The organism is Collinsella sp. HCP3S3_E5, assembly GCF_052067635.1.
Taxonomy (GTDB): domain Bacteria; phylum Actinomycetota; class Coriobacteriia; order Coriobacteriales; family Coriobacteriaceae; genus Collinsella.
Genome location: NZ_JBQHQF010000016.1, coordinates 1 through 49742, shown reverse-complemented (window position 1 = coordinate 49742; position 49742 = coordinate 1). Strand labels below are relative to the sequence as shown.

The following is a 49742-nucleotide window of genomic DNA, read 5'->3' as shown; positions in this document are numbered from 1 at the left end:
CCGATACAATACGGAGAGGCGCAGCGATGCGCTCGGCGGCCGCACGCCGGCCGAGTTCCGCGCCGCGCTGGGAAGGGCCGCGTAACGGTCCAAGAAATCGTCCGCAGTCCCCGTCCATTCTGGGATGTGACTTCCCGATGGGGGCCGATGCGGAAACTGCGTCCCGTTTCGGGTCTTTAAAGCGGGACGCGGCTTCCCCTAGGGAAGCATCTCGTTATTTGCCGTCGTCGTCCTGGGCTTCATCGCGCGCGTAGAGCTCCAGCATGCGGCGGCGGTATTCGCGCACGGCGAGCTTGGCGCGCTCCAGGCGGCGGCGCTCACGCGGAGTCAGCTCGGACGGGTCGATCTCGTCGCCATAGGTCTTCTCAGCCAGCAAATGAGCGGCGTCCACGATACGGGCATCGATGTGGCCGCTTGCCGCCTCGGTCGAGAGGCGGTCAGCAATGGAATCAAGGGTAGGTATGCCGTCGAGCGAACGCCCATGGCCATGCGAGGTCAAAAGCTCATGCTCGCGCGCGAGCAGGCTCGCTAGGTCGTGGTGAGCGCGCAGGATATCGAGTGCGTCGGCAGGGTGCTCGGCGACCTCTGCCACGGCAGTGGCCGGCGCGGCATCGACCACGCGATAGAAGAGCTGCGCGAGCAGCGGCATCAAGAACACCGTGATGGCACCGGCGGCTACCATAACCGAGGCGACGTCTTGCGACAGAGCGCCTGCGTTGACGGCCACACTCGTCACGGCAACGATGATCGGCAGGGCCGTGGTGCAGTACAGGGCCACGGTAATGCGGCCATACGCCGAAACGTCACGTGTCGCGGGACAAATGCTCATAGAGACAAGGATCGGTACGGCGCGAATGATCAGCAACGCCGCGATAAAGCCCACGAGCAGACCCGGGCGCGACGCCACGGCCGTCAGGTCAATCTTTGCGCCCGACACGGTAAAGAACACCGGAATCAAAAAGCCATAGGCCAGGCCATCGAGCTTGGTCTCGAGCGTATGGTTGCCCTCGGGGATGATATAGCGCAGGACAAAGCCAGCGGCAAAAGAGCCCAACACGATGTCGAGGTCAAAGATGGCGGAAAATGCCACGAGTGTGACCAGGATGAGCACCGTCAGGCGCACGAACGTCTGCGACGTCGTGTCGGCCCGTTCCTCGACAAACGCAAAGAAGCGGCTGCCGACGCGCTTGGAGCGGCTCGGAACCACGGCCAACAGCACACAGACCAGTGCAAACAAGCCAAGGATCACGAGCGTCTGGATACCAGTACGAGCGGAGAGCAGCACCGACATGGCAAGCACGGGACCGAGCTCTCCCCACGTGCCATAGGCAAGGATGGAGTCGCCCACGCGCGTGCCGGTCAGCGAACGCTCACGCATGATGGGCACGAGCGTGCCGAGCGCCGTCGAAGTGAGCGCCAGCGTCACGGCGATACCGTCGAAATGGCTGACCGAGAACCACGGGGTAAAGCGCACGGCAAGCCAGGCGATGCCAAACGTGACGACCCACGTCGCCATACCGTAGCGTCCCTCGACGCCCGTGATGTTCTTGGGGTCGATCTCAAAGCCGGCAAGCAGGAACAAAAAGGCCAGACCGAGCTCGGACACAAGCGAGACCTCGGCATCTACATGGATGACGCCGAGCATATGAGGTCCCAGCACCGCGCCGAACACAAGCAAAAAAACCGTCTCGGGAACGGGCTTTCCGGGAATCGCCGATGCGATAAAGGGGCTTGCAAAAGCCACAAGCGCGATGATGGCGAGCGAAACGAATGCCATGTGATGCCTTTCTCTTGTTTGCGCTTCACTGTAGCACCCTCGCCGTCCTCAATACGCCATGAGCTGTCGTATCATAGTGACGTTTACAAACATGTGGCTCAAGGCGACCGCGAGGCTTGTCCCGCAAACCGACCGCTGCCGCATACCGCACCGTACGCCCAACCGATCAGGAAGGCAGGAACCAATGGTCTCTCGTATTTACGTGGAGAAGAAACCCGGGTTCGACGTCGAGGCTCAGCAGCTCAAGGGCGAGCTGACCGAAATTCTCGGCATCAAGGGCATCGAGGCCCTGAGGATCATCAACCGCTACGACGTCGAGGGCATCGACGAGGAGCTTTTCCGCTCCTGCGTGCCGACCGTCTTTAGCGAGCCCCAGGTCGATGTGACCTACGACGAACTCCCCGCAAGCGATGGCGCCGTCTTTGCCGTCGAATTCCTGCCTGGCCAGTTTGACCAGCGCGCCGACTCCGCCAGCGAGTGCGTGCAGCTCATCAGCCAGGGCGAGCGCCCCGCCGTGCGCTCCGCCAAGGTCTATATGATCTCGGGCGCTCTGGACGAAGCCGCCATCGAGGCCATCAAGCACTACGTGGTGAATCCCGTCGAGGCCCGCATCGCCTCGCTCGACCTACCCGAGACGCTGTACATGGAGACCCCCGAGCCCCAGCCCGTCGAGGTGCTCGACGGCTTCCGCGAACTCGACGAGGCCGGCCTTGCCGCCTTTATCTCCGAGCGCGGCCTTGCCATGGACGAGGCGGACATCGCCTTCTGCCAGCAGTACTTCCGCGATGAGGACCGCGACCCCACCATCACCGAGATCCGCGTGATCGACACCTATTGGTCCGACCACTGCCGCCACACCACCTTCGGTACCGTCCTGGACGACGTGACAATCGATGACGCCGTGGTACAGCAGGCCTTCGACCGCTATATGGAGATGCGCCACGAGCTCGGTCGCGACGCCAAGCCCGTCTGCCTCATGGATATGGGCACCATCGGTGCCAAGTACCTTAAGAAGACCGGCGTCATGACCGATGTCGACGAGTCCGAGGAGATCAACGCCTGCACCATCAAGGTGAAGGTCGATGTCGACGGCGAGGACCAGGACTGGCTGTTCCTGTTTAAGAACGAGACCCACAACCACCCGACCGAGATCGAGCCCTTCGGCGGTGCCGCCACCTGCGTGGGCGGCGCCATCCGCGACCCGCTCTCTGGCCGCAGCTATGTGTACCAGGCCATGCGCGTCACCGGCGCCGGCGACCCCACCGTCCCGGTCTCCGAGACGCTCGAGGGCAAGCTGCCGCAGCGCAAGCTCGTGACCACCGCTGCCGCCGGCTACTCCAGCTACGGCAACCAGATCGGCCTTGCCACCGGTCAGGTCAACGAACTCTATCACCCCGGCTACGTGGCCAAGCGCATGGAGGTCGGCGCCGTCGTGGGCGCCACCCCGGCAAACCACGTGCGTCGCGAGTGCCCCGCCCCCACCGACAAGATCATCCTGCTGGGCGGCCGCACCGGCCGTGACGGCATCGGCGGCGCCACCGGCTCCTCCAAGACCCAGAATACCGATTCCATCGAAACCTCGGGTGCCGAGGTCCAGAAGGGCAACGCCCCGGTCGAGCGCAAGCTGCAGCGTCTGTTCCGCCGCGGCGACGCCTGCCGCCTGATCAAGCGCTGCAACGACTTTGGCGCCGGCGGCGTCTCGGTCGCCGTTGGCGAGCTTGCCGACGGCCTGTATGTCGACCTGGACACCGTGACCAAGAAGTACGACGGCCTGGACGGAACCGAGCTCGCTATCTCCGAGTCCCAGGAGCGCATGGCCTGCGCCGTCGCCGACGGTGACGTCGAGGAGTTCATGGGTTATGCCGCCGAGGAGAACCTGGAGGCGACCGTCATCGCCGAGGTTACCGCCGAGCCGCGCATGCGTATGGCCTGGAACGGCGTCGCCATCGTCGATCTGTCCCGCGAGTTCCTCAACTCCAACGGCGCACCCAAGCACCAGGTCGCCCACGTGTGTGCCCGTAGCGTGTGGCAACCCAGCTGGGCCGGTACCACGCTTGCCGAGCGCATGACCTCGCTTGTCACCGATCTCAACGTCGCCTCCAACAAGGGCCTTTCCGAGCGCTTCGACTCCACCATCGGTGCCGCTACCGTGCTCATGCCCTTTGGCGGCAAGACGCAGCTCACCCCGAGCTCTGCCATGGTCGCCAAGTTCCCCGTGGACGGCGAGACCACCACGGCGAGCGCTATGGCATGGGGCTTCAACCCCTACCTGATGGAGGCCGACCAGTTTGCAGGCGCCTACCTGTCCGTGGTCGAGTCCATCGCCAAGCTCGTTGCCGCCGGCTTTGAGCACAAGCGCGCCTACCTCTCCTTCCAGGAGTACTTTGAGCGCCTGCGCACCGAGCCCGAACGTTGGGGCAAGCCCATGGCAGCCGTCCTGGGCGCCCTTATGGCCCAGGTCGACCTGGGTGCCGGCGCCATCGGCGGCAAGGATTCCATGAGCGGCTCGTTTGAGGACGAGGCCGGCGAGCTCAACGTTCCGCCGACCCTGATCAGCTTCGCTGTCGCCGTGGGCCGTGCCGCCCGCGCCGTCTCCCCCGAGTTTAAGGGCCTCACGCACCGCGTCGTTCGCATCGCCCCCGCCACCTATGGCGAGGACTACCGCCCCGATGCCCAGCAGCTGCTCGCCGCGTTTGACGCCGTCGAGGCGCTCACCGCTACCGGCGACGCCCTGGCCGTCTCCACGCCCGGCTACGGCTGCGGCGCCGAGAGCCTCTTTAAGATGTGCGTCGGCAACCAGATCGGTATCGAGCTTGCCGAAGATGTGGACGTTGAGAGCCTCTTCACCCCGCTCTACGGTAGCTTTATCGTCGAGCTCGCCGAGGACGCCGAGCTGTCCGAGGTCGCCGACGGCGTTGTCGTCGAGCCCCTGGGTACCACCGTCGAGGGCTATGTCATCGACACCGGCTCCGAAGTCATCGAGCTCGCCGAGCTCCAGGAGGCCTGGGAGAGCGGTATCGAGGGCGTCTTCGCCTACCGCAGCGCCGGCGAGACCCCCGAGGTCGAGGCCATCGACTTCCGCGCCAAGGATATCCACGTGTACGGCGGCGCCAAGATCGCCCGCCCGCGCGTGATCATCCCTGTGTTCCCCGGCAACAACTGCGAGTACGATAGCGCCCGCGCCTTCCGCGCCGCCGGCGCCGAGGCCGACACCTTCGTGATCAACAACCTCACGCCCGAGGCCGTCGCCGAGAGCACCCACGAGCTCGCCCGCCGCATCCGTGCAAGCCAGATCGTCATGATTCCCGGCGGCTTCTCGGGCGGCGACGAGCCCGACGGCTCCGCCAAGTTCATCACGGCGTTCTTCCGCGCTCCCGAGGTCACCGAGGCAGTCCGCGACCTGCTCAAGGCCCGCGACGGCCTGATGCTGGGCATCTGCAACGGCTTCCAGGCCCTGATCAAGCTCGGCCTGGTGCCCTACGGCGACATCGTCGACGCCACGCCCGATGCGCCCACGCTGACGTTCAACACCATCGGTCGCCATCAGAGCCGTCTGGTGCGCACCCGCATCTCGTCCAACCTGTCCCCGTGGCTGTCGCAGTGCAGTCTGGACGACCCCTACACCGTCGCCATCAGCCACGGCGAGGGCCGCTTTGTCGCCAACGATGAAGTGCTCGCCCAGCTGATCGCCAACGGCCAGGTCGCCACGCAGTACGTGGGCGAGGATGGCAAGCCCAGCATGGATCTCTCCGTCAACCCCAACGGCTCCGCGCTCGCCATCGAGGGCATCACGAGCCCCGACGGCCGCGTCCTGGGCAAGATGGGCCATGCCGAGCGTCGCGGCGACAACCTGTACCGCAACGTGCCCGAGCATGTTCCCGGCGACAAGTTCATGCCGATCTTTGAGAGCGGCGTAGCCTACTTCGCTTAAATACGTTCCCATCGGGTACAATCCCCTCGGGTAACAACACCCGCCACCGGCACACCCGGTGGCGGGTTCTTTTTTACTTCGCGCATACAGGAAGGACATCATGGAAAGCCGCAAGCCGCATCTCGCCACCCTGCCCGGACTCATCCTGGGCTGCCTCGTCTGCTGCGCACTCTGGGGGTCGGCTTTCCCCTGCATCAAGATCGGCTACGAGCTCTTTGGCATCCCCGCGCACGATAGCGCCTCGCAGCTGCTCTTTGCGGGCTTGCGCTTCACGCTTGCCGGCGCCCTGGTTATCGTTGGGATGAGCGCGGCCCAGCGCTGCCCACTCGTTCCACAGGCTCGCGACATTAAGCCCATCTGCATCCTGTCGCTCTTCCAGACTATCGGGCAGTACTTCTTTTTCTACCTGGGACTCTCGCGCGCCAGCGCCATGTCGAGTTCCATCATCGAGGCCAGCGCCAACTTCCTCGCCATCCTCTTTGCCGCCCTGGCGTTTCGCACCGAAAAGCTCGATGCGACCAAGGTGCTCGGCTGCGTACTGGGCTTTGCCGGCGTCGCATTCGTCAACCTTTCGGGTGCGGACGGCACCTTTGGCTTTACACTCGACGGCGAGGGATTTATCTTGGCTTCCACTATTGCGGGCGCCCTGTCGACCTGCCTCATTGGCATCTTCTCGCGCGAGCATGACGGCGTCTTGCTCGCCGGCTGGCAGTTTTTAGTCGGCGGTTTGGTCCTTACCGCCATCGGGTTTTTGATGGGCGGCGCGCTATTCCCCACCGAAATCGCCCCCGCCATCGCGCTCATCATTTATATGGCGCTCATTTCCGCCGTCGCGTACTCGCTGTGGTCCCGCCTACTCGCCGTCAACCCCGTTAGCCGCGTTTCGGTCTTTGGCTTTATGAACCCGGTCTTTGGCGTGCTGTTGAGCGCGTTGTTGCTCGGAGAGGGCGCTGGCACGAGCCCCGTTACCGTAATTGTGGCCCTGCTCTTGGTCTGCAGTGGCATCATCATTGTCAACAAACCTAAAAAGGCCTAACAAACCACCCCGTTTGGAAAAGGGCAGCTCTCACTTTAGCTTAATGGAGTACACTGTATCTCGTTGATTTCGTACCGAGTCGCGGCGGCAGACGCCGTCTTGCCGTAACGCGCCGGCGACATCGAGGGGATACAGATGCATAAGAAACTGGTTATGGGAAACCAGGCCTTTGCGTATGCCGCGCTTGCGGCGGGCGTTCGCGTGGTCGCCGGTTACCCGGGCACGCCGTCGACGGAACTTGTCGAGACAGTTGCCAAACTCAAGGCCCAAGGTAGTGCCGAGGGTGTCCACGTCGAGTGGTCGACCAACGAAAAAGCCGCGCTCGAGGTGCTGGCAGGTGCATCGTATGCAGGAGCGCGCTGCCTTTTTACCTGCAAACAAGTTGGACTAAACGTTGCCTCCGACCCGCTCATGAGCCTCAACTACGTGGGCATCAAGGGCGGTCTGGTGCTGTTTGTTGCCGATGATCCCGGCCCCATCTCCTCTCAAACCGAGCAGGATACGCGCCGCTTTGCCGCATTTGCGAAGATCCCCGTGCTCGATCCGCAAAATCTGGAGCAGGGTTACGCGATGATGCAAGAGGCATTTGAAATCTCGGAGCGCTACCATACGCCCGTTATCGTGCGCCCCACCACCCGCGTATGTCACGCCTCAACCTATTTGGAGGTACCCGAGCATACCGTCGCACATCCCGCTGGCACCTTTGAGAAGGATCCCAAATGGGTTATCTTCCCGCGCCGTTCGTTTGCCGCCCATGGCGAGGTTAACGAGCGCCTGCCGCAGATTGCAGACGCCTACTCCAGCGGCAAGGCCGCAGACGCGTTTAACCCCATCGAAAACCATGGCGATGCCACGCCGCGCTCGGTGAGCTACCCCGCTCCGAGAAAAAGACGAGGCGCATCTTCGACAGCCGATACTAGTCCCCGAAAGCGCAGAAGGGGCACACGACCATCGCAACGGTCGTGCGCCCCTTTTTTCTAGCGTATCTGGACGCCGGCTTTCTTCTTCTCGCGCTTTACGCGGTAGAGCTCCGCGTCGGCAGCACGGAGCAAGTCTTGCCAGGTATCGACGCCATCACCAACCCGTGCGTAGCCGATGGACATCCGCAACAGATACGGAACCTCGGCGCACGCGAGCTCGTCGTTGATTGCCGCGCACAGATGCAAGATATCCTGCTCCGCCATCGCCTTTTGAAGCACCACGAACTCATCGCCGCCATAACGCGCGATAAAGCTACCAGACGCCGAGCAGACTTCTTTGAGTGCAGCGGATATGACCTGAAGAGCATGGTCGCCCTCCACATGTCCATAGCGATCGTTAATCTGCTTAAAGCCGTCGGCGTCCATCATAAGCAGATACACGTCTTCGGCCTGATCCACATTTGAGAAGAGCGACAGTATATAGGTCTCAAAACGGTTGCGATTGTTGAGGCCAGTCAACGGGTCGGTCGAGATGAGCTGCTCCTGGAAGACAATGTAGAGCAACAATATGCTAATCATTATGCCGACACAAAGGCCGGGCACCGAGTATACGACCTGAAAGGTACCGCCCACCAGGGCCGGAATGGCGAAAAATGCCAAGGTTCGATAGATGGTCTTCGTCTGCAGGCTCTCGACCCTGCGAGATTGCACAAACGCATGTAGGGACGTATGTATAACGTAGCAGTAGCTGACAATGGGCTGGATCATATAAGCAGAGCCGCGACTATACACGCCCTGCGAATCGATATAGAACAGGGCGTGCGTCCAGTAACTGGTAAACGCCAGCACGACCACCAGAACCGTAGGCGACGCTACAAGCACCACCCTATAGCGCGAGGCCAAAAGGCGAGAACCCTGCACCGTCTCGGAATAGATAAACCAAATGAGACACACGATGGCAAAGAGCGAAAACGAAACCGCGTTGGAAATCCAGTTGACAGCAATGCCCAACGTGTCGTCCACACCATCCAATAGCACCCAGATCATATCGAATAATATGTACGCGGCAGAGGTGTAGCCAAGCGTGCTAAACAATAGCTGCTGGGTGCTCGAGAACAAGGAGCGACGACTCCGCACGGCAAGCCCGATAAGAACAATCATGCTTAGCAGGAATATCTCAATCTTGAGCGCCTTAACCACCAGGCCCATCTCCCCGCCATCAAACCGACAGCGCTTCTCCGAGCCGCACGCATCACCATAACTCCCCCAATCCAGAGGGGAATGAGGGAATAACACCAGAGTGCCCGGGCGCTCTCACGGCGCGAGTTGCACGCCAGCATCATTGATGGGCGCCGATGGCTACTCGCCATCGATGTCGGCCGCGACGGCTTCCTCGATGGCCTCGACACCGGCGGGCGACAGGTCTTCCTTGCCCTGGTAGAACTTCTTATCGACCCAACCGGTCAGAATCGGAGCCATGATTGCCGTGATGATGACGGCGGTGGCGATCTGAGCGTATGCGGCGGGCGCAAGCTCGGCATAGCGCGGCGCGACCTCGGCAAGAGCAACCGGCGTGGTCATAGCCGTGCCGGCGATAGTGGAACAAGCCACGGCGGCTTTGCCGTTACCGCCGCACAGGCGCTCGAACGCAAAGGTGATGGGACCGACGACAAACAACGTGACAAGGCCCAGCAAGATGCCGGAAATGCCGCCGGTGATAAAGCTCGACAGGCTCATAGACGCACCGAGCTGAAATCCGATGACGGCGATCGCAGGATTGGTGCCGGGAACCAGCAGGTTCTTGATGAACGGGAAGAGGTTGCCCAAAACCATGCCAATCACGAGCGGCAGAATGGAACCGATGATGGTGCCAACGGGAATGTTGGCAAGACCAGAGACACCAAGAATGATCATGGTAACCGCAGGGCCCGCCGTGAAGAACAGGATGCCCACGGCGCCCTGCTCGGACTCGTCGCCAAACTCGCCCATGATGCCCGTGTAGAGCGCCATGTTGCAAAACGTAATGCCGCCGATGATGGAAACCGAGCTCAGGCCCAAAAAGTTGTCGTTAAAGAAATACGCAACGCTCAAGCCCAGCACGGCTGCCACCACAAGCTTAGGAATCAGTACGACGATGCCGGTCTTGATGGCACCCGGCGTGGACTTAAAGCTGATGCCGGCGCCCACAAACAACAGGATCGCGGCGACGATGGTATTGGAACCGCCGCGGCAGGCGGCGGTAAAGAAGCCGCCGATCTCGAAGACCTGCGGGCAGAAGGTATTGAGCAAAAGGCCGACGATCATCGGGTAGATCATGATGTCACCCGGAATGCGCGGTACTTTGAATTTCTTTTGCTCGTTGGCGATCGCTTCCTGTGCCATGAAACCCCCATTTCCGCCGACGCAGAACAAAAGCCCACGTCATGCTTTGCTACAGTAAAGTTTGACCATGGTACCAGAAGAAGCAGACCGGCTCGGTGAGAAATCCGATTCGTTGGGCCCGGACGGTAAACGCACCCCACTCCTATACGAGGCTCAAAACGATATAGAGCCCGATACCCGAGACGCAGCACCACAACATCGACTTTGTCTTGATTGCCACCGCAACGACGCCGACAGCCGCTGCGAAAAGAGCAGGCAAATAAAGAGCGATGTGCAGACGAAACCCGCAATAGCGGTGGGGACATCGACAACGGCGCACCTATCGCAACATTGGTAAGCATCACCGGCCAGACGGTTTTAACGATTTTGAACACCATAGCGTTCCTCGTCCCGACAAGCTTTCCGAGCCGCATTCGACGACATGGCAGAATCATCGCCCGGCGGCAACCGAGTTCACCTACAATTGCCACCGGATCGAAAGACACAGAAAGACACAGCTTTTTAGGAAGTCATTATGACAGCTATCGATCGAACGGGGGCAATCGCGGCCTTCAGGACCTACACCGATGCCTACGATGCCGCCAATCCGCGTATCGCGCTCAAAATCGAGCATACGTACCACGTTGCCGAGGCATGTGATGCCGTGGCACGTGAGCAGGGCTGGTCACCGCAGGACATTGACCTGGCGTGGCTTTGTGGGCTGTTGCACGATATGGGCCGCTTTGAGCAGCTGCGACGCTGGGACACGTTTAAGGATGCCGAGAGCATGAGCCATGCGAAGTTGGGCCTCGAGGTCCTTTTTGGCAAAAACCCTGCAGACGCGCCCGCGGCAACAAGTATCCGCGACTTTATCGACAGCCCGGCAGAAGACGAGCTCATCCGCGCGAGCATCGCCTATCACAGTGACTTTCGCCTGCCGGCACAACTCGACGAGCGTACACGGTGCTTCTGCGATATCGTGCGCGATGGCGACAAAATCGACATTATGCGCACCATCGCCGACAGCACCGTCGACACCATCCTCAAGGTGGATGAGGACGCATTTCTCGCCAGCCACTTCTCGGCGCCGACGTTGGCCGCCTTTGACGAGCGCCGCTGCGTCGCACGTGATGAACGCGACGAGCCCGCGGACTACCTGGTAGGACTCATCTGCTTTATGTTTGAGCTCGTCTATCCGGCGAGCCGCGCGCTGGCGCGCGAGCAGGGCGATATCTACCGCCTGCTCGACGCGCCCTTTGGTATTACGCAGCCCTTTACCGACCCCGCCACACAGGCAACCTGGAGCCGTCTTAAGGAAGAGATGCGCGACTGGCTGGCGCGCGCCTAGCGCTCAAGCTGGGCTAGCAGCTCCTCGACGACCTCGACGGCATCACCGACAACCTTGTACTGGGCAGCACCAAAGATGGGGGCATCCGGGTCCTCGTTGATGGCGATAATGCATTCCGCCCCACCGATGCCGGCAAGATGCTGGATGGCGCCCGAAACACCGATACTCACAAGAATCTTGGGCGAAACCGATACGCCCGTCTGGCCAATCTGATGGCGATACTCCAACCAGCCGGCCTCCACGACGGGTCGCGTGCAGCCAAGCTCGGCTCCCAGAGCCTCGGCGAGCCTTCGCATCAGCGGCAGGTTTTTCTTGGAACCAATGCCGCGACCTACCACGACCAGGCGCTCGGCATCGGCGATTGAAGCCTGCTGTCCCCACTCCTCGGCGGGAATCGAGATCTCGACACGAGCCTTAGCATCATCCGCAAGTGCTATCTGGGTGATCGTGCCGGAGCGACCGTAGTCAAAGTCGGGCGCCTTAAAGATGCCGGGGCGCACCGTTGCCATCTGGGGACGATGATTGGGGCAGACGATGGTGGCCATCAGGTTGCCGCCAAACGCCGGACGCGTCTGTTGCAGCAGCCCCGTCTCCGTATCCATCGAAAGCACGGTGCAGTCAGCCGTAAGGCCCGTCTGCAAACGCACGGCAACGCCGGGTGCCAGTTCGCGGCCAAAGGCGGTCGCTCCGTACAGAATGGCCTCGGGCTTGCGCTCTGCCACCAAATCGCAGATGAGGCGGGCGTAGACCTCCACATCGTTCTGGCGCAGACGCTCGTCGCGACAGATCAGGACCTCGTCTGCACCGGCGCAAACCAGATGCTCCAGGTCACCGAGAGAACCCTCGGGGCCCATGCCGACCAGCGCCACCAGGCGACAGCCGCGTGTATCCGCAAGCTCACGGCCCTTGCCCATGAGCTCGAAGGCAACGGGAGCCACCGTATCGTGCTCGTCGGTCTGCGCGAATACCCAAATGTCTCGATATGCATCGAGGTCAACCGCGCCGGCGGCCTCCTCGCGCTCGATCGAAATGGCATTGACGGGGCAAGCGTCGACGCACCCGCCGCATAGGATGCAGCCGTCGGTTACGCGGGCGCAACGGTTGGGCCGCTCGCCTTCCACTACGATGCCGCCCGAGGCACAGGCGCGAACGCAGCGACCACAGCCGATACAGGCTTCGCTATCGATAATCAGTCCGCTCATCTATGCCATCCCCTCGATAATCTTGGCAAGTTTCGCCGCCTGCTCGGACGCCGTTCCGTCAACGGTCTCGCACGTTTGGTCGCGGTCGGGCACAAACGATCGTACGACCTGTGTCGGCGAGCCGGCAAGACCGCAGCGCGCGGGGTCGGCGTTCACGTCGGCAGCGTTGACCACGCGCACGTCCGCCTCCTCGGCCGCACGAATACCGGCGATACTCGGCATGCGCAGTTGGCCAATCTCCTTGGCAGTCGTCATCGCGCACGGCATCTCAAGATAGACCGTCTCCTCGCCGGCATCGCAGCCGTGAACAAGCGCCAGTGAACCACAGGTCGTAAAGCCCGCACTCTGCACGCAGCTCACGTCGGTCACGCAGGGAATCTCGAAGGCACCGGCAAGCTCGGGACCAATCTGGGCCGTATCGCCGTCCACCGCCATCTTGCCGCAGATGAGCAGGTCGAAGTCCTCGTCGAGCGCCTCGATACCGCACTTGAGGGCATAGGTGGTTGCCAGGGTATCGGCACCTGCAAAGGCGCGATCGGTTAGCAGCAGTGCGTCATCGGCGCCTCGGGCGATGCAGTCGCGCAATAGCGATTCAGTCGCGGGGATGCCCATCGACACCACCGTTACGCGCACGTCCATGCCAAAGCCGATAAAGTCGTCCTTCAGCGCCAGCGCGCATTCCAAAGCGCTCGCGTCAAAGGGATTAATGACCGACTGCTTGCCATCGCGCACGATGGTATTGGTCTTGGGGTCCATCTTGACCTCGGTGCTGCCCGGCACCGCCTTGACGCACACCACCATATGGAAATCGCTCATCTTCACGCGCCCCCTTTCTGGACGAGCTCATCCAAGAGCTTCTCCGAAAACAGGTTACCGCGGCCCAGCTGCCCGGCAGGATCGAGCTGGAGCTTGAGCCGCGCCGACTCGACCATGGCCTCGTGACCGTACATCGTCTCCAAGAAGCCCGCCTTGATCTTGCCGACGCCGTGTTCGGCGGAGACGGCGCCGCCCATGGCCGTGACCTCGGAAGCCCACTGGGCAAAGAGCTCTTCGCCGCGGCGGTAATCCCGCGCATCGCGCGGCAGAATGTTCACATGCAGATGGTTGTTACCGATGTGCCCCCAGGCGGCAGATTCAAGCCCACTTTCGGCCAACGTGCGGCGATAAAGGGCGATGACATCGGCCAAGTGCGCGTTGGGCACCGACATATCCGACCCCAGCTTGGTAATGGTGGGGTCCGTGCGGCGACGCTCGTCGATGAGCATGTTGACGCTCTCGGGCACCGCATGGCGGAAGAATCGCTGACACTCGCGATCGACCTCGGTGCGCGCGACCCATGTCGCATCGTCGCTGCCGCCCGCAAGCTCCAGTACCCACCCCAAGTGATACAGCTCCTCAGTCGCCTGGGCTTCGTCGTCGCAGTCGAGCTCCACGTAGACACAGACCTTGGCGTCTTTGTCGAGCGCCGGCAGCGAGGCGAACGCGGTCGACTGCTCGCGCTGACGACGCAGGATATCCAGGGCACCCGCATCGAAATATTCGATGGCAGCCGCGTGGGACAGGACGGGACGTACAGAATCGGTGAAGGACACGGCCTTGTCTTCGCTGTCAAAGAAGCAGCTCACGCCCCAAACGACCGCAGGCGCCGCCTGCAGGGCAATCTCGAGCTCGGTGATGACGCCGAGTGTGCCACACGCACCGATAAACAGATCGATGGCATCCATATCGTCAGCAACGAAATAGCCCGAAGCATTTTTGGTCTTGGGCATGGTGTAGTCGGGAAGGTCGAGCTCGAGCGTGCGGCCCTGCACCGTGACGAGCGAAAGGCGACGGCCCTGTGCAAAAACCTCGCCACGGTGAAGCTCGAGCAGGTCGCCATCGGTCAGCACGACATGAAGGCCCGTGACGTGAGGGCGCATGGGGCCGTAAGCGTAGCTACGGGCGCCGGAAGCGTTGCATGCCGCCATACCGCCCAGGCAGGCAGATGCCTCGGTGGGATCGGTAGGAAAGAATTGCTCGGGAGCTTCCTGGAACTCCTCGTAGGCCTCAAGCGATGCCTGGTCCCAGCCGGCAGTCGGCAGCACTTTCTTGCCCAGTTGCTTGCGCAGTTCAGACAGCACGACGCCGGGCGCCACGCGCAAAAGAAAGCGGCCCTGCTCATCGCGGCGAATGCCTAGGTAGCGATTCATGCGGGAAGTATTGAGAATGTGACCGCCATGAGGCACGGCGCCGGCGGCAAGACCGGTCCGGGCGCCCTGAACCGTCACCGGGACACGCTCGGCATGGAGCTTTTCCATAATGGCGCGGACCTCGTCCTCCGTTGTCGGAAACGAGATGCTCGAGGCCTCGCCCGATGTGCGAGACTCATCGCGACCATACTCTTCGAACTCGTCGGTGAAGGGTTTGATGGTTGCAGACACGCGAACTCCCCCTTTAGCTAACTACAGTGTTTGCAGGGAAATGTTACCGCATCGTTTCACCGACATGTTCGAGACCGTCTCCATAATTGACGTTTTTAACGTTCGCGCAATTCGGCGAACGGTGGAATTTTCGAGACAAGCGACGCTTTTGCCACACGTTGCCGCGCAGCCACAACATGTGCATTTATCAGTCAAAAATAGTTGAGATTTTTTTCACATGCTTTTACCTGCGGAGATATCGGCTCGTCAAGCAATTGGTTAGTTATTGGGCAAGTTGCGGCTGATACGGTCGGCATCGACAGCCAAACCAATAGGAGTTTTGGCCCCAGAGCAGGGAGGTTTCCATGGCATATTACTGGCCCCAATACGGTTTCGCCATCGAAGTCGATGACGACCCCTATCTCTTGCCTTTCGACGAAGATGCATTTCCAGGTACGGAGGTCTACCACGTCACCACCGATGTGATCTGCGACCCCGAGTCGTTCTCGGCGCTCGCCCACCACATCGCGCGTATCCACAACATCGAGCTCCCTCACGACTTCGACGAGCTCATCTACTCGCGCCGCCTGATGCTTCACATGCTCTTTGGAGCGGACCCGTCCACGTTCGCACGTGTCTACACCACCAAGGACGCCGCATGAGTGCGAAGAAGCCGCCCCGCCTTGCAGGACTGGGGCGTCGCAAGAAACTCGTCGTTGTCTGCCTGGCTGTCGTCTGCGCCCTCATCGCCGTAGGGCTATACGCCTGGCAGTCGCAGCCCGTGCCCGAAGCGGGCGCCTCAGTCACGACGGCAGAAGGTAAATCGCGCCAAGAAATCCAGGATGAGCTCGACGCCATCGTCCGCGACAACATGATGACGATCTCGGTCGCGCCGGTCGCACAGTTGCAGGAAGGCGGCAAGTTGCGCGTCAACGTGCAAAACGTCCAAGACAACAAGTTTCCCCAGCGCTTCCGCGTGATTCAAAACGACGAGACCATCTATGAGTCCGGTGTGGTCGAAGCCGGCAAGACGGTTGAGACCTGCCCCGCCGGCGATATCCAAGAAGGCGAGGCATATATCGAGATTCAGGCACTCGATGCCAAGACCTACGACACCCACGGCAATCCGACGCGCGTCAAAGTGCGGGTGGCACAGGCAGAAGGCTAGTGGCCGACGCGCTCGCAGGGGCAGCACCCTGTCCCCATTCGTCCAACCATCACGGAAACAGTCCGTGACGAGCAGAAAGGATCGATTATGAACACACCCATGAACCTGAGCGGAGCCAGGGCACTCGCCGTGGGCGCAGGGCTTACGCTCGCACTTGCGATGGGCGCCGCGCCAACGGCGGCCATGGCAGAGGTGCGCGTTGGAACCACCGATGTGACGGTGAAGGCCGACATTAGCAATGTTTCGTTTAAGGCGCCAACGGTCATCCCCTTTGCCGCCAAAGCCGACGGAACGCTTGTAGGACCCTCCGACAATACGATTACCATCGACAACCTCTCGGCATACGGCATCCACGTCACCAACATGAAGGTCACGGCCAAGAACGACTGGACAATCGTTGCAGACGCAAAGACGGGCTCGGCCCAGAACTCCATCGATTTTAAGGTTGGCCCCGATAAGGCAGAAAAGGATGCCAGCTCGGTGACTCAGACTACGGGCCTCGATCTTTCCAAAGACGCAAGCTTCGACATGAAGTACAAGGACATTGCCGACGGAACGGACAAAATTAGGCTCAATGTGAGTGGCCACGTCGCCCGCGTCACGCGTGACATCTACCACGCCACCGGTACGGGAGATCAAGTGGCAAGCATCACCTGGACGGTCGAACCCGGTGCGCACGCCACGTCCTAAGGCGATTGCACTGGCCGCCATCGTCGGCATCTTGGCGTCCGCACCCGCAATGCCTTTGCTCAACAAGAGCAAACGCAGGCGGCCACAGAAGTGACCGTCGATCTTTCGGGCCTTAATCGCGGCAGCCGTCACGAGCCGCTCGTCCAGACGAGCGACACCCGGCAACTCATTGCGGTAGGCGTCGCCACGGTGGGAGCAGGACTGACGTGCCTTGGCCTGCACATCAAACGCAACCAATAGCCAAGCACGACCGGAGTACGCGGAATAAATAGGAGAACCATGGCACCCAAAAACCTTTTGCCCGTTGCCGCGCTCTGCAGCGCACTGGCGAGCGGTACGCCTCTCGCCGCTTGGGCGACGCCCGCCACGGCAAGCTCCTTACCGCAAGCTCCTTACCGCAAGCTCTGAACCCCGCGTCGAATTCGTCGGGTATCGTCGCCTGCCAACGTTTTTCGCTCGCACATGCCACGGTCCGAACCTCGGGATGCCTTCACCGCAATACGGTCGACTCGATAGTCGTGGATATCAATCGACCGGACAAGGAGAGCGGCCCCCGGACAGGTTGCGCCGTCTGCACATGGAAATCGGCTGCAGTCGACGCCGATGGCGACCCATGCGACTTAGAGCTGCGCATCGATATTGTCTCGGTCGATGACTCGGCGAACGGGGCAAAAGTCGTCTTCGACAGCGCGGCCCATGAAGAAGAAGGGGGTGTATGCCTGGGCTGCGTTCCCTCGAATGTCGATGGCGCGCAGCCCATCATCTCCTTTACGGCGTCGCTGCGGCTGACCAAGGCGGACACCGAAGCCATCGCAACGGGAGATGCGCCTTTGCTGTTCTACGCTGGCGACGCGGACGACCAAAAGGCTCAAAGCACCAGGCAGAAGGGCTCGCTTAACCTCACGCGCGGATCAGAACCCGCCCCCATCAATATCGATGCCCAGGCGCCGGGCGTGCAGCGCATTCTCACCGATCCGGCGCTGCTCCAAATGACATGGCACGGAGTGGGGTCCGTCGAGATTGCCGCTCCTATATCGAGCGATAATGACAAATCCCCCAAAGACGAGGTCGCAGACGCACCGGCACATGTTGACGATGCATCATCAGAAGACAACGCTGCGGTTCCTCTCGAGAAGCCAAGCGGAAGCGCCACCGAACTAGGCGATTCCCAACCGAAAGACGGCCTGGACTTTGCCGCTCCCCCAGGTGTCGACGAAGGCAACTGTTGCATGATGGTCGCGCTCGACCACACGGAAACCGTCGATGCTGCAAGCATTGAGCCAGTCGCTGCCAATGCGCCCCGCCGCAAAAATATCCTCATCGCATTCCCCAATACCGTCTTTTTGCCTTCGGGCGAAGTCGTCGCGCCTACGGCACTTACAGCAGTGGGAGCAAAGAGCGCATCGAACGATATCCAAGCTATCTCGGCACTTGATGCCACAACGACCGCCAAGTTACACCTTTATTCCGTTGCAGCAGACGGAACGCGAACCGAAGAATTCGACGGAACCAAGCTTTTGGTTCCTCGTCGCATCGGTATCCAAGAAGACGTCCCCTATCAAATGGAACTTGAAGGGTTCGATCGCGCACGAGATGCCGACATCATTGCCGCAGCCATCGAATCCCCACAGCACCTCATAACGCTGCGCTTCGACTTTAGCCCCATCCTGTCCTAGACCGCTAACCGCCGCTTGGCTCGGATACTGAGCGCCCCCTCCCCGTTCTGCTACGATTGCCGCGTTGGCATCAATTACAGGAGGGTCCATGCCGGGTTTAGGAACGATCATCAACGTCGCGCTTTTGATCGCGGGCGGTCTGCTTGGCCTTATGGGTGGGCGCTTCATTACGCCTCGCATCCAAGACACGCTCATGAAGGCGTCGGGGTTGTGTGTTCTGTTTATCGGCCTGGGCGGCACCATGCAAAAGATGCTCGTTATCGATGGAGAGGCGTTGGCGACCACCGGCACCACCATGCTTATCGTCTCATTTGCCCTCGGTTCGCTCATCGGCGAGGCCATCAACCTGGAGGCCGCCATCGAGAACCTCGGCGAATGGCTCAAGCGCAAAACCGGCAGCGAAGGCGACAACGAGTTCACCAACGCCTTTGTCTCGGCATCGCTCACCGTGTGTATCGGTGCCATGGCCATCGTAGGATCGATTCAGGACGGTCTGCTCGGCGACTGGTCCACGCTTGCCCTGAAGGGCGCGCTGGACTGCATCATCGTCTGCACCATGACGGCCTCGCTTGGCCGCGGCTGCATCTTCTCGGCCCTGCCCGTTGCCGTATTCCAGGGCACGATCACGCTTTTTGCCGGCGCACTCTCCCCCATCATGACCACCGCAGCCCTCGACAGCCTTTCGCTTGTGGGCTCTATGCTCATCTTCTGTGTTGGGGTTAACCTTATTCGACCTCAGACCTTCCGCACGGCCAACATGCTCCCCTCCGTCGTCGTGGCGGTCATCTACGCCCTCTTGTTCTAAATCTATCTACGTAGCGGTTTCTCGAACACCTGTTTGATGCTGTGCTATGATATGAGGTCACCGAAGCTGCGTTAGGAGAGGAGAAGCGGTGGCCGACCAGGACGTCAAGATGCTCATCGAGCGCATTATGGCCGAGGCCCGGACCCATCAGTCCGCCCGCTTCTCAAACGAAATCTATGCTGACGAGCCGATTCTCAAGACCGGTCGACAGATGCAGAACTTCCTCCCCGACCAGTACCGCAAGATGCGCGAGATATCGCGCTGGCAAGATGATCCCAAAGGCGGCGCGGGACGTTGGCTATCGGAGGCGGAGCTCTTTTACCGCCAAGGCCTGCTGATGGCCGACTTCGAGGACGATTGTCCCTACAACGGCACCTTTAAGTCGTACTTTCCCACCTACAATGCCATGAGCGATCGACAGTTGCGCGGCTACTTTACCTGGCGTGCCCAAGTGCGCCGCGGAACTGTCGAGGAAACGTCTACGTCCTTTGCCTTCCTGTATCTCTATGAGCTGATCTGCGGCATTGGCGTAGATGACCCACTCGATGGCTTTAGCAAGATCAAGGCCTTTTGGAATGCCTATCGTGCCTTCGAGCCCGGCATCGACCGGTTTGCACGCGTGTGGTTGCAAGATTACGCCGTTTTCCACGGGCTCGACCCCAAACTGCTTCGCGACTCTAAAACCGTCATGTTCGATAACGCCCTTATCGAGCTGCGGCGCGCGGCTCGAGACCTTGCATCTGCACCGACGCCGCCGGACCTGGCGCCTGCGCGTCGCAAGACCTCCGAGCCTACGCTCCCCCTCCCGCCCGACGAGGCGGGCGAGGAGCGACTCATGGCCGCTATCAACGCCCTCTCCACGTATAACCTCGATAACTCTAGACTCGATCGCAGCCACCATCGCGACCTACGCCACGTGGCATGTGCCGTGTACGTCCGCATGGCGCGCTACTATGACACGCATCGAAAGACCGGTATCGTGGCGAGCTTGTTTGGGGAGGAGACGGCCATGCCTTATACCATGTTTGCCTCGGCCGTGTTCTTTGCGCCCGAGCGCCACGAGGACTGCGAATACCGTCTTGACCCCATCCATATCTACCGCTGCCAAAATGGTTTTTGGGAATGCATGCGAATTCACGGCAGCAGGCAAAAGAGCAGCAAGCTTGGTGAGATGATGCGCGCCTGCGACCAACGTCTGCGCCTGGCCCTAGCCCCCGCCCACCCCCTGAAGGAGGAAAAGGTCCCCAAATATCTGGCCAAAATCATCGATGACGAGATCGTGGCATGGCTTTCGTGGGATGCCGCACACCAGCCCGTCAAGATCGATATCGATTTGAGCCAGCTGGGGCACATTCGGAGCGCCGCCGCGCAAACGCGTGAAGCGCTTTTGATTGATGAGGAGCGCGAGGACGGCACGCCCGTGGAAGCCGAGGCAACGCTTATCGAGCAGCCGGGCCGCGAGTCTGCGCCCGGCATGACTGCCGAACCTGGCGAGATGACCATTCAGCAAGACGAACCCGACAAGCCGACTGCCTCCGCCGAAGAGTTTGGCGTCATGGCACCGCTCCTCGTGCCTGCGCCCGCACCCGTAACGCCCGCGTCTGCCGAAGCTACGAACAAACTCGCGCCCGCCGAAGATGCCTTTCTTCGCGCGCTCCTCGAGCAAAACACAGCGCAAGCGACATCGGCAGTGGAGAGGTCGGGCCAGAGCGAGGATATGCTCGTCGACAGCATCAACGAGACGCTCTTTGACCTGGTGGGAGACACCGTTATCGAGTTCGGCGCGGCAGGACCGCAAATTATCGAGGATTACGAAGCAGACGTGAGAGGATACCTAGACCATGAGTGATACCGCATCCGCAGCACCCCGCGTGCCCAAGCGCGTCGCTGCCGTCATTCTCAACTCACTCAAGGGCGGTGTGGTCCCGCGCATCGGCCTTCCCTATATCACCGTAGGGCGCGAGGTCGAGATCCGCGCCCTGCTCACCGATTTGAGTCTCATCGCCGACGGTGGCGCGAGCTTCCGGTTTCTGGTCGGTCGCTACGGCGCAGGCAAGAGCTTTTTGCTCCAGACCATCCGCACGCACGCCATGGGCGAGGGGTTCGTCGTCGCCGATGCCGACCTGTCGCCCGAGCGCCGCCTGCAGGGCGGTCAGGGGCAGGGCCTTGCCACCTACCGTGAGCTCATCCGCAACATATCGACCAAGACGCGCCCCGAGGGCGGTGCGCTCAACCTTATTCTGGATCGCTGGGTCGCCTCGTGTGCCGACGTCGACGAGTCGGTCGTCAATGCCCAACTGGCCCCGCTCGAGGAGATGGTCCACGGCTTCGACTTCGCCCGCATGCTCCGCCGCTACCGCACGGCCGTATCCGAGGGCGATGAAGAGGCCATGAGCCGCGTAACCAAATGGATCCGCGGCGAATACCGCACCAAGAGCGAGGCTCGCGCCGAACTGGGTTCCTCAACCATCATCAGCGATGACGACTGGTACGACTACGTTAAACTCATTGCGCGCTTTTTGGTCTGCAGCGGCTACAAGGGCATGCTGGTGCTCATCGACGAACTCGTGAATCTGTATAAGATTCCCAACGCGATCACGCGCCAATACAACTACGAGAAGATCCTGACCATGTACAATGACACGCTCCAGGGCAAGGCGCAGTACCTGGGCATGATCATGGGCGGCACGCCAACCTCCATCGAAGACCGCCGCCGCGGCGTGTTCTCCTACGAGGCCCTGCGCAGCCGACTCGCTCAGGGCCGCTTTGCACGCGAGGACCTTAAGGACATGCTCGCGCCCATCATCCGTCTGCAGCCACTCACCTACGAAGAGTTGCTGGTGCTGATCGAAAAACTCATGCAAATTCACGCCGGCTACTTTGGCTGGACGCCCACGCTTACCGAGAGCGACCTGGTGGACTTCCTCAAGATTGAGTTCGGTCGCGTGGGAGCCGACACGCATCTGACGCCGCGCGAAGTCATTCGTGACTTTATCGAGCTGCTCGACATCCTATGCCAAAACCCCGACGCCAACGTGGCCGAGCTGCTGCAAAGCGTCGGCGGTGACGCGCCAGCAGCCGCAACAGACGACACCGGCACCGCAGGCGCCGACCGCAACTTCGCCGAATTCGCCATCTAACCTGCCAAAAAGGGACAGGTTTATTTTGGCAGGTTTTATCTGGGCAAACATTGAAGCAGTCATGCAGCAAGCCACTGCCCGCCGCGTTGAGAGATTCGCTTTTGAAAGGAGGCCCCGTGAACGCCTTTGACCGCTACGCCCCGTTTATCCAAGACTTCATCTACTCCCACGATTGGGAGAGTCTCCGCTCCATTCAGGTTGCGGCGGCAGATGCCATCTTTAACACACAAGACAATGTGCTCCTGACGGCATCCACGGCTTCCGGCAAAACCGAGGCGGCCTTCTTTCCCATCCTGACCGAGTTTTGGGAGAAGCCGCCCGCGAGCGTGGGCGCCCTCTACATCGGCCCCCTCAAGGCGCTCATCAATGATCAGTTCGTCCGCCTTAACGACCTCTGCGAAGAGGCCGATATCCCTGTCTGGCACTGGCATGGCGATGTCTCGCAGTCGCACAAGGCTAAGCTCATCAAAAAGCCGAGCGGCATCTTGCAGATTACGCCCGAGTCACTCGAGGCGCTCCTGATCCATAAGCACATGGCGATCCCGCGCATGTTTTGCGACCTGCGCTATGTGGTCATCGACGAGGTCCACTCGCTCATGCGCGGCGACCGTGGCGGGCAGACGCTCTGCCTTATCGAGCGACTCTCGCGCATGGCCGGCGTGCAGCCTCGACGCATTGGCCTTTCGGCCACCATCGGCGACCCCGAGCGCACGGGCGCTTTTCTCTCACAGGGAACGGGACGTGACTGCGTTATCCCCCGTTTTGAGGAACCGCGCCGCGTATGGCGCATCTCCATGGAGCACTTCTATAACTCGGGTCCCCAGGCACAGCAGCGGGGATTCGAGAGCATGGGTCCTCAAGAGGCCGAAGTGCTTGCCTCCGAGCGCATTGAGGCAGCGGCACCCACGGCGCTGCCGGCCGACACCCAAGGCATGAGCCACAGCGGACAGCCCACACAGGAGGAGCGCCGTCAACGTCGCGAACGGGCACAGGGTAAGGCTAGCTCCGGGAACCGCTGCACTTCTTCGGCCCCCGAGGGCGAAGTCGACATCCCCCGGGCCGCCGAGCAAGCGCTCCTCAACCCCACCGACACCGCACCCGACAACGCCGATCCCGGCATGGGCTATATCTTCGAACACACCCGCGGGCGCAAGTGTCTGGTCTTTGCCAACTCGCGCGAGGAGGCAGAGGCCGTATGTTCCATGCTGCGCAGCTACTGCGAGAGCCGACACGAGCCTGACCGTTTCCTCATCCATCACGGCAATCTTTCGGCATCGTTGCGCGAGACGGCAGAAGAGCTCATGCGCGATGAAGAGCAGGCACAGACGACCGTCACCACCTCTACGCTTGAGCTTGGCATCGATATCGGCCGTCTGGAGCGTGCATTTCAGATCGATGCGCCATTTACCGTCAGTTCCTTTTTGCAGCGAATGGGCCGCACGGGACGCCGCGACCTTCCGCCCGAGATGTGGTTTGTCATGCGCGAGGAAGAACCCGAGCCGCGCACGATGATGCCCGAAACCATTCCGTGGAAGCTCCTGCAGGGCATCGCACTCGTACAACTCTATCGCGAGGAAAAGTGGGTCGAGCCGCCCGAGCTCGATCGACTCCCCTACAGTCTGCTCTATCACCAGACTATGTCGACGCTTGCCAGCACCGGAGAGCTCACGCCGGCAGAACTTGCCCAGCGCGTGCTCACGCTCAGTTATTTCCACCGCGTCTCAGCCGATGACTATCGCGTGCTGCTGCGTCACCTCATTAAGATCGACCATATCCAGGTCACCGAGGGCGGCGGGCTCATCGTGGGCCTCGCGGGCGAGCGCATCATCAACAATTTTAAGTTCTACGCCGTGTTCCAGGAAAACGAGGAGTTCACCGTCCGCAGCGAGTCGGCCGAGCTGGGCACGATCGTCAATCCCCCACCGCCCGGTGAACGCATCGCCATCGCCGGGCACTGCTGGATTGTCGAGGAAGTGGACTGGAAGCGCCATACCGTCTTTGCCACGCAGGTCAAGGGCCGTGTGCCGGCTTACTTTGGCGATTGCCCCGGCGACATCAACACGCATGTACTCGAGCGCATGCGTAAAGCGCTCAACGAACATGCCGCGTATCCATACCTTATGGGTAACGCGCGAGCCCGTCTGGCGCAGGCTCGCCATACGGCCGAGATTTCGGGTGCGGGCACTAGGCCGCTCATTAACCTGGGCGGCGACACCTGGGTGCTCTTCCCCTGGCTGGGCAGCTATGCCTTTTTGGCGCTCGAGCGCATGCTCAAGATTAAATGTGCCGCGGAGCTGGGCCTTCGCGGACTCGACCCGTCGCGCCCGTACTTTATGCAGTTTAAGATGAAGGCCGACGAAGAGACGTTCTTTGAGGTACTCGCCGCCGAGGCCGAGAAGGACTTCGATCCCATCGAGCTCGTCTATCCCGGCGAGGTGCCTTACTTTGATCGTTACGATGAGTTCGTTCCCGAAGAGCTCGTGCGTAAGGGCTTTGCCGAAGGCGTGCTCGACATAGAGGGTATGAAGCAGCGTGTCCGCAGCTGGCGCGACCACGCATAAAACGGGGCTGACTATATGAGCAGTCAATTTGGGACGGGGCTATTTTAGCTGCCCTTGCAGGTAAAGCGAAAGGTTTGTCCGATTAGTGGCAGGGATAGCTAAAATAGCCCCGTCCCAAATTGACTGCTCCCGATGTGGAGCGAGCCGGCATCCGAAAGCAGCTAAAAAGCCCCGTCCCAGAAAGACTGGTCGCAGAAAGACGCGCTAGTCGTGAAGGACGGCGCCGAGGAAGTCGGCGTCAAAGGGCACGGCTTCGGCAAAGGCATAGTTCCCGTCGCTGGCGATGAGCAGGTAGTTTTCCTCGCCGCCGAACTCTGTATCGCCACAGGGGACCACCCAGGCGTGGGCGAATACCTCGAGTGCCGTGGCAGCGCAGTCGCGCAGGAACGTTACATCGCTCCCCTCGTTTGCGCTCACGATATTGGCAACGTAGATACCCCCGGGGTTCAGGCTGCCCCGCACTAAACGCAACGCCTCAACCGTCGCCAGCTCGCGTACGGGCTCGGCACCGCCAAAGCAATCGCTCACGACCACGTCGTAGCGACGATGGCCCACGCTCGTCACACCCAGATACGAGCGAGCCTCAGCGGTTATCACCCGCAGGCGATCGCCCGCCGCGCGCTCTAGCTCGTCTAGGTAGAACCAGCGGCGCGCCAGGCGCGTAATCTCTCCGTCATACTCGATAACGTCCATGCGCAGGCCCTCATGCGACATCAGCGCAAATTTGGGATAGGCAAACCCGCCGCCACCTAGCATAAGCATACGGCTGATACCGTGACCATAAACGTCACGCATCGCATCCTCGGCCTCAAACACGTCGTCAAACGCGCGATAATACGCAAAGACGGGCTGCGCCCAGCGCTCGCCGACGTAACTCGCGCTTTGGTAGACACCGCCTTGCACCAATACGCGGACTTCATCGCCGCCCTCATCGTGCACGCGTTTCACACGCGCCAACCCATTGCGGGTTCGCGCAACCTGCAGACAGGCAGCACGAACAGCGACAGCGGCCGCACCAAGCGCCGCGGCTCCCAGAGCAACGCCGGCAACAACGCCGGCAGAAACACTCGGCTTGTTCATTTAGAGCTCCTTTTGCAGATAGAGTCCATGGTCGTAAAAACCCAAATGGCGATAGTACTCGCGTGTGCCAATCGAGCTGATCACGTTGATGCGCGCATAACCCGCATCCCGGGCAATCTCGCACGCACGCTCCACCAGCGACCGCCCCAGTCCATGATGCTGCGCCGCCTGGCCCTGGTCGCCCACGCGCGCCGCCATGCCGTACACGTGCACCTCGCGAATCATCGCCTCGTCCGGCGTCGTCGGCAACTCGTCCGCATGCGCGGCAACAAACGAATGGTCGGGCAGCGACAGGCGCAAAAAGCCCGCAATCTTGCCCTGCGGCGTCACCCACTGCAAAAAGCGCTCGTGCGTCACCGGCGTCTCGTACGCTACATCCTCGTCAAGGGTCAGCTCATCCAAGTCGGCACCCGCCGTGCTGATCTCGCGATAGCGAATCTCACGCACCGTCGCACCGTCACCCCGAGCAGCCAGGCGGTTCTCTACGAGCTGACGCAGGTTGGGCTTCTTGTTGCCCACCATAATGTCGTCGGAGCTAAAATCGCGGATCATGCGGCTGATACGGCAGAACGGCGGCGTCACCACGATGTCATCGGCTAGCACGTCGAGCAGCTCCTCCTCGGTATAGGGGCGCCACTCGCCGCGCTCGTAACAGCCCACCAGACGCGAGCCCTCGATGAGCGCGCACGGGTAGACCTTGACCTCGTCGGGCATAAAGGCCCCCTCGGTCATAAAGCGCTCGTAGTCGCGCTTGTCCCCCTCGGGTGTGGCACCCAGCAAGTTGAGCATAAAATGCGCGTGGATCTTAAAGCCAAACAGGCGCGCAAGCGAAAACGCCCGCTCGATTTGCCCCACCAAAATGCGACGCTCGTTGATATCGAGCAGGTACTGGTCGAGGCTCTGGATGCCCATCTGGATCTTGGTGCAGCCCAGGCGGCGGATGAGCGTAAGCGCCTGCGGCGTTACGGCATCGGGGCGCGTCTCGATAACGAGTCCCACCACGCGATGCTTCGCCGTCTCGTTGATGCGCTGCTGACGCTCGAGCTCCTCCATCGTTGCCGTCTGCCACTCGGTGACCTCGCCCCACGGCGTACCGGGGCCGTACAGACGACGCACCGCACGGTTATAGCCGCCCACGGCAGCATCCACACGCTCCTGCTCGTCGGCAACGCCGGCAGCGAGCTCGGCCTCGTCTGTCGCAATGCCGGCAGCCCGATAGCGCTCGCGGCGCTCCGCTACCACCGGCGGCAGGGCATCGGCGGGTGCATCGTCGAGCAGACGCCCCGCCTCGGCACGGCTGATGCCCGGACGCGCCAACATGGGGTTGGCCGCTACGCCGGCGACGGCATCGTCATTGAGCGCACGGAAAAGCTCCGACATAAACCATGTCTGATACCCTTGCGGATAGTCGCTCCAGGTGCCACCGAGCACAATGAGCTCAATCTTATCGGTCGCATGCCCCATCTGCGAAAGCGCGGTCAGACGAGCGCTCACCTGCAGATACGGATCGAAGCAATTTTGCTCCGCACGGGCGCACGCGGGCTCGGCATGCAAATAGCTTTTGGGCATACGCAGGTCGTTGGGGCAAAACAGGCAATCGCCCGAGCACGGCCACGGCTTGGTGATGACGGTAATGGTCGCTACGCCCGAAGCCGTGCGGCGCGGCTTCATGCGTAGCACCTGCAGCAGTTGACGTTCCAGATCGGAATCGACATTCCACGCAGCCCACCGAGCCGGATCCTCACGTTTAACCCGCTGGTAGAACGGCAGCAGACGGCGCTTGGCCAGATTGCGCTTGTCGGCACCCTCACGGCGTGCCTCGGCATGTATCAGTTTGACGAGCGCCTTGTCGTCTACGGTCTCGCCGCGACGCAGGGCCTCAAGTATGTTCAAGATAATCTGTTCCATGCCCCCATTGTAAAGGCAAAGGCGCCGGAGCCCGTCACGGCCCCGGCGCCTCCATCAAAGAGCACGCCTATATGTACCGATCTCCGAAAACCGCATGTCACTCCGGATCAAACGACATGTCACCCGAACCGACCTCAAAACGATACGTGGCAGACTTATCCCCGTTGTCGAATTCAAGATTCAAAATGGTCTCGCCGTCGTAGCCAAGCGGAAGGAAATCGCTCTCGAAGTCGCCGCTGCCCAAGGTGACGCTCGCCTTAAAGCCCGTCGAGTTCGGAACCGTCATCTCCACATCGCCCGAGCCCACACTCACGTCCATCGACTTCGCGGGGGCCTGGTAAAGCTCGAACGTCACATCGCCCGAACCCACCTCAGCGCTGAGCGCATCAGTCACGCTGCCCGAAAACTCTACATCTCCCGCACCCAGGAAAAGGTCGAAACCATCACAGATGACACCGGCAATCTGCAGATCACCCGAGCCCACGTGCGCGTTGACTCCCTTCAGATGTTCGGCAACACGGCGTGGCAGCTCAACCGTAACTGAGCGATCGATTGCCTTACCGTCATCACTTCCAAACTGAGAAACCTTGAGCGTCGAGTCCTCGACGGATGCGATGTTTTGCGTCGCGGCCTTGGAGGCATCCATACCCTCGGCAACGCGCCCCCGCTCTATAACGCGAGCCTTGTTGCCATCAACAACCTTGACGTCCACCGAAGCCGCATTGATATCGAAATCGAGGTAGCGGAACTCATCGGCATCAAAGGTCGTGCTCGAAAGCTGCTGAGGCCGAGCGGAATAGTTACCACCATCCAAAAGATCGTCCTCGTCAAACATATCGTCAAAATCAGACAAATGGCCAGATAGAATACCGGTCGTACGCACCATATCGGAATGAGCCAATAGCCGCGAAATGCCAAAGACAAGCCCAATGATGAGTACAAACGCTCCGACGCCAACGCCCAAGCGTACCTTGGATTCATGCGAAAGCTTCATCATTCATCACCCTCTTTGGCAATCGGCTCAGCGGTGGTCGCGGTAGCCACGTCAGTATCAACCGCAGCGGAAACATTCCGAGCCCTAGCCGTCACCGACGCCGGACCAACCTGAATATCACCGCGCGCCCAATCGCCATCGAGCGCACGCGCCACCCAGTGATAGATGGGAATCGTAAAGAAGATCAGCGCAGCAAAGGGGCCGGCGCCAAACGGGAACATCAGCAAAAAGAACAGTAGCCAGCACACGGCCCAATACGGGAACGACTGGAACGGGCCCTTCACCGGAGTCGAGCCAACTGTGCCGCCACTCGTCGCCTGCGCCGTAGCAGCATTGGCGGCCTGCGCACTCCAGCTTGCCGCTTGCGCCGCCTTGGCCGCAGCATCACTCGCCTGTGTTGCCGCCTCGGTGGCACGTGCCGCCGCCTCATGGGTGCGTGCGCGCTCTGCCGCCTCGGCCTCGCGCTGGCGGGCGCGGTCCTCGTTCTCAAACTCGATATCGTCCTCGATCTCATCGCTCGGATTGAGCAGCTCGTCCAGGCTCACGCCATAGAGCTTGGCGAGCGAGATCAGGTTCTCGGTATCGGGCGAGCTCTCCGCGCGCTCCCATTTACTGACCGCCTGGCGCGACAGCCCCAGCTTTCGCGCCAGCCCTTCTTGGCTAAAGCCTTTGCTGCGGCGAAGGTCGGCGAGCCGCTGCGCAGTTTCTACATTCATGGTTCCTCCTATGTGATGCCAGCCGTGCCGCCGGACCGTTTTTGTTCTTAAGGCGCCTTGCACAGTTAAAAATCTATCCGCCACCGCCAAAAGCATGCCACCTATTCTAGTGAGATTTTTGACAACCGGCGGTTGCGGGCACATATGAGCTGCGGAAATGTGTCCAAACAAAGCAATGGCACCTAGCCCGGTTGTCCCCGTTGCGGCGTTAACGGTAGTATGGTCGTACTGTTAATTCCGCACCGCCAACGGAGGGAGTTCCGCGCCGTGAACCGCGATTTCGCCTCATCGCTCATCCAGCTCAACAACACGTTCTATCGCGAGCACTCCGCCTCCTTTTCCGATACGCGTCAGGCCCCGTGGCCCGGCTGGGTGCGCACTATGGACATCGCGCTCGAGCAGCTCGACGTCGCCACAATCGAGCATCCCGTCCGCGTCTTCGATCTCGCCTGCGGCAATATGCGATTCGAGAACTTTGCCGCCGGCGGCGCACTTGCCGCCAAGGGCGTCGACGGCGCAAACTCCTCGGCAGATGCCAGCTGCCCGTTTGAGTTCTATGGCGTCGACTCGTGCCAAGACCTGGCTATCGATGCGCACGGTCACGCCCTGCGCATTCCCAACCTGCACTTCCAGGAACTCGACGTGCTCGATGCCCTCATGAAGCTCAACCCCGCCGAGACACCCGACGTGCTTTTCGACGCCCCGCTCGCCGATATCTCGGTCTGTTTTGGCTTTATGCACCACGTGCCGTCGTGCGAATACCGCGTGCGCGTGCTCGACGCCCTGGTGCGCCAGACGCGCCCGGGCGGCATCATCGCCATTAGCTTTTGGGAGTTTATGAACGACGAGCGCATGGCGCGCAAGGCCGTTCGAGCCGAGGCCCGCGCCGAGCTCACCCCGCCGTTTGAGGGTTACGATTCCGCGCAGTTTGAAGCCGGCGACCACCTCATTGGCTGGCAAAACGACCGCCATGCTTACCGCTATTGCCACCACTTTGACGATCAGCAGATCACCGACTTGGTGCGCGGCGTGCGCACGTTCTACAAGAGCGGAGAGGTCCCCGTACGCGAGCTTGAGCGCTTCCATGCCGACGGTCGCAGTGGCGAGCTCAACCGCTACGTGATTCTCAAGCGCCTGTAGGCGCCGACGACTCGCCGTCGAGCCGCACCGCGTCTTTCGGGCAAGCTATGCCTACCCTTTTTTCAACCCATTGATGGAACGCGCAGCTATGCGTTCCATACTTATGACCAAGGAGCCTCATGGGAGCCGTCCACGTTCGCACGCCTAAGAACTTTGTGCTCGAAGAGCGCCTGGAGCGCTACGCCGATGCGATTGAGACGAACCCTGAAATCTATGCCGGAGATTGGCGCGAGGCCTGTGCGCCCGCAGGCAGCAAGTCTTTCGAACACCTTCACCTGGATCTTGGCTGCGGCAAGGGAACGTACCTTGTAGAGCGCGCGGCCCACGAGCCAAACACGCTCTTTATCGGCATGGACCAGGAGCCCATCTGCATCGCCTATGCCGCACAGAAAATCTGCGAGCAGGAACTGACCAACGCACTCGTCCTGCCCCGAGGCGCCGCATTGTTGCCGCAGCTGTTTGCCACAGGCGAGCTCGATGCCATCACCATCAACTTTCCCACGCCGCAGCCTAAGGCCAAGTACGCCAAAAAACGACTCGTCCATGTCGACCATCTGATGCTCTACCGCCCGCTTTTTTCAGCCGGCGCCACCGTCACGCTGCGCACCGACAGCAAGCCATTGCGCGACTACGCCCTGGGGCAGTTTGCCGCGGCCGGCTACGACACACTTTGGGTAAGTGACGACGTTCGCCGCGACCATCCCGAGCATCCCGAGACCGAATACGAGCGCCGCACGCGCGAGATGGGTGCCGCCGTCTATGGCATTTGCGCCACTCCCGACGCGCTGCCCAGCGACGAACAGCTCACGGCGGGGCGCGCGCAGGAGCAAAGCCTTGCGTGCTACCTGCCCGACAATCTCGATGAGCTCACCTACGTGCCCCTCGGCATGGAAGAGGCCGTCGAGAACTTTAAAAACCGCGCCCGCAAGGGCAAGAAGCGCTTACCGCAGGAGTCCCAGGGGCCTCTGATGGTCGCGGCTTCGGCAAACAAGCGCAAATAGGCGCCAGCAAATGACCCTCAAATCTAAGTGAGTAGACTTTATTGCAATAGCCAAGCACAACCCACGTAACCAATAATAAAACCGCAGGTAGAGCCTTTGCGCAAAAGCCATGTGCTCGCGATATTGCAAAAAGTCTACTCACTTAGTTGGCAACTGCACCAAACAGCTGGGCAGAACGCCCATTTCCTGCATTTTCTTGCCTGCGAACGCATCGATGCGACGCTACGCCATAATAGTTGGCGGACAATCGCGAGAGAAAGCAAACACATGGCACAGACCACGACAGATACCGCCGCCAGCACCGTCTCCGGTGCCGGCGCCGCCAGCTCGTTCTCGGGCGGCACGGGAACCGAAGCCGAGTTTGGCTCGCTCGGCGCGCTCTCTCCCACCTGGTGGGAGCCCGAGGACGGCAGCGAGCCCGAACCATGGCTCACGCCCGATCAGGCCTTCGAACGCTTCTTTGAATGGACGAGCGACCGTGGCATTGAGCTGTGGGATCACCAAGAAGAGGCCCTCATGGACCTAGCCGCCGGCGATCACGTCATTTTAGGCACACCGACCGGATCGGGTAAATCGCTCGTCGCGCTGGGCATGCTCTTTATGGGCATGGCTCAGGGCAAGCGCTGCTATTACACGGCCCCCATCAAAGCCCTGGTCAGCGAGAAGTTCTTCGACCTGGTACAGGTACTCGGCCGCGATAACGTCGGCATGATCACCGGCGATACGCATATCAATACCAAGGCGCCCGTCATCTGCTGCACGGCCGAAATCCTTGCCAACGGTGCGCTGCGCGAGGGCGAGGGCGCCGACGTGGGCTGCGTCGCCATGGACGAGTTCCACTACTTTGCCGACCCCGACCGCGGCTGGGCCTGGCAGGTACCGCTGCTCACCCTGCCCCACACGCAGTTTATGCTCATGAGCGCCACGCTCGGCGATGTCACCGCCATCGCCGCCTCGCTCGAGGAGCACACCGGCGCTGCTTGCGACTTGGTTGTCGATGCCCCGCGTCCTGTTCCGCTGAGCTACGACTATGTGACGACCTCCCTCGAGGGCACGGTCGAGCTCGCCATGCGCCGTGGCGAGGCCCCGCTCTATATCGTGCACTTTAGCCAGGATGCCGCCCTTGCGACGGCACAGTCGCTCGCCAATTTTGGCATCGCCAGCAAGGAGCAGCGCGAAGCCATCAAAGAAGCGGCAAAGGGAACGAGCTTCTCCACGGCCTTTGGCAAGATTCTCAAGCGCCTGCTTGGATGCGGCGTCGGCGTGCACCATGCTGGCATGTTGCCGCGCTATCGCCTGCTGGTCGAGCGCTTGGCGCAGCAGGGCCTGCTGCCCGTCATCTGCGGTACCGATACGCTCGGCGTCGGCATCAACGTACCCATCCACACCGTGGTGCTCACCGCGCTCACCAAGTTCGATGGTTACAAAATGCGTCGTCTGCGCGCCCGAGAGTTCCATCAAATTGCCGGTCGCGCCGGTCGCTCGGGCTTCGATACCGAGGGCATGGTAATCGCCGAGGCACCCGAGCACGAAATCGAGAATGCCAAGCTTATGGCCAAGGCGGGCGACGACCCCAAAAAACTCCGTAAGATTAAAAAGAAAAAGGCCCCCGAGGGCTTTGTCTCCTGGAACAAGCAAACTTTTGAGCGCCTGATCGAGACGCAACCCGAAACACTCAAGCCACGCCTGCGCATCACGCACTCTATGGTGATTAGCGTGGTCGAGCAGGGCGGCAATGCCCGAGCCCGCGTACATGACCTCATCGAGACAAGCCTGCAGACCCCCGAAGAGAAGGCCAAGCTCGAGGTTCGCGCCGACGAGATCTTCGCCACGCTCATCGACTCCGGCGTCGTCGTGCGCACCGAGGTGCCGCCCGCACCCGACGCTCCGGCTGACGCCGAGCCGGACATCGACTACGCGCTGACGGTCGACCTGCCCGAGGACTTTGCGCTCGACCAGCCGCTCTCGCCGTTTTTGCTTGCCGCGCTGGAGCTGCTCGACCCCGAAAGTGAGACCTATACCATGGACCTCATTTCGATGGTCGAGGCCACACTCGAGGACCCCAAGCAGGTATTGCGCGCACAGGAGCGCGCCGCACGCGATCGCGCTATGGCCGAGATGAAGGCCGACGGCATCGAGTATGAGGAACGCTTGGAGCGCATTCAAGACGTCACGTACGAAAAGCCGCTCGAGGATTTGCTCGACGCCGCTTTTGACAAGTACTGCCAGGAAGTGCCCTGGGCAAACGACTACCAGCTCTCTCCCAAGAGTGTCCTGCGCGATATGCTGGAAAGCGCGAGCGATTTTAAGGGTTACATTCAAAAGCTCGGCATCGCCCGCTCCGAGGGCATTTTGCTTCGCTACCTGGCAGAGGCCTACCGTTCGCTCGACCGCACCGTACCCATCGAGAAGCGCGACGAGCGCCTGCGCGACATTATCTCGTGGCTGGGCTTTGTGGTGCGCTCGGTGGACTCGAGCCTGGTGGACGAGTGGGAGAACGCCGGCAACCCGGCAGCCCTCAATGCCGCGCCGCCACAGGGCATCGACGAGGTCGTGGCGGACCGCCGCGGCTGCACGCTGCTGGTGCGCAACGCGCTCTTTCGCCGCGTGACCCTTGCCGCCCGTGAGCACGTTCGCGACCTGGGCGAGCTCGACAACGACTGGGGCATGAGCGAGATCCGCTGGCAAAAGGCCCTCGATGCCTACCATGAGCTGCACGAGGAAATCCTCACCGACGGAGATGCCCGCAGCGCCGCGATGTTTTCCATCGATGAGTCCGACGAGAAGACCGCGCACGTATGGCACGTGCACCAGATCTTTGCCGACGAGGACGGCGACCACGACTTTGGCATCATGGGCGATGTCGATCTGGACGCCACGCAAGACGGCGGTGAAGTCATCTTCAAAAACTACCGCGTCGGCTTTATCGAAGACCTGCTCGAGGACTAGTCGAACATACTGGAACGAAACGAAGCGGGGCCGTTGGCAATATCGCCAGCGGCCCCGTTTTTGCACTATACGCTATGCCTTACTCGGTATCCTCGACCTCATACGAATCCACCTCGGCTGGCTCATCGTTTGTCTCTGGCGCAGCCCCGCGCGCCTCGTCAAACGCCGCCTTCATGGTCTTGTTGCCCCACGTGAGCTTGCGAATGGTAAGATCGTCGGCCTTCTTGTTGGCTAGGCGCAGATTGTTCTCGGAGGACAGCAATGCCTCCTTGGTTTTCTGCAGATGGCTAATCGTCTTGTCGATCTCATCGATTGCCGTTTGGAACTTGCGGCTCGCGATCTCGTAGTTGCGACCGAAATCATTCTTGAACTTCTCCATCTTGGCTTCGAAGTTCGTGACGTCGATATTCTGCTGTTTGTACTCCGCCAGCTCCTGCTTATAGCGCAGTGAGCCCATGGCGGCGTTGCGAAGGAGCGTGATCATGGGAATGAAAAACTGCGGGCGAATCACGTACATCTTCTCGTAGCGATAGCTCACGTCGACTATCCCTACGTTATAGAGCTCGCTCTCGGGCTCGAGCAGCGTGCAGAGCACCGCGTACTCACAGCCTTTCTGGCGACGATCGTGATCGAGTTTCTTAAAGAAGTCCTCGTTTTTATGCTTGGTCGCGGTCTCGTCGTTCTCGTTTTTCATCTCGAACATAATCGAAATGACCTCGTTGCCGCTCGCGTCGCACTCGCGGAAGATAAAGTCGCCCTTGGTACCCTCGGACGCATCGTTATCCTTCTCGAAGTACGCGTTGGGAAATGCCGTCATGCGCAGACGGTTAAACTCGGTCTCGCAGTGCTGCTCGAGCGACTCGCCCACCATCTTGGTGGACAGACGGACCTTCATGTCCTTAAGGCGCTCGATCTCTTCATCCTTGTAGCGAATCAGGTCATCGCTCGCGCGCTTGGCCTGCGCAAGCTCGAGCTCGTGTGCCGCCTTGGCCTGTTCCTCGCGAGAATCGCGCACCGCCAGCTCGCTCGTCAGTTTGGCACGCGCCTCATCGCGCTCTCGCTCCGCCGCGGCGACCGCCTTCGACAGCTCCATTTTTGCAGAAAGTTCTTGCTCACGAAGCTGTGCACGAAGGCCCTCGGCCTCGCGCTCAGACTGAGCCTTTGCGGCGGAAAACCTCTCTTGTACCTTCGCGCGATAGTCGGCAAGCGCGCGCTCGGCCTCGCTGCGAGCGGCATCGAGCTCACGCTGCGACTCTGCCGCGGCAGCGGCAAGCGCCATCTCCTGGGCCTTGTCCGCCGCGGCAAGCCTGGCCTGCAGCTCGGCAATCTGAGCATCACGTGCAGCTAAATCGTTTTGAGCGGCATTGCGCGCCGCCGACTCGACAAGCTTGGCTTCGTCATCTTTGCGCTCCAGCTGCGCACGCAAATTGTCAATCTCGCGCTGGAGTTCGGCATTCTCCTTTTGAGCGTTGGCTCGTGCCTCTACCGCCGCGCGCTGGCTTGCACTCTCGCGCTCTGCGGCAGCGCCCTCGAGCTTGGCACGCAGCTCGGCGAGCTCAGCATCGCGCTTGGCAACCTCTTGTGCCAGCTGTTGAGCCGCAGCGTTCTTCTGCTCGGTAAGCTGAGCGTTGCGCTGGGACTCTGCCTTTTGCAAGGCAGCCATCGAACGCGAGCGCTCAAGTTCCAGCGCTTGCTCGCCCTCGCGCTGGACCGCCTTCACACGCTCATCCAGGTCGCGCGAAAACTCGGCATCGCGCACTTGCTTGACGATATCCGCATAGCCGGACGCGTCGACCTTAAAAACTTCGCCGCAATGTGGGCACTTGATCTCGTTCATAGCAGCTCCTCGAAGGACGCAAATTTCAACCGCCTACACTCTACCGCGCCGCACGGACAAAAAAGGTGCCGCCACCATAATGGCAACGGCGCCAGAACCGCCACAAAGGTGCCCGTCCCCTTTGTGGCGTTTTGCGTGACGGTTCGAGAATTACAATCCAAAGAAGCCTAGGATTTGGTCACGGCTTACGGGCTTGTACTCGTTGGCATCGAGGCCGACATCGTAGCGAAAGATAGGACGTTCGCGATCGCGGTTGCGCGTATTGGTGCGGTCTCCCCTGCTGTGGATATGCCCGTGCAGCATGATGGCGCCACGTGCCTTGCCATTCCAGCTGAGCATGGGGTAGTGGCTCATAACCAGACGATGACCCTTGGCATAGCCGGGGGCAATCTCCAGGTAATCACGCACGTCTTCCCAAATCTGCGGCACGTCGGGATCTTCCCAGTCGCCGTCATGGTTACCACGGATGAGCGTCACGTTCTGGCATTCGATGCGCTCGCGCAGGCGCACGGCATCCGCTAGGGGCAGACGATAGGTAAAGTCGCCCAGAATATAGAGGCGGTCGTCCGCAGCCACGCACTCATTGATGACATCGATGACCTTGCGGTTCATCTCCTCAACCGAGCCAAACGGTCGGTCCATGTCGTGCAAGATATTCGTATCGCCCAGGTGCAGGTCGGCGGTAAACCACATCATCGTCTCAGTCCTCATTTCGCAACGCGTCCAACTCGTGCTAAGTATACAGACGCAGCGATGCGGCAGTTGCCCAAAGAGCCCGCCAAACAGTCCGCGACGGCGCTTGTCTTTCTTTTTCGACGCATCACCCTGAGTTTTCTTGTCCTGTCGCATCTTACGGTCCTGCTCCAGCTCATCGTCGTCGAGTAGCGTATCCCACTCAAACGGATCGTCCGTCAGATCGAACAGGTCGTCGTCATCAAACATGGCAGCCTCCCTTACCGATTAGCGGGCATCCACCACATAGAGGCCAACGCGCACCTGGTGCCACGGGCTACGCTCGGGGGCAACCTGCTGCACGCGGGCCTCAAATACGTCCTCATGGCCGTAATACATCATCAAGGACAGCGGACCGACCTCGTTTCCCGGAACATAGCCAAGCTTGGTGTTGCCGTAGTAGATCGCAACCGCCTCGGGATCATGGGGATTATCGCGCTCGGCGCACAGCGTCAGTCTATCGCCCGCTTTAAGATCGCCCAGGACCAAAGCGCCGTCGGCATACTGAAATCCCGCAATGTGAAACGACAGAAGAACACGTGAAGGCTCGTACATAGCAACTCCCCTAACGGCCGGATAAACCGGCGTTTAACCTTGCCGAGAAGTCTACGAGTCCGTGCGGACACAAATTCATCCTGCCTGCGTCTTTTCGACCGTTTGTCCCTATGTCATCTGATTCTAATGCACAAACATGCGCACGAATTTGTGCTTCCAGTTTGCGTAAGGGGCATAGCGGAATGGCACGTCCAGCCACGTTGCCTTGTTCACGATGCTCTTCTTGTGGCTAAACGTATCGAAGCTCTCGCGTCCATGGTACTGCCCCATACCGCTCGCTCCCATGCCGCCAAAGCCCATATGGCTCGTAGCCAGATGCATGATCGTGTCGTTGACGCAACCGCCACCAAAGGGCACGTAACGCACAAAGCGCTGCTGAACCTCACGGTCCTGGCTAAAGATATACAGGGCCAGCGGCGTCGGACGATCCGTAATAAACGTCTCGGCCTCGTCTAGGCTCTCAAACGTCAGCACCGGCAAGATGGGACCGAAAATCTCCTCCTGCATCACGGCGTCATCGGGGGCCACGCCGTCCAAAATTGTCGGCTCAATCTTGAGCGAAGCCTCGCGCGCAGCACCTCCAAGCACAACCTTATCGGAATCGATTAGCCCATGCACGCGTGCAAAATGCTTGGCATTGACGATATGCCCGTAATCCTCGTTGTCGAGCGGATGCTCGCCAAACATACGGCGCGCCTCTTCCTTGATGAGGCCCAGCAACTCGTCGTGCACGCGCGTATCGACCAGCAGGTAGTCGGGCGCCACACAGGTCTGCCCCACGTTGAGCCATTTACCAAAGGCGATACGCCGTGCCGCAACCTTCAAGTTTGCCGTCGCATCCACGATGCAGGGACTCTTTCCACCCAGCTCAAGCGTCACGGGCGTAAGGTTTTTACTTGCGCGCTCCATGACGAGCTTGCCGACCGGAACGCTACCGGTAAAGAAGATCTTGTCCCAGCACTCATCGAGCAGCGCTTCGTTCTCGGCGCGCCCGCCCTCGACAACTGTCACCAGGCACGGATCAAATGCCTCTTCGCAGATCTGCTTGAGCACCGCACTCGATGCCGGAGCATAGGCGCTCGGCTTGATGACCACGGTATTGCCCGCGGCAAGGGCGCCGGCGAGCGGCTCGAGCGTTAGCAAAAACGGGTAGTTCCACGGGGCCATGATGAGCGTGACGCCATAGGGCACGGCTTGCGTTTTGCACACACTCACGGCGTTGGCAAGGTCGCACGGACGCAGGCGCGGACGACTCCATCGAGCCACATGCGCGATCTGATGACGAATCTCGGAAAGCGACGTGCCGATCTCGCACATATACGCCTCGTCATGCGACTTTCCCAAATCGGTCTTGAGCGCATGGGCAATATCGGCCTCGTGGGCCCGCACCGCATCGCGTAAACTCACGAGCGCACGACGTCGAGCATCGACATCAAACGTGGCGTGCGTCTTAAAGTAGACGCGCTGGTCTCCGACAATGCGCGCAATTTCCTCGGTGTTCATGGACCCCTCCTAGTTCTCGCCCTCAAACATACCACCCGCGACGACCTCGTACATGCGCATCAGCTCCAAACGGTCCATCAAAAGTGGAACGGGGTACAGCGGATTGGCCTCGGCATCGGCAGGCGCCGCCATCTCGGGAATGTCGGAGCGGCGAATGCCCGGCACATATTTGGGAATGTCCAAGGCGGCGTTCATTCGATCGACCCAATCGATAGAGGCCTCGACGGCATGCGTCAGGGCGCCCATGCCCGTCTGCCCCGTAATGGAGGCGGGCAGACCGCGCGTGAACTCGGGGTCGTGCACCGCAAAGCGCGGGATAAGCACAAAGTCGTTAATGGGGTACTTGTAGTGCGTCTCGTCATCGGTGATAACCGCCGCGAGCGTAACTTCGCTTCCCGTACCGGCGGTAGTGGGAACCGCAATAAGCAGCGGCAGGAGACGGTGGACGCGCAGCAGGCCGCGCATCTTGTTGATGGGCTTGTTTGGCTGCGCGATTCGTGCTCCCACGCCCTTGGCACAGTCCATGGCCGAGCCACCGCCAAAGCCGATAATGGCCTGGCAGGCGCTCTCTCAGCATGCTCCAGAATGCGTGGCTCGGTATAGGGCAGCACCGGCGATGCGATGCGAAAAACCGTTTGATACGTTCGGCACCAGGCGCAGCGGCGGGCTAGATGCATAAAGGAAACTCCCTCATTTGTTGATTGGTCAACATTTGTTCGACCGATTGTACTCATCAGAGCTCGCAGGCGGCCTGCCAATCGTTAATCAATCAACATCTTCATCTCTCAAAATTGTTTTATCAAAAATCATTCCTAATAGGCTTCACATTTTGTTGCATTTATGGATAATAGAACTCGTCAAGACGCACGTCCGGAGAGGGCCCTTACGGGATCGGACAAGCGCCCCATCGCCATCCATCGAAAGGATCGAATCATGAAATTTGTTTGCCCCGTTTGCGGTTATGTGGAAGAGTTCGACGGCGACCAGCTGCCCGAGGATTTTAAGTGCCCCCAGTGCGGCGTTCCCGGTTCTCGTTTCCTGAAGCAGGAGGAGGGCAAGCTCGAGTGGGCTGCCGAGCACGTCGTGGGCGTCGCCAAGATGGAGGGCGTCTCCGAGGACATCGTTGCCGACCTGCGCGCCAACTTTGAGGGCGAGTGCTCTGAGGTCGGTATGTACCTGGCCATGGCTCGCGTCGCCCATCGCGAGGGCTATCCCGAGATCGGCCTATACTGGGAGAAGGCTGCCCACGAGGAGGCCGAGCACGCCGCCAAGTTCGCCGAGCTCCTGGGCGAGGTCGTGACCGACTCCACCAAGAAGAACCTCGAGATGCGCGTTGAGGCCGAGAACGGCGCCACCGCCGGCAAGACCGATCTTGCCAAGCGCGCCAAGGCCGCTGGCCTCGATGCCATCCACGATACCGTGCACGAGATGGCTCGCGACGAGGCCCGCCACGGCAAGGCTTTCGCCGGCCTGCTCAAGCGCTACTTTGGCTAAGCCAACCGCCTGAGAGATAATCTCTAACTTTAAAGGGCCCGAACCGCATGGTTCGGGCCTTTTTTCTTGTCTCATGAACTCGTTAACGCCCTGAAATAGGGCCACTTTCGGCATCGACTTCTCGTCAAAAACTAAGTGAGTAGACTTTTTGGAACTTGCCGAGCAGACCATCCATATTGCTCTATAAAGCCGCAGGTAAATGACTTGTTGCAAAACGGCCTGGCCGCCATCACGCCAAAAGTCTACTCACTTAGATCCGCGCTGTCCACGATCGAGCTGTTTTGTGTCCAATGGACATCTTTCCGTCGATTACTCCCAATTTTGTCCAGTCAACGAATAGTTCAGACCGGAGTAATGCCTCAGCCCTTTGCTCATCCAAGCTTTTATCACGATATTCAACATCGAGCATCCTGCATACAGCCTTAACGATCGCACGGAATCTATCCTCATCGGATATCTGTCCGTGTGTCAGGAGAAGCACGTCGTAGCCCATGGCTTGAAGCGCCGTCATGCGGTCAGCGTCACGCAAGCCATCCCCCGCGCGCCCGTGCGAGGCCTTTCCCTGACATTCAATGGCCACCTGTCGCCTCCCGTCCGGCGAGGAAAGAAGTAGATCGATATATACGCGGGTCTTTCCTACAATCGCTCGAGCACTTGTGCTTAGCACCACTTTGACATTGAGCTCTATGCCGCAAAACCCTTCACCTCCCAGGGCTCGCGGCAGTCCAAGCAACAAATACGCCTCGACCTCAAAAGGCGAAGCGGTACCCAATGGAACGAGATGCGATACCGCCATAAATCGATTGCCGTAACGCATCCCGCAAACATCTGAACAAAAACGGTCAAGGTCCCCATCCGAAACCAAAGCGTCGCGACGCCACAAATTTGAGGCGGCGCCGCCCTCGGACGGGCAGCGCACCCAACCCAACGTTGTCGAAATCGTACCCGAATCAATTGCACGCGAAAGCTCCACCTCAAGTGCCGCCGGCAGGGCGCATACCGCAAACAAGCCGCACATCTCCGCCAATACCAGAAGAAGTTGGAGATCCGTCAGATGTCGAGACATGATAAATGCCGTCAGCAGAGGAGACGTGACCAAAAATCCATGCTCCGTTTCCAGCACGGATTCCCTGGGGAGTTCACCAAGAAACAGCCGCTGCCTAATGTTGGCAGGGCAAGTCCGTTTGTTTCTCGTCCGAACCAATGTATACAACGGAAAACCGAGCGCGACCGCAGCCGTCGGGTTGCGGACGAGGTCATATCGCTGCCGGTCTTCATCCGGCCGCGGAAGCGGAGGACACAAAGCGCGGACTTGAGGGGGCAAACGCCAGTACCTAAAAGCCGATATGTCACAAAGTAGATCCTTCATAGGCACAGGAAAGCACGAATTTCAACCCAGTCGGTCTCTCATTGGAGCGAACGCACCAAAAATGGCGCCGAACGAACTGCAAAGTTTTCAACAGCCCTCCCCAACTGGCCAAAAGCTTACCGAGAACTGGACGAAGCCCTGTTGGAAACCCCACTTTTTTTCTCATGCGGAAGCTTTGCGCGGCAAGTGAGTAGACTTTTTGGAACATCCCGAGCAGACCGATGATCCCACTTCTCAAAACCACAGGTAGATAGCTTGTTACAAAACTGTCTGGTCGCCAAAGTGCCAAAAGTCTACTCACTTAGGTTACAGAGTGCCCCATTAGCTGCGATTCCAGGGTATTAAGCACCTCCGGACTCAGGTCGTCATACTGGACAAGAATTTGAGTTGAGTTTTCAGGGACAGATGCGCCATCGGCGCACCAATAACAGTTACTGATGTCGATAAAAGGGATGCTCGAGCGCGTGAGGGCCTGCGCAAAAGAGCTTCCGCCCGTTCCCCGCTCCGCAACCACGGTGCAGTAAAGGCCTGCGTCTGCATGCTCGATCGAAACCTCTCCTGCTGGAAACGCATTCCGTACAAGCGCCGCCAGGCCATCACGCGCCTCACGAGCACGAACGCGCACGCGGTTCACATGTCGCTCGTAATCACCCGATTCCAGCAAACGAGCCAAAGCGACCTGGTCGACAGAGCTCACCGACGAGGAGTAGAAACCAAGGTCGCACCTAAACCGCTCCATCAGCTCATCGGGCAACACCATGTACGCTAGACGCAACGCCGATGAAAGGCTCTTCGAAAACGTGTTGGTGTAGATGACCGATTGAGCGGCATCGATCGAAGCAAGCGCGGGAATCGGCTTGCCGGCCAGACGAAACTCGCAATCAAAGTCATCTTCGATGAGATATCGACCTGGTCGCTCGGCGGCCCAGCTCAGCAGCGCATAGCGACGCGCAATGCTCGTCACAAGGCCGGTCGGATACTGATGGGACGGCATCAGGTGAAGGACATCGGTCCCCGTTTTCTGCAGAGTGCTCAAGTCTACGCCCTCATCATCCAACGGGATATGTCGAACTTTGCAACCCATAGCCTGATAGATGCGCGTCAGGCGCAAATAGCCCGGGTCCTCAACGGCATACACCTTGTCGGCTCCAAGCAACTGAACCAACATGGTATCGAGCAGCTGGGCGCCTGCGCCGATAACAACGTTGTTGGGGTCGACATTCATACCCCTTGTCCCGCGCAGATGGTGGGCAATTGCGCGTCGTAGCCGAGTGGTGCCCTGTGCCGGCGCGGTCGAAAAGATTTCGCGCTCGTCTTCGGATGCCAGCGTCGCCCGCAGCGCGCTTTGCCAAAGCCGCGCCGCCTCCAAAGCAGAAGGAGAAAGTGCATCGAATCGCTCGACCTGTCCGTTGACATCATGCGCGCCGGAACCCGCAGAGACGGCATCCCGGTCGATACCCTCTGCAGCCGAAGCCAAAACCGGTGCATCCGGAAGCTTGCAAGCGTAGTAGCCACGACGCGGCATTGAGCAAATATAGCCCTCGGCAAGTAACTGGCTATATGCATTCTCGATGGTAATGACACTGATTCCCAGATGATTGGCAAAGGCGCGCTTAGACGGAAGATGCTCCCCCGCCGCAATGCGTCCAGCAACGATATCATCTCGAATTTGCTGGTAAATATACTCATAGAACGATGCGTCGCCGCGTTTTTCCAAATTGTAGTCAAGCATGAGTTTGTCACCTGACCTTATTGAGTTATTCAATCTGGTATTAGTCTGACCTTATTATTATCTCTAAAACTGAGTATTTCGCCATATCCAGCTCCCCGATAGGATGTTCCGTCAAGCAATGCACATGCCAACCAAGGGAGCAACCATGGCAGAACAGACCAGCAAGGCAGATCGCGTCAAACTCAATCGCGAGCTCGCGCAGATGCTCAAGGGCGGCGTCATCATGGACGTCACCACGCCCGAGCAGGCACGCATCGCCGAAGAGGCGGGGGCCTGCGCCGTCATGGCACTCGAGCGCATCCCGGCCGACATCCGTGCCGCAGGCGGCGTCTCGCGCATGAGCGACCCCAAGATGATCAAGGGCATCCAAGAGGCCGTCTCCATCCCCGTTATGGCCAAGTGCCGCATCGGCCACATTGTCGAGGCGCAGGTCCTGCAGGCCATCGAGATCGATTACATCGACGAGTCCGAGGTTCTCTCCCCTGCCGACGACGTCTATCACATCGACAAGACCCAGTTTGACGTGCCGTTTGTCTGCGGCGCCCGCGATCTGGGCGAGGCGCTGCGCCGTGTTGCCGAGGGCGCCACGATGATTCGCACCAAGGGTGAGCCGGGTACGGGCGATGTCGTCCAGGCCGTGCGTCACATGCGCAAGATCCAAAAGCAGATCCGCGACGTTGTTGCCCTGCGCGATGACGAGCTCTTTGAGGCAGCCAAGCAACTGCAGGTTACGGTCGAGCTGGTCCGCGAGGTCCATGCCACGGGCAAGCTTCCCGTCGTGAACTTTGCCGCCGGCGGCGTAGCGACTCCCGCCGACGCCGCGCTGATGATGCAGCTGGGCGCCGAGGGCGTCTTTGTGGGCTCGGGCATCTTTAAGAGCGGCAACCCGGCCAAGCGCGCCGCCGCCATCGTCAAGGCCGTGGCAAACTTCACCGATGCCAAACTCATTGCCGAGCTTTCGGAGGACCTGGGCGAGGCCATGGTGGGCATCAACGCCGACGAGATCGAGATTATCATGGAGGAGCGCGGGCGCTAGTCCGGCAGAAAGGATCGCCCATGAGCGATTATGCAGACCAAACGGTCGCCGTGCTGGCGGTCCAAGGCGCTTTTGCCGAGCACGAAGCAAGACTATCCGAGCTGGGCGCACACTGTATTGAGCTGAGGCAGGCGGCCGATTTGCAGCAGAACTTTGACCGTCTGGTACTTCCCGGCGGCGAGTCCACCGTTCAGGGCAAGCTACTTGCCGAACTCGATATGCTCAAGGATCTTCGTACCCGCATTGTTGAAGGTATGCCTGTACTGGGAACTTGTGCCGGTCTGATTCTGTTGGCGCGCGACCTTGCCGCCCACGATGACAAGGGGACACCGCGCTTGGCAACCATGGATATACTCGTTGAGCGCACCATCTCAGGCGGTGCCGTCACCCCGGCGACCGCGAACAGCGACGCGGCGGCCTTCTCGGTCGCCGGCGCCTCGAACATCGCCAGCACGTGCCAGTGCGGCTTCTTGGGCGTGCCGTCCGCCGTCACGTCCGCATCGTGCAGCGGCGACACGAGCACCTGCACGTGCTGCTCGGCCAGAGCGTCCCGCCAGCCATCAGACGCGCTCTCCGGGTAGATCACGCACGCCCAACCGCGAGCGCGCGGCCCTCTTCGAGCATCTGCCTTCCTCTGTGCAGCTCTTTTCTTTTCTGGGTCTTTGATTGGCATGAAAAACCTCCCTACGCGGGAGGTCGCTTCTCGTGTTTTCACCATTTAGCAGCCGGAAACCGGTAGCCAGCCGGTTAGAATATGGCCATGGTGCCTACGAGCCGCAGCCTCGTTATGGCGCTGCGCGATGCGCCAACATCTCGCAGCCTTGGCCATCATTGTAACCCGCCCCGCTCGGTTAGCCGCCAGCCGGGCGGGTATTTTTTTTGGAACTATAGACCCATTCCAAAAGGTAAAAAACGAGTTCAAAAGAGGGTATGGATTATGGAACTCCCTTGGGGGAGAGTCGTAGTCCACCTCCCCCAAGGGTCTGGCTGACGCAGAACCAACCTCAGCCGATTTAAGGGCGGCATGGAGGGAGGGAGAAGGCGTTGCCGGTCATGAACGAGAAAGCCCCGCAGAACGCCTCTCAGCGTCCCACGGGGCACCGGATTAGATGGGCAAGGATGGGGGGCCACGGGCCCCCATACCCCCGCCCTTTATGGCTCTAGATCATCAGCGCGGCGGCGCTTGTGGTTCAGCTCGTCGGTCTCCTCGTCATCGTCCATGATGACCTCGCGAGGCACGCAGTACGTGTACTTTTTCACTGCCTGCCCGTCGTCATCGTCGCTGCCCGGCTTCTTCCTCGGCCCGACCGGGCGCGAATAGTCGACCTCACGCATCTGCATCAACTCCCCACTCCAAATCCGCCGGAACATCTCCGGCGCAGAAAATCGCTCACTGCCTCGTTCACCATGCCACCGTCATCGTCCTCGGAATCCACCGCATATTCCGACGCCATCGCCGCGAACGTGTCGGAGAATCCGCCCAGACCGTCATCCTGCCCCGCGTCCTGCCCCGGTCGCTCGGGCTCGGTCTGCCTGTCGCCCTCACCGTCGCCGCCGCCGTCGCCCACACCGCCGCCGTTCACGTAGCGGACGCCGCTCGCGCTGCCAACCCAGCGCCGTTCGGCCTCCACCTCGATGCCGTCCAGCTCCTTGACCTCCTCGGCGGTCGCCACCACCTCGCGCGCCTCCCGGACGATGACCGTGATCGGGATTGCCGACTGCGACGCCGGTCGACCACCATCTAGCGGCTCGGCCGGGGCGCCCGGAGCGGCGCAGTAGCCGACAACGGCGACGCCACTGTTTCCGCCCTTGAACGTGCGCCTGTAGACCAATTCGCCGCCCTCGATGCCTACCGTCTCGCTCACGCCCCTCAAACTCCCAGCACAAGCAAATAAAAATACTCTGAAAAGAGATTTTCTACATTCTATATTGACTTCTTCTTTACTTAGTGTTTTACTATGAATCAAAAGAAGTTGCCGAAAGGCGGCAACCACCTAGTGAAGGGAACGAAAATGAAGGGAATCAAGGACATCCAGACCACCGTCCAGAACGTCAACATCAAGATCGACCCGGTCGTGAAGGGAGCTGCTGAGGGCGTTCTGTCCGGTATGGGACTCAACATGAGCGCCTACATCGGGATGTGTCTGCGCCAAGTCGCCCAGGATCGAAAGGTGCCGTTCACGCAGTCCGTGGATCCGGACTTCTGGATCGCAGAGTCCAAGGTTGGTGAGGCGAAGACCTACATCGAGTCTGGGGCATTCTCCGCAGCATTCGACCTCTATCTGAGGATGATAGACGAGTTCATTGACTCACGCGGGAAGGCTTCTCTTTCCGCCTACGCCGACAGAGATTCAGACATCCCGAGGTTCATTACATTGCAGCTCGCCGAAGCCGAGGCTAAAACGGACCTCAGCTCCGTCAGCAACATCATTTCCTCCGGAGAGGCGCTCGCAGTTAAGGCTCGGTCTGTAGGGGAACTCTTCATGGCCGATGCGAAAGACGATGAAGCCGGCGGCGAGGGAGGAAAGCGTTTCTGCGACGCATATGCAGAGGGAGTCGAGTCTGCTGCCAAAAAGGCGTCGGAAACCGCCGCCGAGGCACTCGAATCGGAAGCCAGCCTTCGCAGCGTCATTGATTGCGAGCCATCTAACCTCACGACGGAGGAGAAGGCTTCGGTTCTCGATTACATCATCTCGACCGTCCTCGATGTCGCCAGCGAGCACCCATCGAACCTCTCGATGCGCTTCATCGGTTCCGGTGGGCAACCTGAACTCGCCCATGTATTCGATGCCTTGAAGGCAATGGAGGACTATCGCGAGTGGCTTTCAAAGGCTGACGAGCGCCTGCAGAAAAACAAGGACGAAATCGCTCGCATGGAGGAAGCCAGTCATCAACACCTCCTTGACCTGATTAGGGCGCAGAACGGCGTTCCGGGAACCCAGAACATCACTCAGGTGATGCCGAAACCCGAGAAGAACCTGAGTCCCGATGAGATGATCGAGCAGGCTGAAGCCTTCAAGAAGATCATGCAAATTCTCAACAACGAGAACGAGGACTAGAGGGTCATTCGAGACGGAAAGGAGGAGGCAATGGCACGCTACGGACACAGCAGGGGGTATGCATCGCGAAGCTTCGGAAGCTCCCGTTCCGGTGGATTCACCAATCATCGAACTGGTGCACACGTTTCGGCTGCACGCGCGCACCAGCACACCGGCCAGAGCTTCGGCGGCTACACGAAGGCCAAGAGCTCAACCACCGGCAACTACTACATGAAAAAGGGGTGATGAACAATAAATAACCCAAAGGGCCGCCCAGCCGTTTTCGATTCGGCTGGGCGGCCCTTCTGCGCAGTCTCTCTCAGTTGTGAATCATTCTTTCCCACGAGACCATGGGAATCGCCAGCGCCTCTTCTTCCCGTCCTCGATTGCCGCCCGCTCCTGAGCGTGAAGCATCTGCGCCGCCTGCGCCGTTCGCTGTGCGTCCCTCAGCGCCTCTCCGAGCGTCGCGATTTGCTCGTCGTGCGGCGCCGAGCTGAGCCGTCAGTGCCGAAACGGCCTCTGACACCGCCGAGCCGTCCGTACCGCTGTCTCCTACTCCTTGGGTGTTGCGTACTGCATCCATACCCGCATGTATTGCAAATCGTATTGCGTCTGTCTTGCTTCCGCCCAGCTCTAACTGCAACTTGTCTATGAGCTTAATATCCTCGTCAGACAGCCTAAACGTCCGCGCCTTCACTCCGCCTCACCGTCCCGCGCAGCGTGTTTCTCGTCGTATTGCGCAGAGTATTCCCTCTGCGAATACTCCCACTCTGCAGAGCGTACGTACGCCATGAGGTGAATCGTGCTCGTGCGTATCACGTGCACCCACTCCGGCTTGCGCGCGCGGGCGTAGCGGCACAGGGCGCGGTAGCTCGTCACGCCCTGCTCGTCCAGCCAATCCTCAACCTCGGACAGGATGCGGTCCCGCTCCTCGTGATCGTCGAGCGCAACCGCTCCCCAGCTCGCGCCGCACAGCTCAACCACGTCCGCCTCGCTGTACCGGTGCTTGTCGTGATCATCGAGGTGCACGAGATAGCGCGCGTACGCCTTGATTGAGCGCAATGCCTATGGCAGGCAGCTCGGCAGTTTTCGCACCAAGGGGCAGGTAGGCGGTATCGACGGTGAAGTGCCGTTAACGTTTATCCGTGCACCCCGCATCGTCGAGGTGCACGGCAATGTCAAGGCCCTAGCCGAAGTCGATGGCCGCATCGTCGCCGCCCGTCAAGACAATCAGCTCGGCGTTACCTTCCACCCCGAGCTCGGCGACGACACCCGCCTCCACGAGCTCTTCCTCCAAATGTAGGCAGTAAACAAACGAACGTGGATTTTCGGACGCATAGCAAATGAGAGTGGAAATCTCGCACTTTGAGCTTGAATGCAGGCTCAAACCGGGAGATTATCCACTCTCATACTATGTAGTCGTTGGGGACGTTCTCAACGACTACATTGCGATAGACGGCCACGTTTGCCCAGATAATACCGACCAAAATAAACCTGTCCCTTTTTGGCAGGTTTGGATCAAGGCAACGCCGATGTTTTGGCAACGACAGACACTATGACCCAATCCGAGGGCACTAAAAAGATAGGAGCCCCCGCTCGTGACCGCGGGTCGGGGCTGCGACAATGATGTTGAAGTGCCATAGG

At 60.3% G+C, this 49742-nt stretch carries 41 protein-coding genes and 2 pseudogenes; 22 read left to right on the top strand and 21 right to left on the bottom strand.

The window, feature by feature from the left end:
- Nucleotides 1-214: 214 nt before the first annotated feature.
- The gene (locus ACTM82_RS06325) at nt 215-1777 is read right to left on the bottom strand and encodes a cation:proton antiporter (RefSeq protein ID WP_441032784.1); all 1563 of its coding nucleotides are present in this window, start codon (nt 1775-1777) and stop codon (nt 215-217) included.
- A gap of 184 nt (nt 1778-1961) precedes the next feature.
- Between ACTM82_RS06325 and ACTM82_RS06320 the strand changes: the two genes are divergently transcribed.
- From ACTM82_RS06320 to ACTM82_RS06310, 3 genes are all read left to right on the top strand, one after another.
- Complete coding sequence (locus ACTM82_RS06320; protein WP_441055170.1) at nt 1962-5708, top strand: phosphoribosylformylglycinamidine synthase; 3747 nt, start codon at nt 1962-1964, stop codon at nt 5706-5708.
- A 100-nt stretch (nt 5709-5808) separates the two neighbouring features.
- A complete protein-coding gene (locus ACTM82_RS06315; RefSeq protein ID WP_441055172.1) occupies nt 5809-6744 on the top strand; it encodes a DMT family transporter in 936 nt (311 codons plus the stop codon).
- Between the two features lie 135 nt (nt 6745-6879).
- Nucleotides 6880-7725: a hypothetical protein gene (locus ACTM82_RS06310; protein WP_441032791.1), complete on the top strand. Its 846-nt coding sequence runs from the start codon at nt 6880-6882 to the stop codon at nt 7723-7725.
- Here ACTM82_RS06310 and ACTM82_RS06305 read toward each other — a convergent pair.
- Nucleotides 7722-8864: a diguanylate cyclase domain-containing protein gene (locus ACTM82_RS06305; RefSeq protein WP_441055174.1), complete on the bottom strand. Its 1143-nt coding sequence runs from the start codon at nt 8862-8864 to the stop codon at nt 7722-7724. The two genes, ACTM82_RS06310 and ACTM82_RS06305, sit on opposite strands and share 4 nt — an antisense overlap.
- 159 nt (nt 8865-9023) lie before the next feature.
- The gene (locus tag ACTM82_RS06300; protein WP_427719609.1) at nt 9024-10046 is read right to left on the bottom strand and encodes a 2-keto-3-deoxygluconate permease; all 1023 of its coding nucleotides are present in this window, start codon (nt 10044-10046) and stop codon (nt 9024-9026) included.
- Between the two features lie 514 nt (nt 10047-10560).
- Between ACTM82_RS06300 and ACTM82_RS06295 the strand changes: the two genes are divergently transcribed.
- Nucleotides 10561-11373 (top strand): HD domain-containing protein, encoded by an 813-nt coding sequence (locus ACTM82_RS06295; protein ID WP_441032797.1) that lies wholly within the window; start codon nt 10561-10563, stop codon nt 11371-11373.
- Here the strand turns inward: ACTM82_RS06295 and ACTM82_RS06290 are convergent.
- Genes ACTM82_RS06290 through ACTM82_RS06280 form a run of 3 tightly spaced genes read right to left on the bottom strand, consistent with a single transcriptional unit; the run spans nt 11370 to nt 14995 of the window.
- Nucleotides 11370-12575 (bottom strand): FAD-binding protein, encoded by a 1206-nt coding sequence (locus ACTM82_RS06290; RefSeq protein WP_441032800.1) that lies wholly within the window; start codon nt 12573-12575, stop codon nt 11370-11372. The two genes, ACTM82_RS06295 and ACTM82_RS06290, sit on opposite strands and share 4 nt — an antisense overlap.
- Nucleotides 12576-13391, bottom strand: coding sequence for an electron transfer flavoprotein subunit beta/FixA family protein (locus ACTM82_RS06285; RefSeq protein WP_441055176.1), 816 nt, complete (start codon nt 13389-13391; stop codon nt 12576-12578).
- 2 nt (nt 13392-13393) lie between these two features.
- Complete coding sequence (locus tag ACTM82_RS06280; protein ID WP_441055178.1) at nt 13394-14995, bottom strand: FAD-binding oxidoreductase; 1602 nt, start codon at nt 14993-14995, stop codon at nt 13394-13396.
- Between the two features lie 344 nt (nt 14996-15339).
- On the opposite strand from ACTM82_RS06280, the gene ACTM82_RS06275 reads away from it, so the two are divergent.
- From ACTM82_RS06275 to ACTM82_RS06235, 9 genes are all read left to right on the top strand, one after another.
- Nucleotides 15340-15636, top strand: a complete 297-nt coding sequence (locus tag ACTM82_RS06275; RefSeq protein WP_154517147.1) for a hypothetical protein — start codon at nt 15340-15342, stop codon at nt 15634-15636.
- A complete protein-coding gene (locus tag ACTM82_RS06270) occupies nt 15633-16142 on the top strand; it encodes a hypothetical protein (protein WP_427719604.1) in 510 nt (169 codons plus the stop codon). The genes ACTM82_RS06275 and ACTM82_RS06270 overlap by 4 nt, the downstream gene beginning before the upstream one ends.
- Nucleotides 16143-16229: 87 nt before the next feature.
- Entirely contained in the window at nt 16230-16832 is a 603-nt protein-coding gene (locus ACTM82_RS06265) for a hypothetical protein (protein WP_441055180.1), read from the top strand.
- A 279-nt stretch (nt 16833-17111) separates the two neighbouring features.
- On the top strand, nt 17112-17240 hold the full coding sequence (locus tag ACTM82_RS06260) for a hypothetical protein (protein ID WP_427794193.1): 129 nt from the start codon (nt 17112-17114) through the stop codon (nt 17238-17240).
- A 110-nt stretch (nt 17241-17350) separates the two neighbouring features.
- Nucleotides 17351-18508 (top strand): hypothetical protein, encoded by a 1158-nt coding sequence (locus tag ACTM82_RS06255; protein WP_441055182.1) that lies wholly within the window; start codon nt 17351-17353, stop codon nt 18506-18508.
- An 88-nt stretch (nt 18509-18596) separates the two neighbouring features.
- Nucleotides 18597-19313: a DUF554 domain-containing protein gene (locus tag ACTM82_RS06250; RefSeq protein ID WP_154517132.1), complete on the top strand. Its 717-nt coding sequence runs from the start codon at nt 18597-18599 to the stop codon at nt 19311-19313.
- Between the two features lie 88 nt (nt 19314-19401).
- Nucleotides 19402-21162 (top strand): TerB N-terminal domain-containing protein, encoded by a 1761-nt coding sequence (locus ACTM82_RS06245; protein ID WP_441055184.1) that lies wholly within the window; start codon nt 19402-19404, stop codon nt 21160-21162.
- Nucleotides 21155-22453, top strand: a complete 1299-nt coding sequence (locus ACTM82_RS06240) for an ATP-binding protein (protein ID WP_441042131.1) — start codon at nt 21155-21157, stop codon at nt 22451-22453. Before ACTM82_RS06245 ends, ACTM82_RS06240 begins: the two co-directional genes overlap by 8 nt.
- Nucleotides 22454-22569: 116 nt before the next feature.
- Entirely contained in the window at nt 22570-25014 is a 2445-nt protein-coding gene (locus tag ACTM82_RS06235; protein WP_441055186.1) for a DEAD/DEAH box helicase, read from the top strand.
- Nucleotides 25015-25218: 204 nt separating this feature from the next.
- On the opposite strand, the gene ACTM82_RS06230 is transcribed toward ACTM82_RS06235, so the two are convergent.
- The 4 genes from ACTM82_RS06230 to ACTM82_RS06215 all read right to left on the bottom strand — a co-directional run bounded on the left by ACTM82_RS06230 (nt 25219) and on the right by ACTM82_RS06215 (nt 29712).
- Nucleotides 25219-26094, bottom strand: a complete 876-nt coding sequence (locus ACTM82_RS06230; protein WP_441055188.1) for a spermidine synthase — start codon at nt 26092-26094, stop codon at nt 25219-25221.
- Complete coding sequence (locus ACTM82_RS06225) at nt 26095-28002, bottom strand: elongator complex protein 3 (protein WP_441055190.1); 1908 nt, start codon at nt 28000-28002, stop codon at nt 26095-26097.
- 97 nt (nt 28003-28099) lie between these two features.
- Complete coding sequence (locus tag ACTM82_RS06220; protein ID WP_441055192.1) at nt 28100-28996, bottom strand: DUF4097 family beta strand repeat-containing protein; 897 nt, start codon at nt 28994-28996, stop codon at nt 28100-28102.
- Nucleotides 28996-29712 (bottom strand): helix-turn-helix domain-containing protein, encoded by a 717-nt coding sequence (locus ACTM82_RS06215; protein WP_441055194.1) that lies wholly within the window; start codon nt 29710-29712, stop codon nt 28996-28998. Before ACTM82_RS06215 ends, ACTM82_RS06220 begins: the two co-directional genes overlap by 1 nt.
- 267 nt (nt 29713-29979) lie before the next feature.
- On the opposite strand from ACTM82_RS06215, the gene ACTM82_RS06210 reads away from it, so the two are divergent.
- From ACTM82_RS06210 to ACTM82_RS06200, 3 genes are all read left to right on the top strand, one after another.
- Nucleotides 29980-30852, top strand: coding sequence for a class I SAM-dependent methyltransferase (locus ACTM82_RS06210; RefSeq protein WP_441055196.1), 873 nt, complete (start codon nt 29980-29982; stop codon nt 30850-30852).
- Nucleotides 30853-30971: 119 nt separating this feature from the next.
- Nucleotides 30972-31853, top strand: a complete 882-nt coding sequence (trmB, locus tag ACTM82_RS06205) for a tRNA (guanine(46)-N(7))-methyltransferase TrmB (protein WP_441055198.1) — start codon at nt 30972-30974, stop codon at nt 31851-31853.
- A 267-nt stretch (nt 31854-32120) separates the two neighbouring features.
- Nucleotides 32121-34802, top strand: coding sequence for a DEAD/DEAH box helicase (locus ACTM82_RS06200; RefSeq protein ID WP_441055200.1), 2682 nt, complete (start codon nt 32121-32123; stop codon nt 34800-34802).
- Between the two features lie 79 nt (nt 34803-34881).
- On the opposite strand, the gene ACTM82_RS06195 is transcribed toward ACTM82_RS06200, so the two are convergent.
- From ACTM82_RS06195 to ACTM82_RS06175, 5 genes are all read right to left on the bottom strand, one after another.
- On the bottom strand, nt 34882-36639 hold the full coding sequence (locus ACTM82_RS06195; RefSeq protein WP_441055202.1) for a DUF2130 domain-containing protein: 1758 nt from the start codon (nt 36637-36639) through the stop codon (nt 34882-34884).
- Nucleotides 36640-36789: 150 nt separating this feature from the next.
- On the bottom strand, nt 36790-37581 hold the full coding sequence (locus tag ACTM82_RS06190) for a metallophosphoesterase (RefSeq protein WP_441055204.1): 792 nt from the start codon (nt 37579-37581) through the stop codon (nt 36790-36792).
- An 18-nt stretch (nt 37582-37599) separates the two neighbouring features.
- Nucleotides 37600-37926, bottom strand: a complete 327-nt coding sequence (locus ACTM82_RS06185; RefSeq protein ID WP_441055206.1) for an HIRAN domain-containing protein — start codon at nt 37924-37926, stop codon at nt 37600-37602.
- A gap of 123 nt (nt 37927-38049) precedes the next feature.
- The gene (locus ACTM82_RS06180) at nt 38050-39429 is read right to left on the bottom strand and encodes an aldehyde dehydrogenase (protein ID WP_441055208.1); all 1380 of its coding nucleotides are present in this window, start codon (nt 39427-39429) and stop codon (nt 38050-38052) included.
- A gap of 9 nt (nt 39430-39438) precedes the next feature.
- A complete protein-coding gene (locus ACTM82_RS06175; protein WP_441055210.1) occupies nt 39439-39954 on the bottom strand; it encodes an iron-containing alcohol dehydrogenase in 516 nt (171 codons plus the stop codon).
- A 408-nt stretch (nt 39955-40362) separates the two neighbouring features.
- Here ACTM82_RS06175 and ACTM82_RS06170 point away from each other — a divergent pair, with 408 nt between their 5' ends.
- On the top strand, nt 40363-40923 hold the full coding sequence (locus tag ACTM82_RS06170; protein WP_154517090.1) for a ferritin family protein: 561 nt from the start codon (nt 40363-40365) through the stop codon (nt 40921-40923).
- Nucleotides 40924-41173: 250 nt separating this feature from the next.
- On the opposite strand, the gene ACTM82_RS06165 is transcribed toward ACTM82_RS06170, so the two are convergent.
- Together ACTM82_RS06165 and pdxR are read right to left on the bottom strand one after the other, a co-directional pair.
- Complete coding sequence (locus ACTM82_RS06165) at nt 41174-42046, bottom strand: hypothetical protein (protein WP_441055211.1); 873 nt, start codon at nt 42044-42046, stop codon at nt 41174-41176.
- Nucleotides 42047-42593: 547 nt separating this feature from the next.
- A complete protein-coding gene (pdxR, locus tag ACTM82_RS06160) occupies nt 42594-44024 on the bottom strand; it encodes a MocR-like pyridoxine biosynthesis transcription factor PdxR (RefSeq protein WP_441055213.1) in 1431 nt (476 codons plus the stop codon).
- A 145-nt stretch (nt 44025-44169) separates the two neighbouring features.
- On the opposite strand from pdxR, the gene pdxS reads away from it, so the two are divergent.
- Together pdxS and ACTM82_RS06150 are read left to right on the top strand one after the other, a co-directional pair.
- Nucleotides 44170-45060 carry a pyridoxal 5'-phosphate synthase lyase subunit PdxS gene (pdxS, locus tag ACTM82_RS06155; protein WP_441055215.1) on the top strand — a complete coding sequence of 297 codons (891 nt, stop codon included), beginning with the start codon at nt 44170-44172 and terminating at the stop codon, nt 45058-45060.
- A 20-nt stretch (nt 45061-45080) separates the two neighbouring features.
- Nucleotides 45081-45464: pseudogene (locus ACTM82_RS06150) on the top strand (pyridoxal 5'-phosphate synthase glutaminase subunit PdxT); the annotation flags it as partial.
- Between the two features lie 14 nt (nt 45465-45478).
- Here ACTM82_RS06150 and ACTM82_RS06145 read toward each other — a convergent pair.
- From ACTM82_RS06145 to ACTM82_RS06135, 3 genes and pseudogenes are all read right to left on the bottom strand, one after another.
- Nucleotides 45479-45733 (bottom strand): annotated as a pseudogene (locus tag ACTM82_RS06145) (Rep family protein); the annotation flags it as partial.
- Between the two features lie 479 nt (nt 45734-46212).
- A complete protein-coding gene (locus ACTM82_RS06140) occupies nt 46213-46401 on the bottom strand; it encodes a hypothetical protein (RefSeq protein ID WP_441055217.1) in 189 nt (62 codons plus the stop codon).
- Nucleotides 46401-46925, bottom strand: a complete 525-nt coding sequence (locus ACTM82_RS06135; RefSeq protein ID WP_441055219.1) for a hypothetical protein — start codon at nt 46923-46925, stop codon at nt 46401-46403. The genes ACTM82_RS06140 and ACTM82_RS06135 overlap by 1 nt, the downstream gene beginning before the upstream one ends.
- A 93-nt stretch (nt 46926-47018) precedes the next feature.
- Here ACTM82_RS06135 and ACTM82_RS06130 point away from each other — a divergent pair, with 93 nt between their 5' ends.
- Together ACTM82_RS06130 and ACTM82_RS06125 are read left to right on the top strand one after the other, a co-directional pair.
- On the top strand, nt 47019-48119 hold the full coding sequence (locus tag ACTM82_RS06130) for a type II toxin-antitoxin system RelB/DinJ family antitoxin (protein ID WP_441088524.1): 1101 nt from the start codon (nt 47019-47021) through the stop codon (nt 48117-48119).
- A 30-nt stretch (nt 48120-48149) separates the two neighbouring features.
- Nucleotides 48150-48344 (top strand): hypothetical protein, encoded by a 195-nt coding sequence (locus ACTM82_RS06125; RefSeq protein WP_441055223.1) that lies wholly within the window; start codon nt 48150-48152, stop codon nt 48342-48344.
- A 447-nt stretch (nt 48345-48791) separates the two neighbouring features.
- Here ACTM82_RS06125 and ACTM82_RS06120 read toward each other — a convergent pair whose 3' ends face one another.
- Nucleotides 48792-49127, bottom strand: a complete 336-nt coding sequence (locus tag ACTM82_RS06120; RefSeq protein ID WP_441055224.1) for a hypothetical protein — start codon at nt 49125-49127, stop codon at nt 48792-48794.
- A gap of 19 nt (nt 49128-49146) precedes the next feature.
- On the opposite strand from ACTM82_RS06120, the gene ACTM82_RS06115 reads away from it, so the two are divergent.
- The gene (locus ACTM82_RS06115) at nt 49147-49401 is read left to right on the top strand and encodes a hypothetical protein (RefSeq protein WP_441055226.1); all 255 of its coding nucleotides are present in this window, start codon (nt 49147-49149) and stop codon (nt 49399-49401) included.
- Nucleotides 49402-49742: the final 341 nt, after the last annotated feature.

Coding starts and splice junctions, on each gene's coding strand:
- trmB (WP_441055198.1), top strand. CDS start 30,972: ATGGGAGCCGTCCACGTTCGCACGCCTAAGAACTTTGTGCTCGAAGAG.
- ACTM82_RS06230 (WP_441055188.1), bottom strand. CDS start 26,094: ATGAACAAGCCGAGTGTTTCTGCCGGCGTTGTTGCCGGCGTTGCTCTG.
- ACTM82_RS06180 (WP_441055208.1), bottom strand. CDS start 39,429: ATGAACACCGAGGAAATTGCGCGCATTGTCGGAGACCAGCGCGTCTAC.
- ACTM82_RS06225 (WP_441055190.1), bottom strand. CDS start 28,002: ATGGAACAGATTATCTTGAACATACTTGAGGCCCTGCGTCGCGGCGAG.
- ACTM82_RS06295 (WP_441032797.1), top strand. CDS start 10,561: ATGACAGCTATCGATCGAACGGGGGCAATCGCGGCCTTCAGGACCTAC.
- ACTM82_RS06260 (WP_427794193.1), top strand. CDS start 17,112: ATGGCACCCAAAAACCTTTTGCCCGTTGCCGCGCTCTGCAGCGCACTG.
- ACTM82_RS06250 (WP_154517132.1), top strand. CDS start 18,597: ATGCCGGGTTTAGGAACGATCATCAACGTCGCGCTTTTGATCGCGGGC.
- pdxR (WP_441055213.1), bottom strand. CDS start 44,024: ATGCTTGACTACAATTTGGAAAAACGCGGCGACGCATCGTTCTATGAG.
- ACTM82_RS06320 (WP_441055170.1), top strand. CDS start 1,962: ATGGTCTCTCGTATTTACGTGGAGAAGAAACCCGGGTTCGACGTCGAG.
- ACTM82_RS06200 (WP_441055200.1), top strand. CDS start 32,121: ATGGCACAGACCACGACAGATACCGCCGCCAGCACCGTCTCCGGTGCC.
- ACTM82_RS06265 (WP_441055180.1), top strand. CDS start 16,230: ATGAACACACCCATGAACCTGAGCGGAGCCAGGGCACTCGCCGTGGGC.
- ACTM82_RS06215 (WP_441055194.1), bottom strand. CDS start 29,712: ATGAATGTAGAAACTGCGCAGCGGCTCGCCGACCTTCGCCGCAGCAAA.
- ACTM82_RS06285 (WP_441055176.1), bottom strand. CDS start 13,391: ATGAGCGATTTCCATATGGTGGTGTGCGTCAAGGCGGTGCCGGGCAGC.
- ACTM82_RS06270 (WP_427719604.1), top strand. CDS start 15,633: ATGAGTGCGAAGAAGCCGCCCCGCCTTGCAGGACTGGGGCGTCGCAAG.
- ACTM82_RS06190 (WP_441055204.1), bottom strand. CDS start 37,581: ATGTTTGATGACGACGACCTGTTCGATCTGACGGACGATCCGTTTGAG.
- ACTM82_RS06125 (WP_441055223.1), top strand. CDS start 48,150: ATGGCACGCTACGGACACAGCAGGGGGTATGCATCGCGAAGCTTCGGA.
- ACTM82_RS06170 (WP_154517090.1), top strand. CDS start 40,363: ATGAAATTTGTTTGCCCCGTTTGCGGTTATGTGGAAGAGTTCGACGGC.
- ACTM82_RS06240 (WP_441042131.1), top strand. CDS start 21,155: ATGAGTGATACCGCATCCGCAGCACCCCGCGTGCCCAAGCGCGTCGCT.
- ACTM82_RS06300 (WP_427719609.1), bottom strand. CDS start 10,046: ATGGCACAGGAAGCGATCGCCAACGAGCAAAAGAAATTCAAAGTACCG.
- ACTM82_RS06325 (WP_441032784.1), bottom strand. CDS start 1,777: ATGGCATTCGTTTCGCTCGCCATCATCGCGCTTGTGGCTTTTGCAAGC.
- ACTM82_RS06140 (WP_441055217.1), bottom strand. CDS start 46,401: ATGCAGATGCGTGAGGTCGACTATTCGCGCCCGGTCGGGCCGAGGAAG.
- ACTM82_RS06220 (WP_441055192.1), bottom strand. CDS start 28,996: ATGAAGCTTTCGCATGAATCCAAGGTACGCTTGGGCGTTGGCGTCGGA.
- pdxS (WP_441055215.1), top strand. CDS start 44,170: ATGGCAGAACAGACCAGCAAGGCAGATCGCGTCAAACTCAATCGCGAG.
- ACTM82_RS06315 (WP_441055172.1), top strand. CDS start 5,809: ATGGAAAGCCGCAAGCCGCATCTCGCCACCCTGCCCGGACTCATCCTG.
- ACTM82_RS06185 (WP_441055206.1), bottom strand. CDS start 37,926: ATGTACGAGCCTTCACGTGTTCTTCTGTCGTTTCACATTGCGGGATTT.
- ACTM82_RS06310 (WP_441032791.1), top strand. CDS start 6,880: ATGCATAAGAAACTGGTTATGGGAAACCAGGCCTTTGCGTATGCCGCG.
- ACTM82_RS06290 (WP_441032800.1), bottom strand. CDS start 12,575: ATGAGCGGACTGATTATCGATAGCGAAGCCTGTATCGGCTGTGGTCGC.
- ACTM82_RS06130 (WP_441088524.1), top strand. CDS start 47,019: ATGAATCAAAAGAAGTTGCCGAAAGGCGGCAACCACCTAGTGAAGGGA.
- ACTM82_RS06175 (WP_441055210.1), bottom strand. CDS start 39,954: ATGGACTGTGCCAAGGGCGTGGGAGCACGAATCGCGCAGCCAAACAAG.
- ACTM82_RS06275 (WP_154517147.1), top strand. CDS start 15,340: ATGGCATATTACTGGCCCCAATACGGTTTCGCCATCGAAGTCGATGAC.
- ACTM82_RS06195 (WP_441055202.1), bottom strand. CDS start 36,639: ATGAACGAGATCAAGTGCCCACATTGCGGCGAAGTTTTTAAGGTCGAC.